Origin of the sequence: Brevibacterium linens (assembly GCF_003999335.1) — a bacterium.
GTDB lineage: Bacteria > Actinomycetota > Actinomycetes > Actinomycetales > Brevibacteriaceae > Brevibacterium > Brevibacterium linens.
In genome coordinates this window covers 2,411,705-2,469,375 of record NZ_CP026734.1, presented here as the reverse complement: position 1 = coordinate 2,469,375, position 57,671 = coordinate 2,411,705, and the positions used below count along the sequence as shown (strand labels likewise).

At 61.2% G+C, this 57,671-nt stretch carries 49 protein-coding genes and 4 pseudogenes (2 of these 53 running past the window's edge); 37 read left to right on the top strand and 16 right to left on the bottom strand.

Annotated features, from left to right (window positions below):
• Positions 1–367, bottom strand: the start of a protein-coding gene (lexA, locus tag CXR29_RS11185; protein WP_092012603.1) for a transcriptional repressor LexA. It extends 389 nt beyond the left edge of the window; the window shows 367 of its 756 coding nt (coding positions 1–367); its start codon is at positions 365–367; its stop codon lies beyond the left edge, outside the window.
• A gap of 234 nt (positions 368–601) precedes the next feature.
• On the opposite strand from lexA, the gene CXR29_RS11180 reads away from it, so the two are divergent.
• The 10 genes from CXR29_RS11180 to CXR29_RS11135 all read left to right on the top strand — a co-directional run bounded on the left by CXR29_RS11180 (position 602) and on the right by CXR29_RS11135 (position 9,256).
• Positions 602–940, top strand: coding sequence for a LysM peptidoglycan-binding domain-containing protein (locus CXR29_RS11180; RefSeq protein ID WP_127364555.1), 339 nt, complete (start codon positions 602–604; stop codon positions 938–940).
• Positions 941–1,078: 138 nt separating this feature from the next.
• Entirely contained in the window at positions 1,079–2,257 is a 1,179-nt protein-coding gene (locus CXR29_RS11175) for a histidinol-phosphate transaminase (RefSeq protein ID WP_241241423.1), read from the top strand.
• Positions 2,254–2,850 carry an imidazoleglycerol-phosphate dehydratase HisB gene (gene hisB, locus CXR29_RS11170; protein WP_101553729.1) on the top strand — a complete coding sequence of 199 codons (597 nt, stop codon included), beginning with the start codon at positions 2,254–2,256 and terminating at the stop codon, positions 2,848–2,850. The genes CXR29_RS11175 and hisB overlap by 4 nt, the downstream gene beginning before the upstream one ends.
• A complete protein-coding gene (locus tag CXR29_RS11165) occupies positions 2,847–3,449 on the top strand; it encodes a hypothetical protein (RefSeq protein WP_025779765.1) in 603 nt (200 codons plus the stop codon). Before hisB ends, CXR29_RS11165 begins: the two co-directional genes overlap by 4 nt.
• Positions 3,446–4,138, top strand: a complete 693-nt coding sequence (gene hisH, locus CXR29_RS11160) for an imidazole glycerol phosphate synthase subunit HisH (RefSeq protein WP_101553730.1) — start codon at positions 3,446–3,448, stop codon at positions 4,136–4,138. Before CXR29_RS11165 ends, hisH begins: the two co-directional genes overlap by 4 nt.
• 58 nt (positions 4,139–4,196) lie before the next feature.
• Positions 4,197–4,934, top strand: a complete 738-nt coding sequence (priA, locus tag CXR29_RS11155) for a bifunctional 1-(5-phosphoribosyl)-5-((5-phosphoribosylamino)methylideneamino)imidazole-4-carboxamide isomerase/phosphoribosylanthranilate isomerase PriA (RefSeq protein WP_101553731.1) — start codon at positions 4,197–4,199, stop codon at positions 4,932–4,934.
• Entirely contained in the window at positions 4,885–5,793 is a 909-nt protein-coding gene (locus tag CXR29_RS11150; RefSeq protein ID WP_101553732.1) for an SseB family protein, read from the top strand. The genes priA and CXR29_RS11150 overlap by 50 nt, the downstream gene beginning before the upstream one ends.
• 46 nt (positions 5,794–5,839) lie before the next feature.
• Entirely contained in the window at positions 5,840–7,186 is a 1,347-nt protein-coding gene (locus CXR29_RS11145; RefSeq protein WP_127364553.1) for a M20 family metallopeptidase, read from the top strand.
• Positions 7,187–7,235: 49 nt separating this feature from the next.
• Positions 7,236–8,879, top strand: coding sequence for an AbgT family transporter (locus CXR29_RS11140; RefSeq protein WP_127364552.1), 1,644 nt, complete (start codon positions 7,236–7,238; stop codon positions 8,877–8,879).
• A gap of 2 nt (positions 8,880–8,881) precedes the next feature.
• The gene (locus CXR29_RS11135) at positions 8,882–9,256 is read left to right on the top strand and encodes a VOC family protein (RefSeq protein WP_127364551.1); all 375 of its coding nucleotides are present in this window, start codon (positions 8,882–8,884) and stop codon (positions 9,254–9,256) included.
• Positions 9,257–9,322: 66 nt separating this feature from the next.
• On the opposite strand, the gene CXR29_RS11130 is transcribed toward CXR29_RS11135, so the two are convergent.
• Positions 9,323–10,303, bottom strand: coding sequence for an NAD-dependent epimerase/dehydratase family protein (locus CXR29_RS11130; RefSeq protein WP_101553734.1), 981 nt, complete (start codon positions 10,301–10,303; stop codon positions 9,323–9,325).
• A 135-nt stretch (positions 10,304–10,438) separates the two neighbouring features.
• Here CXR29_RS11130 and CXR29_RS11125 point away from each other — a divergent pair, with 135 nt between their 5' ends.
• Entirely contained in the window at positions 10,439–11,149 is a 711-nt protein-coding gene (locus CXR29_RS11125; protein WP_101553735.1) for a TetR/AcrR family transcriptional regulator, read from the top strand.
• A gap of 110 nt (positions 11,150–11,259) precedes the next feature.
• On the opposite strand, the gene CXR29_RS11120 is transcribed toward CXR29_RS11125, so the two are convergent.
• Positions 11,260–11,631 carry a DUF1844 domain-containing protein gene (locus CXR29_RS11120; protein WP_101595253.1) on the bottom strand — a complete coding sequence of 124 codons (372 nt, stop codon included), beginning with the start codon at positions 11,629–11,631 and terminating at the stop codon, positions 11,260–11,262.
• Between the two features lie 348 nt (positions 11,632–11,979).
• Here CXR29_RS11120 and infC point away from each other — a divergent pair, with 348 nt between their 5' ends.
• The 4 genes from infC to CXR29_RS11100 all read left to right on the top strand — a co-directional run bounded on the left by infC (position 11,980) and on the right by CXR29_RS11100 (position 14,397).
• Positions 11,980–12,561 (top strand): translation initiation factor IF-3, encoded by a 582-nt coding sequence (infC, locus tag CXR29_RS11115; RefSeq protein ID WP_062861917.1) that lies wholly within the window; start codon positions 11,980–11,982, stop codon positions 12,559–12,561.
• Between the two features lie 100 nt (positions 12,562–12,661).
• Positions 12,662–12,868 carry a 50S ribosomal protein L35 gene (gene rpmI, locus CXR29_RS11110; protein WP_101553737.1) on the top strand — a complete coding sequence of 69 codons (207 nt, stop codon included), beginning with the start codon at positions 12,662–12,664 and terminating at the stop codon, positions 12,866–12,868.
• A 127-nt stretch (positions 12,869–12,995) separates the two neighbouring features.
• On the top strand, positions 12,996–13,385 hold the full coding sequence (rplT, locus tag CXR29_RS11105; RefSeq protein WP_025779787.1) for a 50S ribosomal protein L20: 390 nt from the start codon (positions 12,996–12,998) through the stop codon (positions 13,383–13,385).
• Between the two features lie 190 nt (positions 13,386–13,575).
• The gene (locus CXR29_RS11100) at positions 13,576–14,397 is read left to right on the top strand and encodes a TrmH family RNA methyltransferase (protein ID WP_127364550.1); all 822 of its coding nucleotides are present in this window, start codon (positions 13,576–13,578) and stop codon (positions 14,395–14,397) included.
• Positions 14,398–14,536: 139 nt separating this feature from the next.
• Here CXR29_RS11100 and CXR29_RS11095 read toward each other — a convergent pair whose 3' ends face one another.
• From CXR29_RS11095 to CXR29_RS11085, 3 genes are all read right to left on the bottom strand, one after another.
• Positions 14,537–15,088, bottom strand: coding sequence for a hypothetical protein (locus CXR29_RS11095; protein ID WP_101553739.1), 552 nt, complete (start codon positions 15,086–15,088; stop codon positions 14,537–14,539).
• A 69-nt stretch (positions 15,089–15,157) separates the two neighbouring features.
• The gene (locus tag CXR29_RS11090) at positions 15,158–15,427 is read right to left on the bottom strand and encodes a hypothetical protein (protein ID WP_101595260.1); all 270 of its coding nucleotides are present in this window, start codon (positions 15,425–15,427) and stop codon (positions 15,158–15,160) included.
• A 107-nt stretch (positions 15,428–15,534) separates the two neighbouring features.
• Positions 15,535–15,747: a ribonuclease PH gene (locus CXR29_RS11085; RefSeq protein ID WP_127364549.1), complete on the bottom strand. Its 213-nt coding sequence runs from the start codon at positions 15,745–15,747 to the stop codon at positions 15,535–15,537.
• 145 nt (positions 15,748–15,892) lie between these two features.
• Here CXR29_RS11085 and CXR29_RS11080 point away from each other — a divergent pair, with 145 nt between their 5' ends.
• Positions 15,893–16,552: a pentapeptide repeat-containing protein gene (locus CXR29_RS11080; RefSeq protein ID WP_101553742.1), complete on the top strand. Its 660-nt coding sequence runs from the start codon at positions 15,893–15,895 to the stop codon at positions 16,550–16,552.
• Between the two features lie 151 nt (positions 16,553–16,703).
• Positions 16,704–17,126 (top strand): annotated as a pseudogene (locus CXR29_RS11075) (polysaccharide deacetylase family protein); the annotation flags it as partial.
• Between the two features lie 118 nt (positions 17,127–17,244).
• Here CXR29_RS11075 and CXR29_RS11070 read toward each other — a convergent pair.
• Positions 17,245–18,309: a thiamine pyrophosphate-binding protein gene (locus tag CXR29_RS11070; RefSeq protein WP_277601923.1), complete on the bottom strand. Its 1,065-nt coding sequence runs from the start codon at positions 18,307–18,309 to the stop codon at positions 17,245–17,247.
• 180 nt (positions 18,310–18,489) lie between these two features.
• Between CXR29_RS11070 and pheS the strand changes: the two genes are divergently transcribed.
• The 5 genes from pheS (at position 18,490) to CXR29_RS11045 (ending at position 26,451) form a co-directional block, all read left to right on the top strand.
• Positions 18,490–19,533 carry a phenylalanine--tRNA ligase subunit alpha gene (pheS, locus tag CXR29_RS11065; RefSeq protein ID WP_127364548.1) on the top strand — a complete coding sequence of 348 codons (1,044 nt, stop codon included), beginning with the start codon at positions 18,490–18,492 and terminating at the stop codon, positions 19,531–19,533.
• Position 19,534: 1 nt separating this feature from the next.
• Positions 19,535–22,120 carry a phenylalanine--tRNA ligase subunit beta gene (gene pheT, locus CXR29_RS11060; RefSeq protein WP_127364547.1) on the top strand — a complete coding sequence of 862 codons (2,586 nt, stop codon included), beginning with the start codon at positions 19,535–19,537 and terminating at the stop codon, positions 22,118–22,120.
• A gap of 179 nt (positions 22,121–22,299) precedes the next feature.
• A complete protein-coding gene (locus CXR29_RS11055; protein WP_127364546.1) occupies positions 22,300–23,181 on the top strand; it encodes an SDR family NAD(P)-dependent oxidoreductase in 882 nt (293 codons plus the stop codon).
• A gap of 1 nt (position 23,182) precedes the next feature.
• The gene (gene pabB / locus CXR29_RS11050; RefSeq protein ID WP_241241676.1) at positions 23,183–25,639 is read left to right on the top strand and encodes an aminodeoxychorismate synthase component I; all 2,457 of its coding nucleotides are present in this window, start codon (positions 23,183–23,185) and stop codon (positions 25,637–25,639) included.
• Positions 25,639–26,451 carry an aminotransferase class IV gene (locus CXR29_RS11045; protein WP_164742810.1) on the top strand — a complete coding sequence of 271 codons (813 nt, stop codon included), beginning with the start codon at positions 25,639–25,641 and terminating at the stop codon, positions 26,449–26,451. The genes pabB and CXR29_RS11045 overlap by 1 nt, the downstream gene beginning before the upstream one ends.
• A gap of 68 nt (positions 26,452–26,519) precedes the next feature.
• Here the strand turns inward: CXR29_RS11045 and CXR29_RS11040 are convergent, their stop codons facing one another.
• Entirely contained in the window at positions 26,520–26,888 is a 369-nt protein-coding gene (locus tag CXR29_RS11040; protein WP_127364543.1) for a hypothetical protein, read from the bottom strand.
• Between the two features lie 100 nt (positions 26,889–26,988).
• On the opposite strand from CXR29_RS11040, the pseudogene CXR29_RS11035 reads away from it, so the two are divergent.
• From CXR29_RS11035 to CXR29_RS18045, 4 genes and pseudogenes are all read left to right on the top strand, one after another.
• Positions 26,989–27,723, top strand: a pseudogene (locus tag CXR29_RS11035) (MFS transporter); the annotation flags it as partial.
• Between the two features lie 1,296 nt (positions 27,724–29,019).
• The gene (locus CXR29_RS11030; protein WP_164742809.1) at positions 29,020–30,036 is read left to right on the top strand and encodes a restriction endonuclease; all 1,017 of its coding nucleotides are present in this window, start codon (positions 29,020–29,022) and stop codon (positions 30,034–30,036) included.
• 646 nt (positions 30,037–30,682) lie between these two features.
• Positions 30,683–31,021 (top strand): annotated as a pseudogene (locus CXR29_RS11025) (IS1634 family transposase); the annotation flags it as partial.
• Positions 31,022–31,036: 15 nt separating this feature from the next.
• Positions 31,037–31,421, top strand: a pseudogene (locus CXR29_RS18045) (IS1634 family transposase); the annotation flags it as partial.
• 25 nt (positions 31,422–31,446) lie between these two features.
• On the opposite strand, the gene CXR29_RS11020 reads toward CXR29_RS18045, so the two are convergent.
• A protein-coding gene (locus CXR29_RS11020) for an IS3 family transposase (protein WP_370036584.1) occupies positions 31,447–32,687 on the bottom strand; the annotation gives its coding sequence in 2 pieces (ribosomal slippage) (positions 31,447–32,360 and positions 32,360–32,687; 1,242 coding nt in all).
• Between the two features lie 236 nt (positions 32,688–32,923).
• Here CXR29_RS11020 and CXR29_RS11015 point away from each other — a divergent pair.
• Both CXR29_RS11015 and CXR29_RS11010 read left to right on the top strand, forming a co-directional pair.
• The gene (locus tag CXR29_RS11015; RefSeq protein ID WP_127363753.1) at positions 32,924–34,204 is read left to right on the top strand and encodes an ISL3 family transposase; all 1,281 of its coding nucleotides are present in this window, start codon (positions 32,924–32,926) and stop codon (positions 34,202–34,204) included.
• Positions 34,205–34,457: 253 nt separating this feature from the next.
• Positions 34,458–35,525, top strand: coding sequence for a DUF4917 family protein (locus CXR29_RS11010; RefSeq protein ID WP_127364539.1), 1,068 nt, complete (start codon positions 34,458–34,460; stop codon positions 35,523–35,525).
• Positions 35,526–35,564: 39 nt separating this feature from the next.
• Here CXR29_RS11010 and CXR29_RS11005 read toward each other — a convergent pair whose 3' ends face one another.
• Positions 35,565–36,293 carry an aspartate/glutamate racemase family protein gene (locus tag CXR29_RS11005; RefSeq protein WP_127364538.1) on the bottom strand — a complete coding sequence of 243 codons (729 nt, stop codon included), beginning with the start codon at positions 36,291–36,293 and terminating at the stop codon, positions 35,565–35,567.
• A 110-nt stretch (positions 36,294–36,403) separates the two neighbouring features.
• Between CXR29_RS11005 and CXR29_RS11000 the strand changes: the two genes are divergently transcribed.
• From CXR29_RS11000 to dctP, 4 genes are all read left to right on the top strand, one after another.
• The gene (locus tag CXR29_RS11000) at positions 36,404–37,441 is read left to right on the top strand and encodes a LysR family transcriptional regulator (RefSeq protein WP_241241422.1); all 1,038 of its coding nucleotides are present in this window, start codon (positions 36,404–36,406) and stop codon (positions 37,439–37,441) included.
• Positions 37,441–37,938: a TRAP transporter small permease gene (locus tag CXR29_RS10995; RefSeq protein WP_127364537.1), complete on the top strand. Its 498-nt coding sequence runs from the start codon at positions 37,441–37,443 to the stop codon at positions 37,936–37,938. The genes CXR29_RS11000 and CXR29_RS10995 overlap by 1 nt, the downstream gene beginning before the upstream one ends.
• The gene (locus CXR29_RS10990; protein ID WP_127364536.1) at positions 37,935–39,539 is read left to right on the top strand and encodes a TRAP transporter large permease; all 1,605 of its coding nucleotides are present in this window, start codon (positions 37,935–37,937) and stop codon (positions 39,537–39,539) included. Before CXR29_RS10995 ends, CXR29_RS10990 begins: the two co-directional genes overlap by 4 nt.
• A 141-nt stretch (positions 39,540–39,680) precedes the next feature.
• Positions 39,681–40,958: a TRAP transporter substrate-binding protein DctP gene (gene dctP / locus CXR29_RS10985; protein WP_127364535.1), complete on the top strand. Its 1,278-nt coding sequence runs from the start codon at positions 39,681–39,683 to the stop codon at positions 40,956–40,958.
• Between the two features lie 195 nt (positions 40,959–41,153).
• Here the strand turns inward: dctP and CXR29_RS10980 are convergent, their stop codons facing one another.
• The 4 genes from CXR29_RS10980 to CXR29_RS10965 are packed head-to-tail and all read right to left on the bottom strand — an operon-like array spanning position 41,154 to position 43,685.
• Entirely contained in the window at positions 41,154–41,807 is a 654-nt protein-coding gene (locus tag CXR29_RS10980; RefSeq protein ID WP_101553755.1) for a hypothetical protein, read from the bottom strand.
• A gap of 30 nt (positions 41,808–41,837) precedes the next feature.
• Positions 41,838–42,263, bottom strand: coding sequence for a type II toxin-antitoxin system VapC family toxin (locus tag CXR29_RS10975; protein ID WP_127364534.1), 426 nt, complete (start codon positions 42,261–42,263; stop codon positions 41,838–41,840).
• Positions 42,260–42,559: a FitA-like ribbon-helix-helix domain-containing protein gene (locus CXR29_RS10970; RefSeq protein WP_205683410.1), complete on the bottom strand. Its 300-nt coding sequence runs from the start codon at positions 42,557–42,559 to the stop codon at positions 42,260–42,262. Before CXR29_RS10970 ends, CXR29_RS10975 begins: the two co-directional genes overlap by 4 nt.
• Positions 42,560–42,593: 34 nt before the next feature.
• Positions 42,594–43,685, bottom strand: coding sequence for an IS630 family transposase (locus CXR29_RS10965; protein ID WP_009881631.1), 1,092 nt, complete (start codon positions 43,683–43,685; stop codon positions 42,594–42,596).
• Positions 43,686–43,807: 122 nt separating this feature from the next.
• On the opposite strand from CXR29_RS10965, the gene CXR29_RS10960 reads away from it, so the two are divergent.
• Positions 43,808–45,841 (top strand): ABC1 kinase family protein, encoded by a 2,034-nt coding sequence (locus CXR29_RS10960; protein ID WP_241241421.1) that lies wholly within the window; start codon positions 43,808–43,810, stop codon positions 45,839–45,841.
• A gap of 5 nt (positions 45,842–45,846) precedes the next feature.
• Positions 45,847–46,743, top strand: coding sequence for a patatin-like phospholipase family protein (locus tag CXR29_RS10955; protein ID WP_127364533.1), 897 nt, complete (start codon positions 45,847–45,849; stop codon positions 46,741–46,743).
• A gap of 341 nt (positions 46,744–47,084) precedes the next feature.
• On the opposite strand, the gene CXR29_RS10950 is transcribed toward CXR29_RS10955, so the two are convergent.
• Positions 47,085–49,529, bottom strand: coding sequence for a DUF262 domain-containing protein (locus tag CXR29_RS10950; protein ID WP_164742808.1), 2,445 nt, complete (start codon positions 49,527–49,529; stop codon positions 47,085–47,087).
• A gap of 205 nt (positions 49,530–49,734) precedes the next feature.
• On the opposite strand from CXR29_RS10950, the gene CXR29_RS10945 reads away from it, so the two are divergent.
• The 3 genes from CXR29_RS10945 (at position 49,735) to CXR29_RS10935 (ending at position 57,274) form a co-directional block, all read left to right on the top strand.
• Entirely contained in the window at positions 49,735–52,611 is a 2,877-nt protein-coding gene (locus CXR29_RS10945; RefSeq protein ID WP_127364531.1) for a PD-(D/E)XK nuclease family protein, read from the top strand.
• Complete coding sequence (locus CXR29_RS10940; RefSeq protein WP_127364530.1) at positions 52,608–56,018, top strand: UvrD-helicase domain-containing protein; 3,411 nt, start codon at positions 52,608–52,610, stop codon at positions 56,016–56,018. Before CXR29_RS10945 ends, CXR29_RS10940 begins: the two co-directional genes overlap by 4 nt.
• Positions 56,019–56,182: 164 nt before the next feature.
• Complete coding sequence (locus CXR29_RS10935; protein ID WP_009881631.1) at positions 56,183–57,274, top strand: IS630 family transposase; 1,092 nt, start codon at positions 56,183–56,185, stop codon at positions 57,272–57,274.
• 206 nt (positions 57,275–57,480) lie between these two features.
• Here CXR29_RS10935 and CXR29_RS10930 read toward each other — a convergent pair whose 3' ends face one another.
• Positions 57,481–57,671: the final stretch of an IS1380 family transposase gene (locus CXR29_RS10930; protein ID WP_127364529.1), read on the bottom strand. It continues 1,201 nt past the right edge of the window; only the last 191 of its 1,392 coding nucleotides appear in the window; its start codon lies beyond the right edge, outside the window; it ends in the stop codon at positions 57,481–57,483.

Below are 57,671 nucleotides of genomic sequence, written 5' to 3'. Positions count from 1 at the left end.
CGTACTTCGCGCGCTCGGCCTCTTCCTCTTCGAACGGGTTGACCACTTCGATGGCACGCGGGCGCTTCGGGTCGCGGCGGACATAGCCGAGGCGTTCGAGCTGGGAGAGCTGGTGGGCGACGCTGGAGAGGGAGGCCAGCCCGGCGGCCTTGCCGATCTCGCGCATGCTCGGCGGGTAGCCGTTGGTCACGACCGCGCGTTCGATGGTCTCGAGCACGAGACGCTGACGGGGAGTGAGGCGGAAGTCGCCCTCACCGGAAGACCCCTCAGGGATCTGGACCACGTCGTCATCGGTGCGAGCGGCAGCGATCTCGCTGGCAACATCTTCGTTGCGAGGCCTGCCTCTGCCCCGTTTGTTCTGAACCATTGCTCGTTCCCCTTCGTTCTATTCCCTGCCGCTGAACGCCGTGATCTCCGCTTCGGAAATTCTCGTGTCAGTGCCGACTGAGATGGTTCTGACAGATCAATCAACAACGCTGGTTCCCTCTCATTGTCGCATAGATGTTCGAGTTGGACTGGACATTTGTTCGATTGGCATGTTGAATAGAACAGACGTTCTACCGATTACTGGTGGAATCGTACGAATGAAAGAGGTAATGCGATGTCTGCACAGAACACCGAGCTGCACCTGACCCCTCGTGGACGCCAGGCTGTGCGCCTTCTCCGGACCCTGCTCGTCGCTCTCGTCGTCATCGGCGGGGCGGTCCTCCTCGCCACCCAGTCGTTCTCGGCCGCTGCTGTTGCCGAATCGGAGTCGGAGAGCATCGGCATCGACGCCGAGGCGGTCGTCGTCGGTGAGGGCGAATCGCTGTGGACCGTGGCGTCGAATCTCGGCATCGAACGCGACACCCGCGATGTGGTTGCCGATATCGTCGAGATCAACCACCTGGACACCCCGACGGTTCACCCCGGCCAGACCCTCGACGTCCCCGTCCGCTGAGGCCGAACCCTGCTCGACCGGCAGGGCGCCGGCCCGACCGGCAGCGCGCTGACCCGTTCGATCGGATGAGCCGACCGGCCGATCTCGATGCCCGACCCGCCGCCCGGGCGGCGGGGACCTCTCGGTAGAATGATCGCCGTGGGAAACATCGACTCTCTGCCAGTGCGTTCAGACCTCGTCGGCCTCAAGCCGTACGGGGCTCCGCACCTCAATGTGCCGGTCCAGCTCAACGTCAACGAGAACGCATATCCGCTTCCGGACGTCGTCGTCGAGAGCATGCGCGCAGCCGTCGACGATCACTTCGCCGGACTCAACCGATATCCCGATCGCGAATTCACCGCACTGCGCGAACATCTCGTCACCTACTTGGACGGTGTGAACGAACGTGCCGGAGACACCGTCGACCTCGACCCCTCCATGATCTGGGCCGCCAACGGGTCGAACGAAGTGCTCAGCCATATCGTCCAGGCCTTCGGCGGACCGGGCCGCACCGTTCTCGGGTTCACTCCCTCCTATTCGATGCACCCGCTCATCACCACGGGCACCGGAGCCGATTGGCAGCACGTCGAACGCAAGGACGATTTCACTCTCGATGCCGAGACGGTCGCCGCCGAAGTGGCGCGGGCGAATCCGGACATCGTCTTCCTGTGCACCCCGAACAATCCGACCGGCACCTCGATCGGCCTCGACGTCATCGAAGCCGCCTACGACAACTGCGCAGGAATCGTCATCGTCGACGAGGCATATGCGGAATTCTCCCGCCCCGCCAAGTCCTCGGCGATGACTCTGCTCGACGGCCGGCCCCGCCTCGTCGTCTCCCGGACCATGAGCAAGGCCTTCGCCTGTGCTGGCCTGCGCTTGGGCTACGCCATCGCCGCCCCCGAGCTCATCGACGTCCTCCGCCTCGTCCGCCTGCCCTACCACCTGTCCGAGGTCACTCAGGTGCTCGCCTGCACGGCACTCGAACACGCGGAGCTGCTGCTGGGCAACGTCGACCGACTCATCGACTCGCGCAACCGCATGTCGAGCCACCTCGCCGAGGCGGGTTTCACCGTCCACGACAGCGATTCGAACTTCGTCCTCTTCGGCAACATCGCCTCACCGGCCGAGCTGTGGCAGAAGCTGCTCGATCGCGGAATCCTCATCCGCGATATCGGCATCACCGGCCACGCCCGCGTCAACGCCGGCACCGAGGCAGAGACCGAAGCGTTTCTGACCGCCATCGACGAGATCCTCGCCGACGACCCTGACCTCCTCGCGGACCGTCCGCAGTCTCCGACCCCGTCACCAGCCGCCCCGACGAAAGGCACTCCATGAGGCAGGCCCAGAACTCACGCACCACCTCCGAGTCCACGGTGTCCGTGTCCGTCAACCTCGACGGCACCGGTACCTCGACCATCTCCACGAGCGTGCCGTTCTTCGACCATATGCTCACCGCCTTGTCGAAGCACTCGATGATCGACCTCGACATCACCGCCACCGGCGACACCCACATCGACGTCCACCACACCGTCGAAGACACCTCCATCGTCCTCGGCCAGACCATTCGCGAAGCACTCGGCGACAAGGTCGGCATCCGCCGCTACGGCTTCGCCGCCGTGCCGCTGGACGAAGCACTGGCCCAGTGCGTCGTCGACGTCTCCGGTCGTCCCTACTTCGTCCACGAAGGCGAACCCGAAGGCCAGCAGTACCACCTCATCGGTGGTCACTTCACCGGTTCGATGACCTCCCACTCGCTGGAATCGATCGCCTTCAACGGCGGACTGACCGTCCACCTCGACCTGGTTCGCGGCCGCGACCCGCACCACATCGTCGAAGCCGAATTCAAGGCCTTCGCCCGCGCGCTGCGGCAGGCCGTCGAGACCGACCCGCGGAGCAACTCCGTTCCCAGCACCAAGGGAGTCCTGTGAGCACGACCGTCATCGTGACCCCTTTCGGGGTCGCCCAGCAGCTGGCCGCCGCCTGCGTGCTGTCGAACATCTCCGGCACCATCGTGCCGATCGGTGAGTTCAGCGGCATCGTCCTCGCCGACACCGATGTCGAAGCCGGCAACGAGGCGGCCGCGGCGATCTCGAAGCTCGCCGGCAAACATGAGGTCCTCCTCCTCGTGCGCAGCGAAGAGCAGATCGACGCCGGCCACTTCCGCCACGGCGCCCGAGAATCCGATGTGCCGGCCGGACTGGCACTGAAGAACCTCCCCGATGTCCTCGAAGGGCTGCTGCTCGAAACCGTTGCCGCAGACGACGTCGAAGGCAGCATCAGAACCGATTCGATGACGAAGCTGCAGGCCAGTGCGGCCACGATGAGCCCGGGACGGGCAGCCATGGCGCGCACGGCACTGCTGTGGATCATCGCCGCCGTCCTCGCCGGACTCGTCACCGCCTTCGGCATTGCGCTCGCGCTGGGCGGGAACACCATCGCCTGGGTCGTCGCCGTGCTCGGCGTCATCGTCCTCGGGTTCTCCCTGTGGAGGATCTGGTCAGTGCTGAGCAAGGGGGCGAAGCGATGAGGACAGTCGCCGTCCTCGACTACGGAGCCGGCAATGTCCGCTCCGCCGTGCGTGCAGTCGCCGCGGCCGGTGCCGAGGTCACGCTCACGGCCGACCGCGATGTCATCAACGACTCCGACGGACTGCTGGTCCCCGGGGTCGGCGCGTTTTCGGCCGTGATGGCCGGACTCGACAACGTCGGGGGAGTCGACCTCATCCGTGCCCGCCACGAACAGGGCCGACCGCTGCTCGGCATCTGCGTCGGCCTCCAGGTGTTCTTCTCCCGCGGTGAGGAACACGGCGTGAAGACCGACGGCATCGGCCTGTGGCCCGGCGCCGTCACCGGCCTCGAAGCCCCGGTCATCCCGCATATGGGTTGGTCGAAGGTCAGTGCACCTGCAGACTCGGCCATGTTCGCGGGCGTCGGGGACGAACGCTTCTACTTCGTCCACTCCTATGCCGCGACCGAGCCGCCGCCGAATGCGACGGTGACGACCGCCCGTCACGGCAGCGACTTCATCGCCGCTGTCGAGGACGGCACCACCTGGGCCGCACAGTTCCATCCCGAGAAGTCCGCCGAGGCGGGCGCCAGGCTGCTGCGCAACTGGCTCGCCTCGTTCGCCGCCGACAGCAGCCCCGACGGCGGTTTCGTCAGCACCAGCGATTCCGGCAGCATCGGCAGCACCCCCACAGACCCACTCAGCTCCTGACCGAGCACACCGACTATGGTTGCCTCAAACCCCGTGGCGCCCTGGCAGAAAGGTCACAATGACAGACAGTTCGAACAAGCTGGTCCTCCTCCCCGCCGTCGACGTCGCCGACGGCAAGGCCGTCCGCCTCGTCCAGGGCGAAGCCGGAACCGAAACCGACTACGGTTCACCCATCGACGCCGCCCAGGACTTCGAGAGCCGCGGCGCCGAATGGATCCACCTCGTCGACCTCGACGCCGCCTTCGGACGCGGATCGAACTCGGATCTGCTCAACCAGGTCGTCAAGGCCGTGGGGATCAAGGTCGAACTCTCCGGTGGAATCCGTGACACCGAAAGCCTCGAACGCGCACTCGACACCGGGGCCGAGCGCGTCAACATCGGCACTGCCGCCCTGGAGAACCCCGACTGGACCGCGGAGATGATCTCGCGCTTCGGCGATCAGGTCGCCATCGGCCTCGACGTGCGCGGAACCACCCTGGCCGCCCGCGGCTGGACGAAGGAAGGCGGAGACCTCTACGAAGTCCTGAACACCCTCGAAGCCGCCGGCTGCTCCCGCTACGTCGTCACCGATGTGCGCAAGGACGGCACCCTGCAGGGTCCCAATGTCGACCTGCTCAAGGACCTCGCGCAGAAGACCGATTCTCCGATCGTCGCCTCCGGCGGAGTCTCGAGCCTCGATGACCTGCGTGCCCTCCGTGAGCTCGTGCCCTTCGGCGTCGACTCCGCGATCGTGGGCAAGGCACTCTATGCCGGCAAGTTCACCCTGGAAGAAGCCCTCGACGTCGCAGGACGGTGAGCCGGTGAGCACGCACTCGCACGAGCCGCGCCGGCCGGACGAGCCGGGCCACTCGCCCGAGCCTCACGAGCCCCGGTCCGCCGCATCTGCCGACCAAGCAGGTGACGCCCAGGCCCCGACGGATTCCGCCGGTCAGGCGTGGGCGGGCCGGGACCTCAAACCCAACCCGTTCTCCGGTGACACCGGGCTGGCCGATGCGGCCCTGCTGGAGGCCATGACCCAGGTCGCTCAGGCACCCCTGGATCCTGCCGCACACCAGCAGGTCGTCCGGGCTCTGTCCGGGACCAGGCTCTACGCCCCGATCGTGCCGATGGCTCTCGACCAGGAGGTCGGGGAGAACGGGCTGATGGCCGACAACTCCTCGGAGATGGCGATGGTCCGCCTCCAAGCCGAGGACGGACGCGAGTGCACCCCGGGATTCTCCGGAATCCCACCATTGACGGCGTGGCATTCGGACGCCCGTCCCGTGCCGATCGAATCCGAGCGGCTCGTCCTCGGGGCGATCGAGGCCGAATCCCAGCTCGTCGTCCTCGACCCGGGTGCCGAGTCCTCATTTCTGCTGCGCCGTCCGGCGATGTTCGCGTTCGTGCAGTCCCAGCCCTGGACTCCGTCCTGGGCCGACGCCGAGGTCGCCGGGCGTCTGCGTGCCATCGCCGAGTCCTTCCCCTGGCTGGCTCGGATCGGTGTGAGTCCCGGCAGCAACAGCGTTCACCTCGGTGGGCCGGAGCTCGGCATCACGCTCGGCGTCGAGTCCGAGGTGGCCCCGGAGGAAGTGCGCCGGTTCCAGGAGGCCGTCGCCGGTGACGAGGACCTCGTCGCGAAGATCGATTCCCTGGCCATCCGCCTCGTCGAAGTCTGAGCGTTCCGGGCGTGTCAGATCGGCAGGGCCCCTATGCTTATGACCCATGAGCGAAATCCGTGACCTCAGTCACTCGACCGCGCCGGACGACAGCTACCTCGACGAGATGGCCCGGCAGACCCGGGCGCGAGCCGAGCAGGCCGCCGAGTGGTCCTCCGACTTCACCGGCGCCCCGGAGGCGAGCCGGTCCGTCGTCGCCGAGGGCCTCAACGCAGCCGAGGGCGACCTGACGGGCCTGCTCCACACCATCCACGGCCTTGCCGAGACCGCCTTCGAAGAATTCGATTCGGTGGCCGCGATCGCCTCGGTGCTGGACAATCACGGAGTCGACGTCGAGACCGGCCTCTACGGTGTGACGACGACCCTGCGCGCCACGACCGGTTCGGGCGACGGGCGCACGATCGCGATCCTCGCCGAATACGACGCCCTGCCCGAGATCGGGCACGCCTGCGGGCACAACATCATCGCCACCGCCGGAGTCGGCGCCTTCCTCGCCCTCCACGCCCTGTACGAGAAAGATCCTGCAGCCGTGCCGGGCACCGTCGTGCTGCTGGGCACCCCGGCCGAGGAGGGGCATTCGGGCAAGGAGGTCATGGCCCGGGCCGGTGCCTTCGACGGCATCGAGGCGGCCATCATGGTCCACGGCTACGGGTATGACTGCGCCGACCAGGTATGGCTGGGACGTCGCCTGCTCAAGGTCACGTACTCAGGGGTCGCCGCTCACGCCTCGGCGCAGCCCTTCATGGGGCGCAACGCCCTCGACGCGGCGAACCTGTTCTACCAGGGGCTCGGCCTGATGCGGCAGCAGATGCCGCCGATCTCCCGCCTGCACGCGGTCATCACCGACGGCGGAACGAGACCGTCGATCATCACCGAATCCGCGACCGTGCAGTGCTACGTCCGCTCGAAGTTCCCCGAAACGCTCAAAGAGCTCTCCGACCGGGTCGAGGACGCGGCGAAAGGTGCCGCACTCATGACCGGAACCGGCGTCACGGTCGACTGGGACGACCACCCGCCCTCGCTGCCCGTGCGTACGAACCAGGCGCTGACCGCCCGTTGGGCCGAACACGAACAGACCCGCGGGCGCCAGCCGCTGCCCGCCGGCGTCCTCGACGAATCGATCGCCGCGTCCACGGACTTCGGCAACGTCTCCTACCGGATTCCCGGCATCCATCCGCTCATCAAGACCACTGACGCCGAGGTGGCCCTGCACACCCGTGAATTCGCCGAGGCAGCGCAGACCCCGGCCGCCGAATCTGCGGCACTCGACGGGGCCTATGGTCTTGCGTGCACCGCCCTGGATTTCCTCGCCGACGATGCCCTCGCCGCCGAGGTGACCGAGGAATTCGTCCGCGACGGGGGAGCCATCGACGTCGAGCACTTCTTCGACTGAGACCGTCCCGCCGCACCCAGACCCGCTCCATCGAAGAGAAGGACCGTTCATGTCGACGGCGACAGATGGGAAGGTCGGTTTCGGCCAGCGCACGCTGGACTGGATCGAACGCATCGGAAACAAGCTGCCCGAACCGTTCACGCTGTTCCTCGGGCTCTTCATCATCACCGGCCTCGTGTCCACCGCCATGGCCATGGCCGATGTCACCGTGGCCATCCCCGGCGGCGATGAGACCATCGCGATCAAGGGACTGTTCACGGGGGAGGGCCTGTCGTGGCTGACCACGACGATGGGCGACAACTACATCGGCTTCCCGCCCCTGGCCACGGTGCTGCCGATCCTGCTCGCAGTCGGTGTGGCCGAGAAGTCGGGGATGCTCGCCGCGGCCGTGCGGATCGCCTTCGGCAAGAGTCCGAAATGGCTGCTGCCCTACGCCGTCGGCTTCGTCGGAGTGGTCGGGTCGATCATGGCCGACTCGGCGTTCGTCATCATTCCGCCTCTGGCCGCGCTTGTGTTCAAAGCGGCAGGACGGCATCCGATGGCCGGCCTCATCGGCGGGTTCGCCGCCACCGGCGCCGGCTATTCGACGTCGATCGTCCCCACGAGCCTCGACGCACTATTCGCCGGGATCACCACCTCGGTGATGGAGACCCTGCCGAACACCGACTACACCGCGGTCAACCCGGTCTCGAACTACTATTTCAACATCGCCTCGTCGATCGTTCTGGCCGTCATCGCCGGCTTCATCATCGATCGGCTCATCGAACCGAACATGGTGCGCAAGGGAGTGCCCCGCGAATACGCGAACGCTTCGGGGAGCGGCCTGGCCCGCGAATACCAAGCACCCGACAGCCCCTACGGGGACGCCTCGGCGACGTCAGATGCTTCCGGCGAGGACGATGCCACCGAGATCAAGGCCGAACTCGAGCCGGAGGAGAAACGCGGACTGATCTGGTCGCTCGTGGCGGCACTGCTGCTGACCGCGGTGATCCTGTTCTCCGTACTCATCCCGAACTCACCATGGCGGAACGAGGACGGCGGCTTCCTCCCGGAGTCTCCGCTGCTGTCGTCGATCGTGTTCATCGTCTTCGCCTACTTCATGCTCATGGGCGTCGTCTACGGCTTCGTCGTGCGCACCGTCCGGTCGATGAATGACCTGGTGAGGATGATGAGTCAATCGATCATCGACATGATGTCCTTCCTCATCCTCGCGTTCATCCTCGGCCAGTTCATCGCCCTGTTCAACTGGACCGGCATCGGTTCGTGGATCGCCGTCGCGGGAGCGTCGGGGCTCGAAGCGATCGGTCTGACCGGGTTCGCCGCGGTCATCGGCTTCATGCTCCTGGCCAGTGTGCTCAACCTGTTCATCATCTCCGGCTCGTCGATGTGGACGCTCATGGCAGCCGTGTTCGTCCCGCTGTTCTCCCTGCTCGGCTACGAACCTGCGTTCATCCAGGCCGGGTTCCGCGTCGGTGACTCGGCCACTCAGGTCATCACCCCGCTCAATCCGTACATGATCGTCCTCCTCGGCCTCGTCCGCCGCTATGAGCCGAATGCTGGGCTGGGCACGGTGATCTCGCGTATGTTCCCGTTCGTCATCCCGTTCTGGCTGGCCTGGGCCGTGCTGCTGGGCATCTGGTTCGTCTTCGACCTGCCGCTGGGACCGGGCAACGGAATCCACCTCGGAGGCTGATCATGGTGAGTCGAATTGGGGATCTCGTAGTCAAATCCCGAAACCCAGATCGGCTGAGCCGATTCTGGTGCGAAGCGCTGGGGTACGAAGTTGTTGCCACGGATGAAACTGGGATCGCAATATCAGGGGCACCGAATGCTCCGACCATTCTCTTCGAGCGTTCGAACGATTCATTTGGGGACAGTGTTCTGCATCTCGACCTTTGTCCTACTGACCGCAGCCAGGCGGACGAGCTGGAACGACTTGTGGCGTTGGGGGCGACGAAGACTCACGTCGTGCCGTCAGGAAGCTGGCACGTCCTCGCTGACCCTGAAGGCCACAAGTTCTGTCTCATGGCCAAGCGCATCCCAGCGGAGCCGGAAGACTTCCACGATTGAGAAATAGTCCTACCTGACACAGTGCTCGTACGCAATGATGTCACCGCCGTCTCCGCGTGACCCGGCTCAGAGCATCTGCCGCACACCTTCGCGCCAGTCGGTCGTTCCGACCTTCTGTGCCAAGTCGCTGGAGGCGATGACGCAGGGTTCGTACCAGATCGGTGCCAACTGGTTGAGCTCGTAGAAGGAGCGTTCGAACGCACCGACGGCGCGGGTCGCCCAGCGTGGGACCGAGAGCGGACGTTTGTGCTTCTGCTCAAGAGTGTCCGCGGTGAAGTCGGCGATCTCGGTCAGGGTCGGATTCGATGCCGGTGCGATCCGCAGTTGATGCGTCCCCGCGGGGACGGACTTCAGATCCTCTGCCGCCTGGATCATTGCGGCAGCGTGGTCGGCGATGAGGGTGATGCCGTGAGGGACGTCGGTGCGTGCCGGCACCATCGCCCGGCGCCCGGCGGAAATCGGTTCGGTGATGCACATCCGCACGACCGATGACCACTTCTCTGCGGTTCGGCCGAGCAGATCACCGGCGATGACGCTGGCTGCCGTTGCCGAATGAGCGGCACGGGCTTCGATGAGCCGCTGTCGGATTCGTCCCTTTTCCTCGAACGGGGTGAACGGGGAGGATTCGGTGATCGGGGAGTCGAAGCCGGCGAAGGCATAGACCGATTCCGGGAAGACCACGGGAATGTCGAGTTCAGCCGCGATGTCGAGGACCGCGGCGTCGAGTCGGGGGAGGAGCCGCTCCCATTTCCGACTGTCGTAGGGTGCATGTGCGCAGGCGAAGATCACATCGACGCCGGCGGCGGCCTCGGCTAACTGCGCGCGGTCGCTGGCATCGGCTTTGACATGAGTGGGAGCGCTGACTGTCGTCATCCCAGTCATTGACGACATTTCCGATGGGGCGGTCGCGTTGGTCGCGTCGGCCGAGGTGCTGGATGGACCTCTTCCGGAGCGGGTGGCGATGCGGACATCTGTGCCCGACGCTATGAGCTGAGCCGCGATCTCCGAACCGATCTGACCATTGCCGATGACGAGTGCTGTTTTCATGACGGATCCCTTCCGATGCCTCCGAACTATAAGCGAGAGCAGTGCTCTCTCGAATCAGCGTAGGCCTCGACGGTCGACAATTCAAGAGCAATGCTCACTGTTGTCATCAATGCTCTCGAAAAGTAGGGTGAAGCCATGACTGAGACTCCGCGGCAGCGCGCCCGCATTGAGACGGAAGCGCAGATCACGGCCATCGGCAATCGCATGATCGATGACGACGGCGTCGACGGGTTGTCACTGCGGGCGATCGCTCGTGAGCTCGGAGTCGTCTCCAGTGCGGTCTACCGCTACGTGAAGAGCCGCGATGAACTGCTGACGATCCTCATCCGCGATGCCTACACCCAGATCGCCGACGCTGTCGACGAAGCCATGGAGGGGGAGCGGAGCGTGGAGGTTCTCGCCGTGAGGATGCTCGAGTGGTCTCGCGCCTACCCGAATCGGTGGGCGCTCATCTACGGCACTCCGATCGTCGGTTATGAAGCTCCCCGAGAGGAGACCGTGGTGCCGGGGACTCGAATCATGGTGACGCTCGCGGAGCTGATCGCGGCAACTCAGAACGACACCGAGGTGGCAACTGAGAGCGGTGCGAAAGCGAGCGGATCAGCGGCGAAGAATTCACGGGCCAATAGAGAGCAGCGAGGGATGGAGGCCGCGCTGCAGCCTCTGCGGGACGGGCTTGCGGAACTCGGTCTCGACTATGACGATCACGTGATTTTGGAGACCATCACGATCTGGGTTGCTGTGATCGGGCTGATCAACGGTCTGCGGTTCGGCCAGTTCGGGCCGGGATTCGACCACGTCGAAGACGATCTCATGTCCGAGGTGATCGGCCGTCTCGGAGCGTGAATCGGTGAACGTCTGCGGGCAAGGACACGGCCGCCTCGGCGAATGAGAATACGACAACGGCCCCCGATCGTCGATCGAGGGCCGCGGCCTGAACGGTCAGCGGGGGAGCGTCAGCGGACGGGGCCGGTGAACTTCTCTCCGGGGCCTTCGCCGGGGGCGTCGGGAATCTCCGAGGCCTCGCGGAAGGCCAGCTGCAGGCTGCGGAGTCCATCGCGCAGCGGGCGGGCGTGGTGGTCGCCGATCACGGTGGCGGCGCCGGTGACGAAGCCGGCCAGCGCGGTGATCAGCTTGCGGGCCTCATCGAGGTCCTGGAGGTCGGCGCCGTGGCCTTCGGTGGTGTCCTCGGCCAGGCCGCACTTGACGGCGGCGGCGGACATGAGGTGGACGGCGCTGGAGGTGATGACCTCGACGGCGGGGACCTCGGCGATGTCGCGCGTAACGTCGGCGATCGCCTCGGCGGGAACAGATTCTTCAGAACTCATGCCATAAGCTTGACATATAAATCAACGTGGCGATCACACCAGGGCCTCGATGTGCGAAGAGTCATGAAGCGTAGTACACTGGTAGCTGGTGCGAAGCGGAGTCTGTCTCCCACCTTGATCGCGAAGAGCGATCGGGTCCAAAGATCTGTCCTTCGGGCATTGTCCGAATGGGTGCAGATCGAGGTGTATTCACCGAACGTACGTCTACCGTACTGCTCGTGTGTGCAGGCTCCCTTGGCATGTGTCAACGGGAGCCTTTTTCGTTGCCACGACCACATTTGAGCAAAAAGGAGTGAACACATCAGCGAGACGCGCATCAATGACCGGATTCGGGTTCCCGAGGTCCGGTTGGTCGGACCCAATGGTGAACAGGTCGGTATCGTTGCCATTCGCAAGGCACTCGATCTCGCCGGTGAGGCCGGACTCGACCTCGTCGAGGTAGCCCCGCAGGCGAAGCCACCCGTAGCCAAGCTCATGGACTACGGAAAATTCAAATATGAATCTGCCCAGAAGGCCAGAGAAGCCCGGAAGAACCAGGCGAACACTGCGCTGAAGGAGATCCGCTTCCGTCTCAAGATCGACGAACACGATTACGAGACGAAGAAGGGCCACGTCACCCGCTTCCTCGAAGGCGGCGACAAGGTCAAGGTCATGATCATGTTCCGCGGACGTGAGCAGTCCCGGCCCGAGATGGGCATCAAGCTGCTCAACCGCTTGGCCGAAGATGTGTCCGACCTCGGCTCCGTCGAATCCTCACCGCGAGTCGACGGACGCAACATGGTGATGGTTATCGCCCCGCACAAGTCAAAGTCTGACGCCAAGGCGGAAGCCCGGAAGGCATCAGCTGGTGCCAAGGGCAAGTCCGCTGAGGTGAAGTCCCGTCGCGATCGGGTCGCTGCCGAGAAGAACTCAGCTCGCCCGGACGCGTGAGAAATTAAGTACGTCGCGTTCCAGGCCCGTCCTGGACTGTGCGTGTGAAGTAGTTGCAGGCGGTCGACGTCGGCAACGAATTGCAAAGGAGAACGGCACTATGCCGAAGCAGAAGACGAACAGCAGCGCCAAGAAGCGCATGCGCGTGACTGGCAGTGGCAAGATCATGCGTGAAGGCGTGAACAACCAGCACAAGTTCGAGGGCAAGACCTCGGCTCGTAAGCGCCGCGTGTCCACCGACCAGGTCATCACCGGTGGCGACCGCGCCAAGGCCCGCAAGCTTCTGGGCAAGCTCAAGGGCAGATGAGACCCCTTTCGGGTCTTCGCTTTCCGGCAGCAGCCGGGAACTCCCACGGGCAGTCGACATCGGCTGTCTCAGCTTGAACCAGAGTCCGGCACCGCCGGCAGATACGAACTTTTCAAAGGAGTAACACGTGGCACGTGTGAAGAGAGCGGTCAACGCTCACAAGAAGCGCCGGGTCATCCTCGACCGGGCAAGCGGCTACCGGGGACAGCGCTCGCGCCTGTACCGCAAGGCCAAAGAACAGGTCATCCACTCGCTGGTCTACAGCTACCGTGACCGTCGCAAGCGCAAGGGCGACTTCCGTCGTCTCTGGATCCAGCGCATCAACGCCGGCGCCCGTGCCAACGGCATGACCTACAACCGTTTCATCCAGGGCCTCAAGGCCGCTGGAGTCGAGGTCGACCGTCGCATGCTCGCCGAGCTCGCCGTGAACGACTCGGCCACCTTCGCGCACCTGGTCAAGGTCGCCAAGGATGCTCTTCCTGCTGACGTCAACGCAGCGAAGACCGACGCCGCCTGAGCAGCGTCAACTCAAGACTCCGGTCACCAAGTGACTGACCGATCGCCTCGGTGATCGACGACGGCCCCGAACTGCAGGTTCGGGGCCGTCGGTCTTTCTGCCAGGACCTGCCTGGTCCCCAGATTCCCTCCTGTCTCCTCAGGCCCCGCTTCTTCCACTTCAGCACTCAACGGATCGAGAACACGGTTTCATGAAACTCCCTGACGTCATCTCCTCACCTCAGTCGAAGCGGATCAGGAACGCCGCGAAGCTGCTCAAACGCCGTGATCGCAAGGCCACGGGGCAGTTCCTCGTCGAGGGTCCGCAGGCCGTCCGTGAGGCGCTGGCGTGCAAGGGCTCCGTCGTCGAGCTGTTCATCACCGAGGAGGCCGCCGAGGAGCATTCCTCGTTCGTCTCCGCGGCGAAGCACGGTCGCATGCAGTGCAGCATCGTCACCGGTGAGGTGCTCACCGAGCTTGCGACGACCGTGAACTCCCAAGGGGTCGTGGCCGTGTGCAAGGCTCTCGACGTGGATCTGACCTCGGTGCTCGACAAGGAAGCTCAGCTCGTTGTCGTTCTGTCGCAGGTGCGTGATCCGGGCAACGCCGGCACGATCATCCGACTGGCCGATGCTGCGGGCGCCGATGCCGTGGTGCTGACGTCGTCGTCGGTGGATGTCTATAACGACAAGGTCGTGCGGTCGACCGCCGGTTCGCTCTTCCACATTCCCGTCGTCACCGGAGTCGGCCTGTCCGAGGTGACCGAACTGGCCCGTGCCCGTGGGCTGCAGGTGCTCGCCGCCGACGCCAATGACGAAGCCCACGATCTTCACCACCCGTGGGACACCGGGCTGGATCTCACCGCACGGACCGCCTGGGTCTTCGGCAATGAAGCGTGGGGGATGAGCGCCGAGGATTTGTCGTTGTGTGATGCGTCTGTCGCTGTTCCGATCTATGGTTCGGCCGAAAGCCTCAACCTCGGCACCGCTGCCGGGGTCTGCATTTACGAGAGTGCTCGGAACCAGCGGATGTGAGGGGCTAGGCGGGCTGCGGACTCGGGCAGGTCTGTCAAGAGGCGGACCTGCCCCGGCCGAGACCGGGGCAGGCAACGGAAGGGAGGACCTTGATCTTGCGACCTTCGGCCTCCGAGTGCAGTCTACCCATTTTCCATCGTCAGGTAGCGTCTGGATCGGAGTCGACGTGGTGCCTGAGAATTGCGGCCGACATCCTTCTGCGACTGGTTTCTGTCACCTCGTCGGCCTCAGGCAGCCAGTGCACTAGAAGATCGGCGAGGTCGGACGGTATGTCGAGTTGCTCTGCTTCTGCGGCGCTCCAGCAGATGTCTGCGAGTGCTAGTCCGAATTCTCCGGTGGAGGCTGCGAGTTCGCCCAGCCCGGTATCGACACCGTGAGACTTGAGCAGAGCCAAGAACGGCCAGTAGAGCTCCTCACCGTCACCGACGATCGGCTTCCCTGCCGACGGGCTGTGAAGCTTGACGCGAGCGAGGTTGTAGGCGAAATCGAGGTAGTCATCGTACGCCCGCCAGCCGCGCCAAGCGCCGAGCGTGTCGATGATGTCGCCAGGGACGGCCAGACGCTTGTCGGCGACGATGCCGACGAGCCGCCGGATCCGAGCTTCGATGTCGGGTTCGTCAGTGGCGGCTGCTGCGTCACTGCTCTCGAGCAGGTGGCTGAGCGAGGTGGCAAGCTCATCGTCCGTCATCATTGCGCTCCCCGTCCGGTCTTTTCGATCGCCTGTGCCCAGTTCGAGTGATGCTCCTGCGCGTACCGATTTTCAGGAAGCAGAGGCCAAGAGCTGGCTGGCTCTTTGGTAGGAAACACCCAAAGTCTCACCGATGTCCCGCACAGTCATTCCCAATTTGCGCAGCTCCTCGGCAGCCTGACGTGACTCGGACGCTGCCTGACTATTAGCGGTGGCAACGATTTCTCTCAGTCTGGCTGCCTCTTGCAGATGCTCTTGGGCGGCGCTGGGAACGATCGGAACAACTGTGACTTCAACTTCTGGTTCGGGAACATCGGCAACGAAAGCGATAGCTTCCGGCATGATCTTCCTGGCTTCCGCGAGTGATCTAGATTGTGACAGTGCTCCGGGGACTTCGCGGCACTGCAATGACCACCAGGATCCGTTGCGGGTTGCTTCGACTGTGTATGTCACTTCCGCCACCATCCTTTCCCGAGTTCCTTCGCGTACTGATCAAAGAATTTTCGTGCAGTGACATCGTCGATTTCACTGTGCCGACCGAGCGTGGATCGAGTCTGTCCGACCGTGACACCTGTGTGGTTGGTGAGTTCGGTCAACGAAAAATCTCTCCCGGCTGCTTTGGCTGCTTGTTTGAGCTTCTTGAGAACAGCCGTCCGCTTCATTTCTTAAGTCTAGTGCAGGTTAGACAGGGGCGTCTAGAGCGATCTAGACATCTGGCTCGTTGAAATGAAACTGCTCCGGTGGGGTTTTGTCTGCGTCTACTGTTGGATGAAATGCCGTGTCCGTAGGAGCCGTTAGGGTGGCACTATGGCCACCGAATCTCCGCGCCCACCGAAGCTCAGCCTCGACGATCTGGTTCAGGGCTTCCTCGGTGATATCGGTCCCGAGGAATTCCTCGAAGGGATGGAGTTCAGCGACCTCAACCTCGCCGAGGCGGACGCCACCCAAGCGACGTTCCTCGACTGTCGAATGACGAACGTGAACTTCGGCGACGCCGAAGCTCCGATCGACCTCACCGGGGCCAGGATCTCCGGAACGGAGATCATGGACTGCCGCGCCGACACCTGGAGCATGCCCCGCGGAAACCTTTTGCACACAGCGATCTCTGGAACGCGGATCGGTGCCGGCGTTGTCTATGACAGCGTGTGGGAGAAAGTGCGATTCACCAACTGCCGCATCTCCTACCTCAACCTGCGGGAGTCGAAGCTCACCGACGTCGAGTTCCGCGACTGCAAGATCGACGAGATCGACCTCGACCGAGCTAAGGCCAGCCGGGTTGCTTTTCCGGGCAGCAGTGTCGGGGTGTTCCAATGCGAAGGCGTCACCCTCGGCAACGTCGACATTCGGGGCTTGGAACCGCACAAGATCTCCGGAGCCCACTCTCTGCGCGGAGCGACCATCGACGACACTCAGCTCATGCTCTTCGCTGAACTCTTCGCCTCGGAACTCGGAATCACCGTGGAGTGAGCACGGGAGTTTCCTAGCGGAGTAGCAAGGTCTCTGACCTGGTGAGACACCTATTGCGCAGATCACACTTCGGTGAAAGACTCACAGCATCGCGGCATTCGCCCGCAGCGAATCCGCGTTCTCACTTTCGACTCGACGGAGGATTCGCAAGATGGCCAAAGAGATTTTCGTATCGCTCGGCATCGACATCGATGCAGTGTCAGGTTGGCTCGGTTCCTACGGCGGGGAAGACTCTCCCTCGGACATTCAGCGGGGCATCTTCGCCGGCGAAATCGGAGTTCCCAGGTTGCTGAAGATGCTCAAACGCCGCGATCTCAAGGCAAGCTGGTTCATCCCCGGTCATTCGCTCGAGACCTTCCCTGACCAATGCAAGATGGTGCACGACGACGGACATGAGATCGGCGCCCACGGCTATAGCCACGAGAACCCCGTCGCAATGACGAACCGTCAGGAAGACATCGTCATGGAGAAGTCCGTCGAGCTCATCACGAACCTCACCGGCAGCCAGCCGCGTGGCTACGTCGCCCCGTGGTGGGAGCTGAGCGCATACACTCCAGAGCTGCTCAAGAAGTTCGGTTTCGAATACGACCACAGCCAGAGCCACAAGGATTTCGTGCCGTACTACTCCATCGCCGGCGACGAATGGACGCCGATCGACTATTCGCAGTCGCCGGAAACGTGGATGAAGCCGCTCAAACACGGCAAGGAGATCGACCTCGTCGAGATCGCCGCGAACTGGACCTGTCCGCGAAATTTCCCAACTTGGAGTGGAATGGGCACACCTCGGCGAGCTTGTCCAGGGACGGGCCCAGGTCACCGATGACCTCGAACTGCGGGAAATACACCTGCTCGACGATGGCAGGACGGTACCCGATGTGGACGACGGTCGGCCCGGTCTCGTCCATCGTGAACGGCGGCTTCTCGGTCGTATCGTGACCGATGGTGACGATGACGTCGGCGGCATCGATCGCGTCGTGGACATAGTCACCGGAGGTCAGGGCCGCCGTGCCCATGTACAGATCCGACGACCCCGACACCGATCCCTTGCCCATCTGCGTGGTGACGTAGGGGATGCGCATCTGGGCGACGAAACGCGACAGCGCCTCACTGCAGGAGGCCCGGGAAGCATCCGCACCGAGCATGAGCAGCGGGTTCTTCGCCTCCTTGATGACGTTCGCGGCGTTCGCGATCGCCGTATCTCCGGCGACGGGCCGACTGTTCGTATGCGGTTCGATGAGCTCGAACCCGTCGACCGGCATCCCTGCGATGTCCTCGGGCAGTTCGAGGTGCACCGGTCCCGGACGCTCGGCCTGAGCGGCGCGGAACGCCTCCCGGACCATCGTCGGGATCATCGCCGCCGAGGTGATCTGCTTGCTCACCTTCGTCAGCGGTTCCATCGTCGCCACCGTGTTGACCATCTGGAACGCCGCCTGCTCGGCCGTGCGGATGCCCTTCTGGCCGGTGATCATGATGACCGGCATCCCGCCGAGGTGGGCGTACGCGGCCCCGGTCGCCAGGTTGAGCGCGCCGGGCCCCAAAGTCGTGAGCACGACCCCGGGCTTGCCGGTCAGCCGACCGTAGGTGGCGGCCATGAACGCGGCCGCCTGCTCATGCCGGGTGAGGATGAGTTCGATCGATGAGTTCCGCAGGGAGTCGACGAAGTCGAGGTTCTCCTCGCCGGGAAGGCCGAAGATCCGCTCGACGCCTTCGTTCTCCAGGGCTCTGACCATGACATCTGATGCACGTTGTGTCGTCATGTGCCCGACCCTACGCCTCACGCGGCTCGATCCCTATGACCAGCCCCACACCACCGACACCGAGGCGGCCCACCCACCCAGCGGACCCGACCTGGGCCCAGCCGGGGGAGACGATAGACTGGCAGGCGAAGAGAAACGACGTCCCCTCAGCTGCGGGCAAGTACGGACAAAAGGACATTGATGACAGACCAACTCGACCCCTTGGACGAGTCGGCCGTGAAGCAGGCCGTCGACGCGGCACTCAAGGCTTTCGCGGATGCGACGACGCTCGACGAGCTCAAGCAGGCGAAGATCGACCACACCGGCGACAAAGCCCCGTTGGCGCTCGCCAACCGAGCCATCGGCTCACTGGAGAAGGCCGATAAGGCCGCCGCCGGCAAGATCGTCGGCAAGTCCAGGGGACAGGTCAAGCAAGCCCACGACGCACGCCTGGCCGAACTCGAAGCCGAACGCGATGCGGCCGTGCTCATCGAAGAGGCCATCGACGTCACCCTGCCCACCGATCGTCGCCGCCTCGGCGCTCGCCACCCGCTGAGCCTCATCCAGGAACAGGCCGCGGACTACTTCGTCGGCCTCGGCTGGGAAGTCGCCGAAGGCCCCGAGATCGAATCCGAATGGCTGAACTTCGACGCGCTCAACTTCGGACCCGACCATCCGGCCCGCCAGATGCAGGACACGTTCTTCGTCGACCCACCTGAGGCCGGCCTCGTCCTGCGCACCCACACCTCACCGGTGCAGTCACGCTCCCTGCTCGAGCGCGGCGTGCCGCTCTACGTCGTGTGCCCGGGCAAGACCTTCCGCACCGATGAGCTCGACGCCACCCACACCCCGGTCTTCCACCAGATCGAAGGCATCGCCATCGACAAGGGCCTGACCATGGCCAACCTGCAGGGCACCCTCGACGGATTCGCCCGCGAGATGTTCGGACCCGAGTCGAAGACCCGCCTGCGCCCGAGCTTCTTCCCGTTCACCGAACCGAGCGCGGAGATGGACTTCTGGTTCCCCAACAAGGTCGGCGGTCCCGGCTGGATCGAATGGGGCGGCTGCGGAATGGTCCACCCCAACGTGCTGCGCGCCGCCGGCATCGACCCCGACGTCTACCAGGGCTTCGCCTTCGGCATGGGCATCGAACGCACCCTGATGCTGCGTGAGGGAATCAACGATATGCACGATATGGTCGAAGGCGATGTGCGCTTCTCGGCCCGTTTCGGAATGAAGGCTTGATATGCGCGTCCCACTGAACTGGCTGGCCGACTATGTCGATCTCCCTGCCGAGACCGACCCCCATGCCCTCGCCGCCGAATTCGCGGCCATCGGACTCGAGGAGGAGGACTTCTTCGGCCCCGAGATCACCGGGCCCCTCGTCGTCGGCCGGGTGCTCGAGCTCGTCAAGGAAGAGCACTCGAACGGCAAGACCGTCAACTGGTGCCGCGTCGACGTCGGCCCCGAACACAACGAAGATCTCGACGATCCGAAGGACCCGCAGCCCGGACCCGAGGTGCCCAGCCGCGGCATCATCTGCGGTGCGCACAACTTCGTGCCCGGCGACCTCATCGTCGCCTGCCTGCCCGGAGCCGTCCTGCCCGGTGACTTCGCCATCGCTGCGCGGAAGACCTACGGTCACAAGTCCGACGGCATGATCTGCTCGGCCAAGGAACTCGGCCTCGGCGAGGATCACGACGGCATCATCGTGCTGACCGACCTCGGGCTGACCGGTGAGCCCGGCGACGATGCGATCGCGCTGCTCGGCCTCGACCAGGTCACCCTCGACGTCAACGTCACCCCCGACCGCGGGTACCAGCTGTCGATGCGCGGCATCGCCCGCGAATATGCGCAGATGAAGGGTCAGACCTTCACGGACATCGGATCCGCCGAGGTGGCTCCCACCAATGCGGCCACCGACGATGGCTTCCCGGTGTCGGTTGAGGACAACAACCCCATCAACGAGGTGGCTGGCTGTGACCAGTTCACCGCACTTCAGGTCACCGGGCTGAATCCGGCTGCGAAGACTCCGTTCTGGATGCAGCGTCGTCTGCAGCAGGCGGGAATGCGTCCGATCAGCCTGACTGTCGATGTCACGAACTACGTCATGCTCGAGCTCGGCCAGCCTCTGCACGCCTACGACACTTCGCTGCTCGGCGACGAGATCGTCGTCCGCCGTGCGAGTGCGGGGGAGAAGTTCACGACTCTCGACGATGTCGAGCGCACGCTCGATCCCGAGGATCTGCTCATCACCGACCGCGGTTCTGGTGCGACTGGCAAGGGTGGAAAGATCATCGGTCTGGCCGGCGTCATGGGCGGCGCCGACGTCGAAGTTCATGCAGGGACCACTGATGTCGTCATCGAGGCCGCTCACTTCGACCCGATCTCGATTGCCCGCACCTCACGTCGTCACAAGCTGTCTTCGGAGGCCTCGCGTCGCTTCGAACGCGGCGTCGACCCGAGGCTCGGGCCTGTGGCCGCACGTCGGTGCGCTGACCTGCTCGTCGAACTCGGCGGCGGAACGCTCAGCCCTGCGACCACGCAGATCGGGCAGGCTCCCGAGCCGACCATCATCGAACTCCCGGTCGAACGCGTCGCCTCGCTGGTCGGCGTCGAGTACACGACCGCCGAGGTGGCCTCACTGGTCGAGGGCATCGGCGCAACTGTGTCGACTAAGGACGATGAGACGGTGTCGGTGACCGTGCCCAGCTGGCGCACCGACATCACCGACGACATCGACCTCATCGAGGAAGTCGCCCGCACTGCCGGCTACGACCGCATCCCCTCCGTTCAGCCCGCCGCTCGGGCCGGTAACGGACTGACGGTAGCGCAGAAGACGCGTCGCCGGATCTCGAACTTGTTGGCTGCCGACGGGTTTACCGAGGTGCTGTCGTACCCGTTCACGAACGATAAACGGGATGACCAGCTGCGGCTCGAGGCCGATGATGTGCGTCGCAAGCACGTGCGCCTGGCCAACCCGATGTCCGAAGACCTGCCGCTCATGCGCACCAACCTGCTCTCGACTCTCGTCGACCTCGTGGTTCGCAACCAGGGCCGTGGGGCGAAGGACGTTGCGCTGTTCGAGGCGGGACTGGTGTCCACCTCGGCGGGTCTGCCTGAAGGTCCCGGACCGCGTCACCTGCCCGGATACCACCCGAGCGATGACGAGCTCGAGGCGATCTACGCCTCGGTGCCGCATCAGCCTTATCACTATGCCGGCATCATCTCCGGCAATGCGGAGATGCCCGGCGTCTGGGGCAAGGGCCGTAAGGCCGAGGCGACGGATGTCATCGACACCGTCCGCCGGATCGCATCAGTCAACGGCCTTGAAGTCACCGTCGAGGCCGATCAGATTGCCCCGTGGCATCCGGGAAGGGCTGCGAAGTTCGTCCTCGCCGACGGTCAGGTGCTCGGTCACGCGGGTGAGCTGCACCCGAAGGTGTGCGAGAACCTCGGCCTGCCGGCACGGACGGTCGGATTCGAGATCGATCTTGACGCATTGCTGGCTCAGGAGGATCTGCGTGCCTGGGACGGTGCGCTGTCGACCTATCCGGTGTCGCGTCAGGACGTTGCGCTCATCGTCGATGCCGAGCTGCCGACGCAGACTCTGGCCGCGACGCTGCGCGAAGGTGCAGGGGAGGAGCTCGAACTGCTCGAGACCTTCGACCTCTACACCGGCGACCAGCTGCCCGCAGGCAAGAAGTCGCTGGCGTTCAGGTTGACCTTCCGCGCCCCGGATCGTACGCTCAAGGCCGATGAGGCCTCGGCGATGCGTGAGGCGGCCACGAAGCTGGCGGCCGAGCGTCACGGCGCTGAAGTCCGCAGCTGAGAACAGTGCGTCACAGAGCCCGGTCGACCGTTACAGTGGTTCGACCGGGTTCTGTTGTATTCGCTCCGAGCATCGCAGCAGCGAGCACGCGAGTACCCGAACGCGCGGGCGTGAGCACCTGTTCCGCGCACCTGGACAACTGACCACCCGCACCCGACCAACACCGAGGAGTCCCGATCATGTCCGAGAAGCTGCCCTACGGCACCAACACGCCCACGACCGATGGGGCCTCTGAAGCGACAGCGGTTCCGTCCGAGACGATCGCGCTCATCACCGGCGGTGCCCGCGGAATCGGGCGTCATCTGTCCGAGGCGTTTGCGAAGGCTGGCTATGACGTGATCGTCACGGCCACCTCGGCGGAGAAGGCAGAAGCCGCGGCTGATGAGATCGCTGCGGCGTCCGAGGGAACGGCGACCGGTGTCGGTTTGCGCACCGATGACATCACTGCGGTGAACCAGCTGTGTGACTCTGTCGCCGAGCTTGAGAAATCGACGGGCAAGCGTCTGCAGGTGCTCATCAACAATGCCGGGCGCATCGAGTCGACCGAGGGGCCACTGTGGGATGCCGATCCGGAGAGCCTCAAGGGCGTCGTCGACGCGAACGTGCTCGGCGTCGCGCTTATGATCAACGTCTTCGCGCCGGTGCTGATGGCGGGCGCCGAGGCGACCGGTCGACCCAGCCGCATCATCGACCTCAACTCGGGATCGGGAGCGCAGGGGACTCCCGCGTATGCCGTGTACTCGGCGTCAAAGGCATCTCTTTTCCGTCTGGCCGATTCCGTAGTCCACTTCGGGCACGACAAAGGCCTGCGCATCTTTGAGATGGCCCCCGGCGTCGTCGAAACCGCTATGACGAAGTCGATGCCCGTCCATGATTTTCGGGAAGGTGATGACTGGACCTCACCCGAGCAGGTCACGGATCTCGCATTGGCTCTGGCTTCGGGGACACTGGACGCGTTCACCGGGCGTTATGTTCGGGCGGGTGCGGATACGGAGGAGTCGCTGCTCGCCGAGGCGGATGGCGGACTGTCGGATGCGAACCGTCGGATGGTGCTTGGCTGAGATGGTTCCGGACGGGCCGTCGGGAGCGACGCGGCCGCTGCGGACTTTGCTCATCGACAATGCCGATTCGTTCACGCTCAATCTTTTTCACCTCCTCGCCGAGGTGAACGAGTGCGGTCCGACGCTTGTGCCCAATGACTGGGCTGAGTTCGAGATGAGCGTGCTCGACGAATTCGACAATGTTGTCATCTCGCCTGGGCCAGGAACACCAGAAAGATCGGCAGACTTCGGCATTTGCGCCGAGGTGATCGAACATTCCCAGATCCCGGTACTCGGCGTGTGCCTCGGTCATCAGGGGATTGCTCACGTGCACGGGGGAGGCGTTGCCCACGCGCCGGAGCCTCGACACGGTCGAGTCTCAGCGATCAGCCACACCGAGACCGAACTGTTCGCCGGGATCCCCTCGCCGTTCTCAACGGTGCGGTATCACTCGCTCGCAGTGACCGACCTCCCTGCGAGTGTGGAGGCGAATGCGTGGTCCGAAGACGGAGTCATCCAGGCGCTGAGGCATCGGTCCCGACCGCAATGGGGAGTCCAGTTCCACCCGGAATCGATAGCGTCCGAGCAGGCACGGACTCTGCTGCGGAACTTCGCCGAGCTGACTGTGGCGTGGAACCGGCAGGGTCGACACAAGAATGACCTACCGGCTAGCGAAGATTGGGCTGGGAAGGACGTCGCCTCCGATGACGACGTCCCCGCGGGGACGTGGGCAGTACTTTATCCGTCCCAAGCGGCTACCGATCTTCTTAACTCTCGGCCCCATTACATTCTCGACACCAATGTGCTCGCTCGGACGATCTCCGACGAGCGGCTCTTCGCCGAGCTCTTCGGCGACGAATCTGAGTCCGTCTGGCTCGACGGAAATCTCCCGGGCAACAACTCCTCCCGGATCTCGATCATGGGTGCACCAACGGGGCCACTGAGCAGGGTGGCGACCGCCTCGGTGTCCGAAGGGACTGTCGAAGTTCGCTCGGCAAGTGGCGAATCATCGGGTCCAATCCAGGCGTCCGGATTCTTCGAATGGCTCGATGCCGAGCTCGCCAGCACGACTATTGCGGTGTCCGGCTCAGAGAAGAAAGCGTCCGGCCCCGAGACCGCATTTCCAGCCATTAACTCAGAGAGCAAGGAACTGCCGTTCGAGTTTCGACTCGGGTGGGTCGGTTACCTCGGCTATGAGCTCAAGGCCGAGGTCGGCTCGCCGAATCTGCACGATTCCGACCTGCCTGACGCCGTCATGATGTTCCTCGATCGCGCATTGGTCATCGACCACGACACCAATAGCATTCACCTTCTGGCACTGCGTCATGACGACGACCCAACTGGCCACGCAGCAAACCAGGACTGGTTTGACCACACACGCGCACGGATCGCATCGGTCCCCGCCGAGGAAGTCAGTGGTACTGACCAACGGCGGGCCACCTCGTCGAAGGCAGACACCTCAACCCCAGCGGAACGTCGCAATCCAATCCTCGTGGCACGGCACAGTCGGCGCGAATACCTCGACCTCATCGATCAAGTGCAAGAGAAGATCACCGATGGCGAGACCTACGAAGTCTGCCTGACGAACATGCTCGAAGGCACCACCGACCCGCACGAGTCACCACTGGAGATGTACCTGCGACTGCGGGAGGACAACCCGACGCCGTTCGGGGCGTTCATCCGCACGCGCGAGGCGGCGATTCTCAGCACCTCACCTGAGCGGTTTCTGCGCATCGCTGCCGACGGTCGGGTGGAGTCGAAGCCGATCAAGGGCACTCGGCCCAGGGGAGCGAACCCGGCAGAGGATGAGGCGATCAAGGCTGAGCTGGCCGCCTCGGTGAAGGATCGGTCGGAGAATCTCATGATCGTCGATCTCGTCCGGCACGACCTCGGGCGCACGGCCGAGCTGGGATCGGTGCAGGTGGACACGTTGTTCGGGATCGTGTCGTATGCGACGGTGCATCAGATGGTCTCGACGGTCAGTGCACGCTTGGCCGAGGATGCCAGTCCGGTGGCGTGTGCGCGGGCGGCGTTCCCGCCGGGGTCGATGACCGGGGCGCCGAAGCTGCGGACGATGGCGATCATCGATGAGCTCGAGGCCGGAGCGCGTGGGGTGTACAGCGGCGCGGTCGGGTACTTCTCGCTCGGCGGTGCCGTCGACCTCAGCGTCGTCATTCGCACGCTCGTCGTCTGCGGCGAGGAGCTGCGGTACGGCGTCGGCGGGGCGATCGTCGCGCTCTCCGATTCGGAGGAGGAATATGCGGAGACCGTGGTGAAGGCGGCTCCTGTGTTGAGGTTACTCGGTGGGGCGGAGTTCCCCGCCGAGGATGCCGATCATGCCCTTGATCCGTCCGAACTGAGGACACGTACCCATTCGACTGAGCAGATTGGCGATGTTGACTTCCACACCATGATTCCCGCCGAGGAGGTCGGACCGGCGGATTCGGCTGTGGCCGAATATTCGGGAGGGATCGAATGATGAGCGTGTGGCTGTGGAATCAACAGGATCGCCGTTTCGAGCCACCGGCGGCTGATCTCAACGCCTGGTCGTTGATCGCTGCCGATTCGTGGTTCTTTGAAAACGGGCGGGTACGAGCGTTCGATCGCCATCGGGCACGGTTCGGTGATGCGGCTGCTCAGGTGGGGATGGGTCATGCGATCACCGACGATTTCTGGGCGGCAGTGATCGAGAAGACCCCGGCGACGGGGGAGTGGTTCCCGCGCGTGGATGTCCTTGAACCGGCTGTGGGCGTCGAGCCTGTGATGGCCCTCCGACTCAGACCGGCTCCGGAGAGGACTCGCGAGCTCCGGGTGTGCGTCCCTTCATTTCCTGATCCGCGCACGATTCCTGGCCGCAAGGGACCGGATATCGGTCTGCTCGGTCGGCTGGTGGTGCAGGCGCGTGCCGACCATGACTGTTCTGAGGTGGTGTTGCTCAGCGACGACGGTTTCGTCATTGAAGGCGCGACGACGAGTCTGCTGTGGTGGGATGACGAGGCTCTGTGTGCACCGGTGCCTGAGTTGGGAGCGTTGCCGGGAGTGACCTCGGCGATGATTCTGGACAAGGCTCGCTCGCGGTCGATTCCGGTCGAATTTCGGCGGGTGCTTCCCGAAGAGCTCGTCGGTCATGACGTGTGGTTGGTCAATGCGCTGCACGGGATCCGACGAGTGAGAGAGTTCGTCGACGCACGTAGTGGAACCCGGAATGTTTCGCCGCTCGGCGAAGAATCAGAGCGATTCATTCAATGGCGTTTGTGGTTGGAATCAGCTCGTCGGCCGCTGCGCAGTTAAGTGGTCGCGAGGGCACTCGGTGGGGCCGAGACGGAGCGAAACAGATGTGACTCAGATCTGACGACGTCTTAGAAGAGAATTACTACCGCACCAACGGCAAGAACTCCTGAGGCTATGCAGATCCCGAGAGAGATGAGTGCGATCCACCGCCAGCTGAGCGTGCTGAACCGACCGAGAAGAGACGTCGCGATCGCTCCGGCAATGAACCAGAATATGGTGACCGGCAGGGCAGAGAAGAAGCCAGCGAATTGGATCGAATCGCGTGGTGTGAGGGTGCAGCCGAAGCCCAGTCCGCTGCACTGCCCCTCCGGGAGTGAGCCTGGTGCCAGCAACCACGCAATGATGAGTCCGAAGACCCCGACCAGCCACGCGACAGTGATGACCATGAACGCACGACTGGCGGTGCGGCGTGCCTTCGCTCGCTGTGGAGTCGACATGCAGCGACTCTACCCTGGCTGCTTCCGCGACGGCGGTCCGCGCTGACCTCGGTAGTGTGTCGCTGCTTTCGCCACATACTTCGTCGGATTCCTTGCACGCCCAATCGGGGCGGCGATCTTCGGTCACTGGGGAGACCGGAGCGGCCGCAAAGTTTTGCTCATCGTCACCCTGCTGATGATGGGGATCTCCACCGCCCTCATCGGAATTCTGCCGGGATCGGCAACGTGGGGAGACGTAGCGGCGATCATCCTCATTCTGCTCCGGGTGGTTCAGGGCATCGCGGTCGGTGGTGAATGGAGCGGTTCCGTCCTGCCGTCCATGGATTGGGGCGACCAGAAACGCCGTGGTCTTATGGGCAGCTGGCCTCAGCTCGGGGTGGCCATCGGCCTGATCCTCTCGACCGGTTTGAAGTCGTTGTTCAACGGCATCTTCGGAAAGGATGCGTTCATCTCTTGGGGATTCCGCATTTCGTTCCTCCTCAGCCTGGTGCTGGTGGCTATGGGCCTCTACATCCGGCTGAAGATCATGGAGACGCCGCAGTTCTCGAAGGTGGTCGCGGAACACACCACGACGACCGCGCCGCTCATGCAGGTCATCCGCCAGTCCCCGATGGAGATCATCCTCTCCGCGCTCTTGCGGATGTCAGAGCAGATGCCGTTCTACGTGGTTACGGCGTTCGTGCTCTCCTACATGACCAGCGGATCAAATGGGCATGATTACACGTACAACTTCGTGTTGATCGGGACTCTTATCGCGGCGGGCGTGGAGTCCATCCTGGTCCCGTTGTTCGGTCTGTTCTCGGACACGATCGGGCGGAAGAAGATTTATGCCTGAGGCGCCGCGATTATGGGTGTGTGAGGCTTTGTCTACTTCGCACTCCTCGACAGCGGTCACCTGGTTGGCGTTCGTCGCCCTGTGCATCGGCCTCGTTCCTCATGCAATGCAGCACGGGCCACAGGCATCGATCATCGAAGGGTCGTTCCCGACCAGCCTCCGGCATACGAGTGCTGGGCTGGGCTACCAGCTCTCCTTGATCATCGCCGGTGGTCCCGCAGCTCTGATTGCAACCCGGCTGATCTACCAGTTCGGAACCGGATAAGCCGTTTCTGTCTACATCCTCATCTTGGCGGTCATCATGTTGGTTGCGCTCAAGTTTCTCAAATACCGTTAGCGCAGTGACATTACCGATGATCGGACGTATGGGTGATGCGATGAGGCAGTTGCCTTGGCCGACAACACCGCATTGTGAGCAGCGGATGTAACCCTTACAGGGCTCAGCCTCTGGCACCTATCGCCCAATACCATTGGAAATATGAGTGAGGTAACGAGCAAAGCCGATGACGTAAGCAGATCGACTTCTGAAGCCATGGCAGCCGGGAATCGAGATCTCGTGTAGCGGGATTCCGACTTGGCCGAGAGAGTGATCTGCCCCTCCAGCAAATGCTGTGCGCCTCCAGCTTGAGGCACGTATTCAACTGTGCACGAAGAGGAGGGGCGGCACCAAAATATATAGCCACTTAGTTCTCCGCTGAAAAAAATCAATTGGCAAATCATATGTAGACAATTGATAATTATTGTTTGGTTGTTTCGTCATGCTTCAATTGATGGGCGGTTGGGCCGCTGATGTTTAACGTTTAAACTCACCGGTGTATGGCTTGGTGCAAGACAAAAATGTTTTTCACCCAACCTTAAAAATATGTGGTCGTGGCGCCCGGGCTGCAAAGTTCACTGAAGTGCCAATCTGTGGGCTGGCGGCAAGTCCAATTTGGCACCCACTCGGAGCGGGCGAATTGAGATGGCATATACTTAACGACTATGGGTAGATTACGCGATTGGCTTAACGGATGGTCAGGTAGCGGGAGAATTGATAGCCCCCCTGTGCAAGGTGCGCCAGCGCTGCCGAAGTCAGAAGCGGTCGACCCGGAACGGCTAGCGCGACAGACTAACCCCACTTCGACGGAGATTCCCGTATTTCCCTGGGACCGAACCAATCGTGAGTTGATAGACGCTTATCCAATTGGGTGGGAGGTTGAGCAGGTTCGTGATTCTTCAAGTCTCATACGCAAGAAGCGAACTATCAGGGCCGCAAGAGAGATGGGGAGGCGGCTTCCACTCTGGAGAGCAGATCCCTTGGCGGCCGCACTATACCTGCATCCTGTAGACAGAGTCGGTGGTTATGTAGATAACGATGAACTGCGCAGGAAAGTTCAAGCGCAAAGGATTGCTCATGAAACCGGAGGCGGACACGTCCGCGATCTCGTCCTTGCGGAGGGATTCTTCGCTGGTCCAAAATATGAAAGAAAGTTTACACCAACGGGCTCATCCGAGACCTATGAAGTGATTGGAGAGGCAGGAAAGAACGGAATGGGGATTGGCGTATTCTCCCCTTTCGTGAGTGAGCTAAGCGCTAAGCGTCAGATATCGCTAGTGTGTTTTATGAGAATATCAGAACGAGAATTGTATTCTAGACAGCATGGGTTGTTTCCGGATACATCTCTAGCCGAGTCTTTGTTTATATCGTCTCAAATGTTCTTTGCCCTCAATAAAACTCGGCACCGTTTCCCGGTGAATGTCGACGAAAATGAACTTGACCAATTTTGGTTTGATAAGCGCGCAACTCACGGTTTTGTTCCTTTCGAGAAAGGTGACGAAGATGCCTTTGCTCATGATCGGATGAACGAATTCTTAGAAAATACATTCCCGGGCGTAGAAAGGTCTAGTAGGTCTGAATTTTTACGCTCGATGCGTAGTAGGGTTTGTTTACCTGAATTGCGACTGATTAAAACCCCACGGGAGGCCGAGCTGTACGCTGCTGATTTTATGGTTGGGACTGGATTTACAAATGTGCATGTTACGGCCGTAGGACCCGATGGTGGCATAGATGTGTATTCCGACGAAGCGGTCGCGCAAGTCAAGTTCGAGGGCAAGCCATCCTCTAGGCAGCAACTGCAGCAATTGTCAGGGGTCGCGGCGCACGAGGATAAGTTTGCTTTATTCTTTTCTGTGTCCGGGTACACATTCCAGGCAGTCGAGTGGGCGACTCGGACTCAAATGGCGCTATTTGAGTTTGCTAGCGACGGGTCCATCGAAGCCCGCTCGGATATCGCTAATGATATTCTCAAATATGGTGCTTTGTTCTTAGATTGATTTGGAAGATGAGTTTAGAACTTCTTTTCTGTAGCTGTTGATTATTGGATAGCAAGCGCGTAAATTCACAAGTAGGTTATCGACGGGTTAGTATTACGCTAGATTATCGCCATTGAGGTGGCAATTTCGGAAAAGCTGATTGACGTAATGGTCATTCCTGAGACAGTGTTTATGTTTGATTGTTTGTTAACATTTAATTTCGCACAATTGGTTGGCAAATCGTCACAATCTTAACCGAGCGAATTGTGAGAGTGAAGGGGATCGGACACGAATAATATTGAGTTCTGGCGAACGTGATTTATCATCATGGATCTTAAATCATGACCCCTTGCGGATTGCGTGCTCTGACTGGGGTTCCGCGTGCGCTACCAAGTTCGTGCCTAAAAGTGCTGATATTAGCGGGTACATCCGGTGAGTATCACCACCACCCGAAGACTCCCCACAGGATGAACGGACCGACAACCACCGAAGCCAGACCGAAGATAAGAAGCTACTTGAATAGTTGGGGGCGCACTTCTTCCTTTGCAGATCCGACTTGTGTTGGGTCACTTGCACAGCTTCGGTTACCTCGGGAAGTTCTGACCAGGAGTGATGGTGCCGTTTAGTGCCAGGTCAAGCAACTGATTCGGGTCGGTAGAATCGGAGAATGGCCCGTATCAAACGAATTCGCACCAAAACGGGTGCCACTGCTGTCCAGATCGCTGAGTCAGTCGGTGGGCGTCGGCGCATCGTCCGCCACGTCGGCTCTGTCCACGACGAAGCTGAACTCGGTCTGCTCATCGCCCAAGCCGAAGAGTTCCTCGCTGATGACCGGCAGGCAACACTCGACCTGGGCCCGACCCCGACCGTGGCGCATTCGCGCATAAGTTCCGATCCGTCACCGCCGCGACTGGTCATAGAGTAGGCAGCACAGCAACGCCCGGGCAGGGTGCCACGCGCTCGCGTCATCAAGTCAGCAGCGAGCCTGCATTACGAGGCGTTAGCTGACTGATGTCTATACACCAGCCTCCTCGACGCCGATCGAATCTTGACCGCTCTCGGACGCACAGCTGCCAGTGATTCCACGAGGTAGTGGACCCTGCGCAAAGCTCACACGAATGCATTCCGTGATCTCATCGCTACCGCGTATTTCACCTACGCAACCGCCAACGAAGAAGTCTCTCCTCCTCCATGACACGACGAGATTGTATTTCGAGGTCGAGAAGGAAGACGATCTGCGAAAGGTCGAGTATTCGAAAGAACGACGCGTCGACCCACAGATCGTCGTCGGTCTCCGCATCGACCGGTCCCGGTTCCCGTTCCAGATCGGCTGCTACGAGGGCAATAAGGCAGAAAAGGTGACGATCATCCCGGGCGTGAAGGCCTTCCAAGGGCGTGAACCCCTGGAAGTGGACACATCAATGTGTACTATCAGGCGGCAATGTCCATCATAAATGTGTAATCGACCTCGAAGTCAACCGGTGCTCGATAACCCAGACTCGAATGTCTCCGCCTCGAGTTGTATCGAACCAACCACCGAAACACCTCACGACGACACTCGAGGTCCGAGACCCACCGCTTCGCTCCTTGCAGCGTCTCCCGCTTCAACGCCGCGTTGACCGACTCCGCCAGGGCATTATCAGCACTCGACCCGACCCTGCCCATCGACTGGACCACCCCGAACCGACGACACATCGCCTGAAACGACGAGGACGTATATTGACGACCATGGTCGCTGTGAAAAATCGCACCTTCCAGTGTTTCTCTGTTGTTTACTGCATTCTGTAACGCATCCTCGACGAGACTGGACCGCATGTGATCGGCGATCGACCAGCCCACGATCCGCCGCGAATACAAGTCGATGACCGTGGCCAAATACAAGAACTTCCCCTCATCGCCATAGGGTAAGTAGGTGATGTCGCCGACGTAGGTCGTGCCCAACTCAGCGGCCGAGAAGTCCCTGCCGACCAGGTCGGCAAACACCTGAGCATCTGGGTCCGAGATCGTCGTAGTCTTCGGCTTACGCAAGTGGATACCGACCATGCCGTTGTTCCGCATCAGGCGGGCAACCCGCTTACGGTTGACCGGCTCGTCCACGTGCGGGTCATCGGCGAGTTCGGCCGTGATCCGTCGGTACCCGTACGTGTGGTCCCAGAATTCGAAGTGGTGCTCAATCCGCTCGCACAGAGCATCATCAGCAGCCTGCCTGGCCGCCCGTGCCGGCCGGGAGGCACACCACTTATAAAAGCTTGAGCGCTGGATACCCAGCACGGAACACATCCGCTTCACCTCATGGGTGTTTCGGTGGTCGTCAACGAACTGGAAACGGATCACCAGGTCGTCTCTGCCGCGAAATATTTCGTGGCTTTCCGCAGGATCGCTCGCTCTTCTTCCAGCCGCTCCACATCCGACCGCAGAGACCGCTTATCGGCCCGCAACGAATCGTTCTCGACCCGCAGGCGAGCAAGCTCCTCCTCGGGTGTCTCGGGCCGATCAGGCGAGCTCGTGGACACCTTGCCAGCTTCCTTCCGCGCTTGGAACACCCACGACTTGATCGCGCCACGGGAGATGCCAAGATCGGCCGCGACTTGGGAATAAGACATATCGGGATGAGTCTCGTACAGCGCGACGGCGTCGGCTTTGAACTCATCGGAGTACTTCTTCTTTGGCATGGTTTCTACTCGCATTCTCCGGCCCATTATGGGCCAGACTCAGCGTGTCCACCACTCAGGGTTCATCCCCCACAAGATCGTCACCAGTTATCGGACATGGTCGTCGTTGCTGATGCGGGAATGAGGCTCTTCATAGATAGGGCGGTGGGGAAGAGTTGAATCCGGCGTCGATGACAACGGGACCCTGGGTGCAATGATGTAGGTGTTCAAGACTCCATCACGACCCAAGGTCCCTCGTGTACGACTTTACCCCGCCCTGCCTCGATACCACACTCTCCCTGCCGGAACTCGGACTCACCGCGATCGGGCAACACCACACTGGTCGGCATCTGACCGTGCTGTGCCTGATCACCGACAACGACAGGTCCTGCCCTGTCTGCCGTCAACGCGGACTCGTCCGGGCCACCAGGATCCGCAAACTCGTTCATCCCCCGATCGGCCTGACCGCGGTGACCTTGGCTATTCGCATCCGCACCTACACCTGCCCTTCCTGCCACCAGCGCTGGTCCCAAACACCCCAGCGAGCCTGCGCCGGCAGATCGAAACTCTCGACGACAGCACGCTTGTGGGCATTGAAGTCCGTGGTCATCGACAAGATGAGCATCCACGTCATCGCTAAGAACCTCTCCACCTCCTGGAACACTGTGTGCACGGCTGTACTCGACCTCGGCCGATCTCTGCTCATCGCTGATGCCACCCGGTTCGAGGGTGTATCCACAATCGGTGTCGATGAGCACTGCTGGTCCCACCGCGGCATCGACAGGTGGGTGACTGTCATCGTCGACCTCACCCACCGGCCAGCACGCCTGCTCGACATCGCCCCCGGCCGCTCCGCCGACGTCTTCGCCGACTGGTTGAACAACCAGCCCGATGCTTTCCGTGACGGCATCGAGCATGTCGCTATGGATGCCTTCGCCGGCTATAAGAAAGCTGCCACTGACGTAGTGCCTGATGCCACCACGGTCATGGACCCCTTCCACGTTGTCGCCCTCGTCGGCACGAAGCTCGATGAGACGAGGAGGCGGCTACAAACAGAGCTGCACGGTCGCAGGGGACGGTCGGGTGATGACCTGTACGGGATCCGCAAAACGGTTCGCACCCGCGTCGGTTTGCTTACCGGCAAGCAGAAGCACCGCCTCAACTCGGTCTTCGCCGCCGACAATCATGCTGCCCTGTTGGTGTGTTGGCAGTTCTATCAAGACACGATCGCCGCCTATGCTGCCCCACCGAGCAAAGGTAAGAAGCTCATGAACCGACTCATCGACACCCTGACAGGAACGATTCCTGATGAGCTCAAAGAACTCCGGAGCCTGAGGACAACCTTCCAACGTCGTCGGGCCGATATCCTGGCCTACTTCGATCATCCTGGAACCTCGAACGGGCCAACCGAAGCGATCAACGGCAGACTCGAACATCTGCGCGGTATCGCACTGGGGTTCCGCAACCGGGGCAACTACCTGATCCGTTCTCTGCTCCACGCTGGAGGACTGGGACCTCTTCTACAGCCCTATTTATGAAGAGCCCGATCACGGCCCTGCCACCAGCACTAAGTGAGGTCCAGGCTGGACTCCTCGACGCGTTATAACCACAGTGATCAAGGCATTAACGCATTTAACCTAACACAGGAGAGAAAATTCCTATAAAGGGTATGCCGCTTGATTCTTTTAATGATTTCCGTCCAAGTCGGAGCCAACAAAACTGAAGTGAAGAACAACGAGCATGGTATGCTGGCGTGAGAAGTATGCATGTGTAGTATAAAGGGGTGACGTGATGAGTATTATTGACTATGATCGAGCGATGCGATGGGTGCAGGATGCGCCTGGCGGATCTGGCCCGCACTTGTTGCTGGGGAACGGATTTAGCATGGCATACAATGCAAAGCAGTTCTCATATGGGGCGCTCAAGTCTCGGGCTAGCGAACGCAGCGAAATCGGGGAGATAGCAGAGGGTGTTTTTCGCCGAAATGATACTAGTGACTTCGAGAGTGTAATTAAAGAGTTGGAATCGACAGCGAGCGTCCTTGAGGTGGTTAACTCAGACTCAAATGGGGGTTTGATTGATCAGTTATTAGCTGAAGCGCAAGCTCTAAAAGAGACGCTGGCTCGGGCGATTGTTGATCTCCATCCGGACGTACATTATGAAATCGAAGAATCCGCATCGGATCGTGTTAGCAATTTCCTCGACAATTTTAAGAGGATATACACGACAAACTATGACATCCTGCTGTATTGGGTGTTGATGCGAAACTTGGACTTTGAAGATAATTCAGAGTATCGCCGAGATGACGGTTTTAGAGGCGCGATGCCTGAAGATCCCTTTGTGGTATGGGACAATCTAAATTCTTCCCGGAATCAAACTGTCTATTATCTTCATGGGGCCTTGCATCTCTTTATGAACGAGGCTCGTGGTGAGCTTCAGAAGGTTACATGGATTCGTACAAGCGAGCTTCTTCTAGATCAAATTCGTGGCCGACTAGAGGAGAATTCATTTCCGCTTATTATTACCGAAGGGACCGCGGAGAATAAACGTTCAAGAATTATGCAGAGTGACTATCTGGGCACTACATTGAGGTCATTTGCAAATATAGGTGGGGGATTGCTGGTCTACGGGCTTGCGTTTAGCGAGAGTGATGATCACTTGAAAGACGCGATCGTGAATTCGAATATTCAGCACTTGGCCGTGTCGGTATTTGGTGACCCAGATAGTGAGAATAATATAATTTTGCGGAACTCTGTAAACAAAATGGTTCTCAGGCGGCAGGCGTTGATCGAGTCGAGAAAGAGGAGGTCTCCATTGGCAGCGAAGTTTTTCCATGCGGAATCTGTTGATTTATGGTGATTTCATTGTAGATGGCATTTAATGTAGTTGGGCTGCAGATTATGGAGCGGAGTTGATGGCGACTCGGGCGGCGTTCTTTCGGGCCACCATCCACTCGACGATCGCGGCGACATGTGCATCGACGGAGTCGATGGCAGGCAGGGGAGCGGTCTCCGGGGGAACCAGGAGTCCGATCTCCGTGCACGACAGTGTCACGGCCTCGGCGCCGCGAGCCTTGAGATCGTTCATGATTTCGATGTACCGAGCGCGTGATGATTCTGTGAAGACTCCCTGAGTGAGCTCGTCCCAGATGATCTGATCGACCTCAAGGCAGGCGGCCTCATCGGGTACGAGAGTCTTGATGCCCTGCGCCTCAAGTCGGCCCGTGTAGAAATCCTCGAGCATCGTCCATCGGGTGCCCAGAACGGCCAGCGTCGAATAGCCCTGGCGCTTCGCCATTGTCGCGATCGAATCGACCATGTGAATGAGAGGCGCATCGACTTGCGCCTCGATCGCTGGAGCGCACTTGTGCATGAGATTCGTGGCAATTGCAACGGCCTCGGCGCCGCCATCGACCAAACGCTGCGCCGTCGAGACGAGCGATGCATCACTGCCTGCCCAATCGTTGGCCTCCTGCAGCTCCCGGATATCAGCGAAGTCGCACGAGTCGAGCAGGATCTTCGCGGAACGATGACCGCCGAGCTGCTTGGCCACGGCATCATTGATCTTCGTGTAGTACTCGATGCTCGAATGCCAGCTCATTCCACCCAGCAGACCGATCCTGCGCATACTCCAACTCCTCAACTCGGCAATGACTTCAACGCGACCACTTCCAGTGTGGTGCGCATCATCTGCCTTCGGTAGGCCCAGTTCTCTCTCCTGTGGCATAAGCTGGACTTATGGCTAATGTCTTCGCGCAGGCTCTCGACCTCGGCGAGCCCAAACGCCTCCTGATCTTCGGCGCCATCGCCGAATCCGGCAGCATCGGTGCCGCAGCCCGCGAACTCGGTTGGTCCCAACCAGCACTGTCCCAACACATGAATGCGCTCGAGAAAGACCTCAACGTCACCCTCTTCGACCGCACACCCCGCGGCATTCGGCTGACCACCGCCGGCCAACTCGCCCGCATCCGCTCAGGCGAAGTAGCCGCCTCGGTGACGGGACTGCGCAGCGACCTCGCCAAAGCCTTCGGCCTCGGTGGACGCAATGTCCGGCTGGCCGGGTTCCCCAGCTTCGTCATCGGCCCCCTGGCTGCAGCCCTCGGTCGACTCGAAGCGAACGCCGGCAGTGGAACAGACTCGCCACTGCACCACTCCTACGAAGTGTCCGAGGCCGAACCACCCGAAGCGCTGCGCCTGCTCGACGATGGCGCCATCGACATCGCGTTCCTCTTCCACCACGAAGACGAAACACCACCCGAACTGCCCGGACACACCACCGTCGACCTCGGGGCCGACCACCTCGACCTCCTCGTCCCCGAACGCTGGAACCGAGCCGGCCAGATCCAACACCTCACCGACGTCGCCGACCTGCCCTGGATCATGGGCTGTGTGCGCTGCCGGTCCACCGCCGAACGCCTCTGCCGGCACGCCGGATTCGAGCCCCGCACTCGCCACATCACCGACAACCCCGGAGCCATCCAATCACTTGTCTCCAACGGACTCGGTGTCGCACTGCTGCCTCGCAGCGCCCGCCGCTACTCCCAAATCGCGGGCATCGACCCCATCGCCCTGGAAGAAGCCGGCACCCGTCGAGTCTCCGCGCTGATCCCCGACGGGCTGGCGGACGCCTCCGAGGTTGTCGACCTGATCGATGCATTGCGAGCTACCGACGTGACCGGCGGCGGTGCGACAGACGTCGAAACCGGCACCCAAGCAAAAGCAGCAGCGACCGGAACTACCGCCACCACCTCGACCGACGGCTACAGTGACTCCTGATGTGCACGTTCACTAAAGTCCTCGATAGGTGGCTGACGGTCACCACGGCCGCGGCGATCATCGTGATGATGCTCCACATCGTCACCCACGCCCTGGCCCGGTCGATCTTCCATGCCCCGATCTACGGCACCAACGAGATCGTCGAATACTGGTACCTGCCCATCGTCGCGCTGCTCGGCATCCCCGCCGCCCAGCTGCAGAAGGAACACATCACCGTGACCATGGCCATCGAGAGGGCGAAACCCGCGACCGCCGCGGTGTTCACGGTTTTCGCCTGCATCCTCGGGGCGCTCGTGTCGATCGCCTTCGCCTGGTTCGGACTGGGTAAGGCGCTGCAGAACACGGCCATCGGATCAACCGCCGACGTCTCCGATGTCATCACCTGGCCCGTGTACTACCTCGTGCCCATCGTGTTCGTGCTCCTTGCCGTGCTCTACATCCTCGACGCCGTCGCGATCCTCCGCCGCCGGCGCACTGAAACAGGGGAGGAGCAGTGAACGCGAACACCGACTACACCGGCGCACCTCTGCCTCCGGAAGGCGCGAACAGCGCGAACTTCACCGGTACCCAGCCCCCGACCACCACATCACTCTTCCCCACCGGCTCCCGCCGCGAACGCCCCGGCGTCCTCGCTCTGACTATCGGGTTCGGACTCGTCGTCGTCTGCCTCGCCGGCCTCTTCACCAGCCCAAGTGCCGCTATCGGGGGAGCCTGGTGCATCGGGATGATGCTTGTGCTCCTCTTCTTGTCAGTCCCGGTGGCCGTTGCACTCTCGGTGCCGTCGATCATCGGCGTCTACGCCGTGTCCGGCATCCCGGCGACGATGAACATTCTCTCCACCGCCCCGTTCAGTGCCGTTTCGGACTGGTCGATGAGCGTGCTCCCCATGTTCATCTTCATGGGCATTCTGCTCACCCAATCGGGGCTGTCCGGCAAGGTCTACCGCGTCGCTGACCACTGGTTTAGCTGGCTGCCCGGAGGAATCGGCATCGGCACCACCTTCGCCGGAGCAGGACTGTCCGCCGTCACCGGTTCGACCATCGGCATGACCTACGCCCTCGGCCGAGCCGGCATCCCCGAAATGCTCAAAGCCGGCTACGACCGCCGCATGGCCGTCGGCACGATCATGGTCTCCGGCATGACCGGCAACCTCATCCCGCCCTCGATCCTCATGGTCGTCTACGCCGGCATCGCCTCCGTGCCCGTCGGCCCCGCACTCATGGCCGGAGCCGTCCCCGGAATCCTGCTCGCCGTGTGCTTCGCCGCCTTCATCTTCGCCATCGGCGTCATCGCCCCGAAACTCGTCGGCCGCAGCCAGAGCGCCCAGAATCCAACGAACACCACGGACAGCCCAGGCAACACCACCCGCCCCGCGACGACCTGGCGCGACCGTATTATTTCCCTGACCGGCGTCTGGGGCTTCGCGGTCATCCTCGTCGTTCTCTTCGGGGGCATGTTCTCCGGCATCTTCACCCCCACCGAGGCCGGAGCCGCCGCTGCACTCTGCTCACTGCTCCTCTGTCTGTGGGAAAAACGAGGGGAGCACCCGTGGCGCAAGGTTGCGGATTCTGCCATGGATACGGTGGCGGCCACCTCGGCGATCTTCTTCATCATGATCGGCGCGACCATGCTCACCAGCCTGCTCGCCATCACCGGACTCGCGCCCATCCTCACCGGCCTCATCACGGACCTCGGACTGTCGCGGATCGGATTCCTGCTCGTCCTCATCGTCCTCTACATCGTCATGGGCATGTTCTTCGACACCCTGTCGATGATGCTGCTGACCATCCCGATCCTCCTGCCCACCCTCGAGACGATGGGCGTGAGCCCGCTGTGGTTCGGGGTCTTCGTCGTCCTCCTCGGCGAGTTCGCCATGGTCACCCCGCCGGTCGGCATCATCCCCTACATCGTCCACTCGATCGCGAAGAACTCCGAGGTCAACCTCGGTGCCACGGTCACGCTGCGCGACATCTTCATCTCTCTGCTGTGGTTCCTGCCCGTCGGTGTCATCTTCCTCATCCTCATGGTCGCCGTGCCCGGAATGACCGAATGGCTGCCCGACCTCATCAGCCGCACGAGCGGGGGAATGCCCGGATAATCCTCGCCGAGGTGGCCCTGCCCACCCGTGCACTGTGTCGTTCGGGTGGCTGCCGCAGGGTGTGAGCGGACTCATGGTTAGGGTGACCTCATTCAGGCATATGATTGGAGGGAATTCTCAGCCTTCGTTCAAAGGAGTCCCATGAAGCGCATCCGCACGGCAGTACGCCCCGCCAAGGCCATTGCGGCGGTCGCATCGCTGGCACTGTTGGCCGGATGCGCAGGATCCGTCGGCGGTGAGGGATCAGGTTCGGGCGACTCCGCGGGGAAGGGCTTCGCCTATGAGGCTTCCCAGGATGAAATCGATGCGGCTCTGGCCGACCTTGACCCGGTGACGATCAAGTTCCAGCCGTCGTCGATGTCGGAGAAATCGATCCTCGCACCGAACGGCCTCGACGTGAAGAAGGCCATCGAGGAGCGATCGGGCGGCAAGATCACCGTCGACATCGTCTGGGGTCAGGCGATCGCCAGCTACGCCGACGTCGATGATGCCCTGGCCGATGGGCGCGTCGACCTCGCCTTCACTCTGCCCTCATACACCCCGGCCGAGTACCCGGCCTTCGACGCGATCGGCACAGCCATGTCGACGTTGCCGTCCTCACCGGTGGCCAGTGATTTGGCGGCGAACGCGGCCGGTGTGCAGGCCGCGTGGGAGACGCCGGAGGTGCTTGAGGAGTTCGAGGAGAAGAACCTCGTCCCGCTCATTCCGATGCTCGCCGCGGGCGGCTACTCGACGATGTGCTCGAAGTCGATGACCTCGCTTGATGATTGGAAAGGCAAGCAGGTACGCGTCGGTTCGGCTGCCGCGGGTAAGCAGGTGACGGATCTGGGTGCGACTCCGGTGTCGCTGTCGTTCCCGGAGACCTATGAGGCGCTGCAGCGCGGAACCGTTGACTGTGATCTTGGGCAGCTGGCACCGAACGTCGAGGCTGGCACCTTCGAGGTGGCCCCGAACATCGGTGTGGCATCGGACGCGGGCATTGCTCGTTCGGCCGGTGCGATCACGGCAGGCAAGAAGTATTCGGACCTGCCGGTGGCTTACCAGCAGGTCATCTTCGACTCGATGTCGACGACGTTTAGCACGATGATGGAGATCGTCATCGGAGCGAAGGCGCAGGCCGTTGAGCAGGCGAAGGACAACGACGGCAAGGTTGAGCCGTTCGATGATGCCGTGCAGAAGCAGATGGCGACGTACGCGAAAACTCTGTCGGACAAGACCTCGGAGAAGGCTTCGATTCCGGATGCGCCGAAGACGCTGGGCACCGCTGGAACCGAATGGGCAAAGTCCGTGTCCGAGCTCGGTTACGATGACAAGGGTGGCTTCGCCTCACTCGACGAGTGGTACCCGGAGGACGCCTCGTACGACAAGCTCGGCGATGAGCTGTTCGAGAAGGTCATGGCCGAGCACCGGCCGGAGTGATCCGGGACGCTAGTTGCTGTCATTTCGATGAGAATCTCGGTTGGGCTGGAGTTTATTGAACTCTCGGCTCAAATTCCGAGCGGTTCAATCTTTCAATACTCCAGCTATTAGAATCGTACAGACAGTTTGAAAGGCTCAAGCTGTTCGCAAGCTGAAGCTGATTACTGTGCGAGGAGTCCTCGCTGAAAAGTGACTCTATTCGTTTAGGTACCAGGCCGTGGTCTCCAGAGTATCCACGCCAATAAAGTTCCTCAGTAATCGATCCTTCCTTCTTGGCAAAATTACATATTTATTGTCATTTTTGTCGTGCTTGACTAGGTGTTTAACTGTTTTTACGCTACCGTATTTGAGTTTCGAGTATATTAGCCCGCGAATCTGATCGCGTACCGTCGACGCGTGCATCAAAAACGTAACGGTGGCTATGCACGCGATAAGTAGGATGGCGGCAGAGATCAGAGTGGTTGCCGTTTGCGACCAGTTCCAGATCGCGCCGAGCGCAATTGCGCCAGCGACTAGAGCAAACGTAGCTGCGAGAACCGTGAGGGCGACCGCGAAAGATGGCAGCAGTCCTGAAGGGAGCAGTATCCGCGGTAGCCTCTGCTTAAGCATGTTTCTCGCGCTTAAATTAAGTAACGTGACAACTTCTGAAAGATCGGAGTCTTCGTTGCCATTGGCATTACGGCTAGACTCGGCCATTTCGCTTAACTTGATTTGAGCTTCTAATTCGGAGACAAGAGAGGAGAGTTTTTCTTCGTGTCTGGTTGGCTTGAAGTAGTCGAGCCCTTTTGACACGAGTACTGAAAAAGCACTGGACCCTAATATGGCTAATAGTATTGTGCTGAAGCTCATTGTCCTCCTATCGTGATGCTCCCGAGCTGATCAGTTTGACTGCCCCGTCCACGGATTCACTAGCCGGACTCCAGCAAGCGCTTCGAAATGTTTGGTGTTTCGCGTTGCGACAGTCATCTGATGCGCAACTGCGATTGAAGCAATGAGGGCATCATCGAGAGGCGCATGCTCGGGTACGCGGAATGAGTCCAGTGCGCGGGCGGCAGGCAGATCGAAAGGGAGAATGCGTCCCGCGAATCCGGGGAGGAGCATTTCCTCGAACCACATTCGCAAGATCTTGCCTTGCTGCGAATCTGTGCGTTCTTTCGCCGTCACACCACGTTCGATCTCGGAAATGCTCAGGGCCGATACAAACTGGGCTTGCGCGGGCACCGAACTCGACCAGGATTCGACCTCCGGATTTCGACCGCGCACTCGCAGAGCCGACAGGACGTTCGTATCGAGAAGGAAGTTCATAGCTCTGCGCTGCGGGCTTTCAGACCGAGGCGTTTCGGCTCGAACTCGAAGTGCGTGTCCGTAGGCATTGAGATGAGATCAACGAGTGTCGGCTCCTCTGCCGCAATGCCGACCGCAAGGGCTTCCCTGGCTTCTGCCTCGATGCTCGAATGATGTGCAGCCGCCCGTCTTCGCAGTATGGCTTTGGTGCCCTCCGGCAGATTGCGAATCAAAATCTGTTCCACGACGCCTCCTCCTGATATCAACTCAATGATATCGTTTACAGTGCTTGGTGAGAAGAGGTTCTTCCAATCCACCGCAAACTCTCAATCGCACACACTCCCTGATCAACTAGTGTCCTGCGCCGGTAGTTCGTTGCATTAGTCGTGAGAGAGATTCCAGTATCTCTTCCGCGGTTTTCGTCCACACGAATGGTTGCGGGTCCTCGTTCCACGCCTTAACCCACTCGCGAAGGTCTTTCTCCAGGGCTTGCACGCTTCGGTGGTCACTGCGCTGGAGGAGTTCGCGGGTGACTTCAGCGAAGAGCCTCTCGACCTGGTTGATCCACGACGAATACGTGGGCGTGAAATGAATATGGAACCGCTCATGCTTGCCCAGCCAGTTCCGCACCAACGGGTGTTTGTGCGTGCCGTAGTTGTCACACACGACGTGGATGTCGAGGTGGTCTGGAACGTGTTTGTCGATCTTGGTTAAGAACTTTTTGAACTCGATCGCGCGGTGCTTGCGGTGTGTCGAGGCGATCACGGTTCCATCGGCGACATTCAGCGCTGCGAAGAGACTCGTCGTGCCGTGGCGGGCGTAATCGTGGGTACGTTTCTCCGGCATGCCCGGCATCATCGGAAACGCCGGCTGGGACCGAGACAGCGCTTGGACCTGGGACTTCTCATCGACGCTGAGCACGACAGCGGACTCGGGTGGATTGAGGTAAAGGCCGACGATGTCGTAGACCTTTTCCACGAAGAGAGGGTCGTTGGAGAGTTTGAACCCATCGGCGCGGTGGGGTTTGAGTTCGAAGGCCTTCCAGATCCGTCCGATCGTCGATTTCGATAGTCCGCTGCGTTCGGCCATCTGCGCCCGTGACCAGTGGGTGGCGTTTTTCGGTGTCTGTTCCAGGGTTGAGGTGATGACGTCCTCGACCTGCTCGGCCGTGATCGTGGCGGGTCTACCTGGGCGTGGTTCGTCGACGAGACCATCGAGTCGGTCGGCAATGAATCGGTTCCGCCATTTGGCCACAGTCGCGGGCGTGCAGCCGAGGCTGGTGGCGACTTCCTTGTTTGATCGTTCCTGCCCGCAGCCGAGGATGATTCGTGAGCGCAGAGCAAGGGCTTGTGAGGACTTGCGCCGACGGGACCAGCGAGTCAACGTCTGGTGTTCTTCATCGGTGAGGATCAGTTCAGCTTTCGGACGACCGGTGCGAGGCATACTCCATTCTACAACTTCTTACACGAATTTACGGCGCAGGACACTAGGCTGGTGACGGCGCCAGACCACAGCGTGCCGGCCACGGCAATCCACGCCCCACGGGGTCGCAGGACCACAGACGAGTGAAAGGTGACAAGCGGGTGACGATCCTCTACACCATCGGACTGGGCGTCCTCAGCGCGCTCATCGTCGGATTCCTCGTCCGGCGGATGATGCTCACCGGCACAGGAGCCGCGCGCAACACCATCGTCTCCCTCATCATGGGCCTCTCCATCTGGCCCATCACCCTCCAGGCCTACAAGCTGCTCGGCATCTCCGAATCCGACCAATACCCGAACCTGTCGATGAGCTTCCCCGCCATCATGGTCTTCCTGTTGCTCTTCGCCTGGTTCATCGTCATCCAGATGTTCGTCCTCCTGGCAATCGAACTCATCATGCCGTCGGGCACCCTGAGCTCACTCATCCGCAACGCGCCGAAGATCCCCACCTGGTACCGCCGCGTCAACCGACTGGCCCAGATCCAGAAGATCCTCATCAAATTCGGCCTCTCCCGCTACCTTCGACCCCGAATCCCCACTCTGCGCGTCTCTCTCCGAGAGATCGCAGCCACCACCCGTGATGCCCTGGCCGCCTCGGGGGTCACGTTCATCAAGCTCGGCCAGTTCATCGCCACCCGCGGTGACATGATCCCGCACGAATTCGTCGAGGAGTTCTCAACCCTCCAAGCCGGGGTCAAGCCCGTTCCGTTCGCAGAGGTGAAAGATCAGCTTGAAGCCAGATGGGGCCGACCCGTCGCCGAGGTGTTCGCCGAGTTCGATGAGAAACCGTTCGCCGGTGCCTCCGTCGCTCAGGTCCACCGAGCCGTGACCTGGGAAGGCCGCGTGGTCGCGGTCAAGGTGCAACGGCCGAAGATCCGCAAACAGGTCCGAGCCGACTGCGATATCGTCCTCACCCTGGCCGACCGTCTCGATCGCACCACCGATTGGGCGAAGAAGATCGGCATCGCGAAGCTCGCCCGCAGCTTCGTCGATTCCTTGCAGGGCGAGCTCGACTACCGCGGCGAGCTCGCCCAGATCGAGGCTCTCCGTCTCGCCGACGAGACCGGCCGGTCGACGACGAAGACCGAGTCTGTCGTCCATATTCCGCACGTGTACAAGGAGCTGTCCGGCGAGTTCGTCATCGTCATGGACCTCGTCGAAGGTGTCCCGCTGTCCCACGGCGACGAGGTGGTCGACCAGCTTTCCGACATCGCGCGCAGAGAGATCGCCCAGGACCTCTTCCTCATGGTCGTCCGCCAGGTGCTCGGAAAGGGCATCTTCCACGCCGACCTCCACCCCGGAAACATCGTCGTCTCAAGCGCCGGCCGTGCCGGCCTCGTCGACTTCGGCGCCGTCGGCCGCATCGACAAACGCGACCGCCGAGCCATCGCACTGCTGCTCATGGCCTTCGACTCGCAAAACTCGCAGGCCGCGACCGCGGCCATCCTCGAACTGCTCGGCACACCGAGCGAGGTGAACCTGCGGGAGCTGCAGCGTGAAATCGGGCAGATCATGCTCAAGTATGGCGATGGCGCCCCTGGCTCGACCTCAGCTGCGTTGTTCGGTGAGCTCATCGACTTCGTGGTCGATTTCGGTTTCCCGATGCCGGCTTCAGTTGCGACGGCGTTCCGTGCCATCAGCACCCTCGAAGGGTCAATCACTCGCCTCGTGCCGGAGCTCAACCTGCTGGCGCTCGTGACTCAGCACGGCAAGACACTGCTGCGTGAGGTCGGGGGACTGGGAGTCGACCGACACGAGATGACGCTCTACGCGGCAGCGACCGCGCCCCAGATCGCCGAGCTGCCCGGGCAGATCTCGCGCATCGCCGGTCACCTGCAGGACGGCACGCTCGACGTCGGCACGAGCGGGCTGAACATTGCGACGATCAAGAATCTGCTGGTCTCCACGGTTGAACAGTTCATTCAGGTCATCGTCTCAACTGCACTCATCCTCGGCGGGGTGATCCTTATGGCCGCTGACTTCGGGCCTGCCCTGGCCCCTGAGCTCAAACTCTTCACGTACTTCGGCGCCTGGATGTTACTTGCTGGTAGTGTGATTGCGGCGTTGGTTCTTGCACCAGCGCTCAGGCAGAGGATGACGTGGGAAGGGCTCGGGTAGGCCAAATGACGGAGCCAGTGGAGACGACGAGAATCAGCGATACCGCACTCATCTTCGAAGGCGGTGGAATGCGAGCATCGCTCACCAGCGCCATGGCCGTCACCCTACTCAAAGCGGGCCTGTCATTTGACTGGGTCGCCGGTATCAGCGCCGGAGCATCCACAGCAGTGAACTACCTGTCCGGAGATGCCTGGAGGATACGCAGGTCATTCGTTGAGTTCGCGGCGGAAGAGGAGTTCGGCGGATGGCGGTACTTCGCTCGTGGGAAAGGTATGTTCCATGGCGAGTACATCTACCAACGTGCTGGTGCACCCGACGAGGCGTTGCCGTTCGACTGGGACACCTACGAGGCAAGCGCCGGCGACATGCGCATCATTGCGTTCGACGCCGAGACCGGCGACGAGGCGGTGTGGTCGAAGAAGGACACTCCGAATATCGACGATCTGATGATCCGTGTCCAGGCGTCATCGACGATGCCGATTGTCATGCCGCCTGTGCACCTCGATGGGCACGTCTACGTCGATGGCGCCATGGGGGAGGACGGCGGCATCGCGTTGAGTCAGGCTCAGCGCGAGGGCTTCGAGAAGTTCGTCATTGTTCTCACGCAAGAACGTGTCTACCAGAAAGTGCCGCAGCGATTCCCTGCAGTCTTTCGCGGCATCTTCAGAAAGTATCCGGCCCTGGCTGAGGCACTGCTGACTAGGTGGAAGCGCTATAACGAGACCCGTGAACGCATCTTCGAGCTCGAAGCGGAGGGCAAAGCGCATGTCTTCGCGCCCGAACGCATGCCGGTCGACAACAGCACTCGCGATCTCTCGCGGCTTGCTGCCGCCCATCGGATGGGACTGTCGCAGGCTCGGCGAGAGCTGTCGGCGGTAACGGAGTTCGTTGGCTTGAAGTAGGCCGGCAACGGCCGCACGGGAAAGGCTCGCACGGTTCCTCACCTGCTCACACTCTGACAAAACAATCAGGCAGAACGCAGCCGTCACGACCCGTCAAACGGTGATCATGACCCTTCGCGAATGAACTTTGCAACCGATCTGGGTGGCATTGGCCCCGCACGCGATGGCGACGAGACGTGTCTCTAACCTCTGCGCTTTAGTACTCGGTATGGCAGCATCAAATTCTATGAGACGGGTCGCCAATTTGGTTGATGATCGTCTCGGTTGAGTAGTGATCGAGAATGGGATAACGCTCGGTGCGACCTGAGTTTCACAGCCGTGGCGATCCTCGAGCTGGCGCGTTAGGAAGCTTGCCCGGCCTTATCTAGACGCTGGAGGAGGTTTTGGAATGAACCGTCTGTGAATGCACGATGGACGGCTCGGGGATCGAGCATCTTCTCAGTCGCAAGCAACCCAGAAATCACAGCGAGCACTTCTTCTTCGGTCATTGCCTCGATCGGTGTTGATTCAACAAACGAATTCAGGGGCTGCTGGCCGATCTCGTTCATCCAGTTCTCTCGATTGAATGGGCGGAACTCTGCCGCAAACTCTTCCCTCAGTGGAACAGTATCCGAAGCCTCCATTTGTAAAGCAGCTACTTCAGCCACTGCATCAGCGAATTTTGTAAGCGTGGCATAAGGGGTCGAATCTTCTTCGTCCTCATCGAAGTCTTTGTGGACAGTCTTACTCGGTCGCAGAGTGAAAACGAGTTCCTCAGGGTCAAGATTCAGATAGTCGAAGATTCGTCGGAACAAGCTTATCTTCGTGTCGGTGCTGTTGTTGACCCAGACGCCTAAACCAGGGTCCACTACACGTAGCCCACGGACTCCCTCATGCTTAGCAGGTTCGGAGATCAGCAAGGAGTCAGTACGAGCGTATTCGAGTAATGCGGATCGGTGTTGCTGCAGCAAAACAGTGAGGAGCTTTGGAGTCATGCTCGCCCAATCCGTGACCGTTTCCGACACATCTTCGTACTCGTAGGCAGTGATTTCCCGGCCGCGGAACGACGTATCTGTTCCCAGCGGCTCTGTGGGCCGGACAACTTCGGGCGGAGCAAAGTCAGTCTCAACGAATGACCAGTATTGCAGTGCTTCACCCGTCAAGCGTGCCGACCGGGCCTCCATAGCAGCCTCGTCCCATCTCTGAGCTGTTTTCACATCCGTATTGAGCCGGTACGGCGAGGCCGCGAAACCATTGTCAAGTTCTTTTTTCCTAGCAAAGGAGGAATTGGAATACGCAGAGTTGTAACCGGTGACAGTGAGGTTGCCGATGCGATTCTCCCATGTTTCATGAATGCGTTCCGCGTCGCCACCCAGCTCATCTTCCCAAGCATGAGTCAAAGTCTGCGGCATGATGTGCTCGATGGTCAGATCGCCGGATTCGATTCCGCTGGCGATATCACGGCTGTCCATCGAATCACCGTTTTCTAGCACGTCGAACAGGTATCGACGATAACTTGGGCGGAGGTGGTATGAATCTCTGGTTGCGAAGCTCTCACCGAACTCGGAATCGGTCGGAAACCGACCAGAGCCTCCGTCACGACGCCGTAGAAGGTATGTGAGCAATGATGCGTATGTCTGATTCTCTGTACGAAGCTTACGCATCTCTGTGTACGCAGTCGCCATGATCTTGTTGACAGCGTTTGCAGCTACACCGCAGGTGACCCTGCGGAAAAGATAAGTCTCAATGATTCGGATGACCTCGTGGAGGTCGTTCTCTTCGATGACCCCACTCTTAGCATCGGCGACAACTGGCATCAGGAATGGGTGGACCACGTCGCCGATGATGAGATTGGCACGGCGTAAGCGGCGATCGACGGTGGCAAAACCAGTCGCAGCATGGGTGATAGCGCGACTGTTCTTGGAGTACTCAAACATGTCATCAAGGATCTGCGGAATGCTGTCCTTGCTTCGTTCTGCGAAACGTTTGAACGCCTCGAAGACGTCTGACTCCTTGGGAGTCTTGTTCGTTTTTGCCGTTAAATACCAGCGGATGAACCAATCTGTGTAGTAGTCGACATTCTCTTCAATGGGATTCCAACGGTCTTCGTACAGGCGTTCCTGCTCTCTCAGCTGCTGATTCATCAATACGAAATTGCGGATCTTGTCGGACTCGCTGAGATTGAGGCCAGTGGAGTTCAATGACTCAAAAATTCGTTGCGGGTCATCGTGAGGTTCAAGATCAAGGTGCATCACTTCCAGCCGGCAGATTGCGTCCCAGAGTTGGGCGGCCGTCAGGCTGGTAGAAGTAAGCCGCTGGCGGAAATATCTGTAGTTGGCCGTGACGTTCGATGACTCGATGAATTCGTCTTCGGGACCGAACAGTGCTTTGTAGGCGGCGGCATCGTTCTTGACCGGTTTGAGCTTGAATTTGAGGTTGCGAGGGTCATCGTCGACAAGCAGGAAGTCATCAACGATCCTCCGGGGCAATTCACTGTCTTGACCTGGTTCGGTTTCACCAGTGTCTGCGGCGTGGGCCAAAGCCAAAATGAGCAAGCTGATTGTTGTAAGACGTTGCTGACCATCGATGACAACCCACCTCCAGGAGCCATCTTGCTTGCCGACAACTGCTCCGAAGAAGTGTTTTGGATACCGTGCCGGGTCCGCTTGTGCCAATCGTTCAAGGTCGTCGAACAGACGAGTGCATTGAGGGATCTGCCAGTCATAGTTGCGCTGATAGACGGGGATTTCAAGAGTTGAGTTCGCTTTGTTGTAAAGCTTCCAAATCTCAGTAGGCTGGCCCTTCATTGCGCTCCTCAAGCTTGCCTGCAAGTTTTTGACTTCTCCACAGTATCGGATGCATCGAACCCTCTTTATTCCAGGGACGCGCAGTTGCGCATCATGGCTGATTTGTATAGGCGATAGCGCGTACGCAACGAAATTTTGCAACATCGTTTGGTGAAACCCCACGCCCCTACTACTGTCGTCATCAAGCGAGCCAGGAGGAGCAGGGATGCACATTGAGTTCGGGTGGCCCCTCGACCGAGCACCATGGCGGTCTCGCAGCAACACAGATGACTCAAACAACGCCGGCACCACCGTCGTCACCGGCCCGCTTGGTCTCCTCGGCATCCTCCAGACCCGACTGGGAACGACTCGCCCCACGGTCGAGCGACCGGTGCGGATCGCACAGTACCGCTCCCTCCTGGCTGAGGCCGATCACCCCTGGTATCGCAGGTCGTTCGCCAACGACCCATGGAACACCGCCCACCACCTCCTGCAGCTGCGGGACGACGCGATCGAAGCCGGATGGCACCCGACCACCGACGACCAGGACTACACCAGTCACCCGCGCTTGGTCGCCCTGGCCACCGTCGAAAAGTACGTCACACTCGGGCCGCCTCACGACCCGACCGCGACTCTGGCACCCGGGCGCGCCGACGATCTGAGAGAAGTCCTCGAACTCCTCCGACTCCACGGCACAGATTGGCCCCTTGGCATCGACACGATTGAACTCCGCGACCAACGTGCCGGCCTCCCACCCGTCTGGCAAGACATCGTCTCTGCCCTAAACGACTCCGGCGTCACCATCACCGAGGCCAGCCCCACCACCGAGACTCCGAAGCTCACCATCGTCCGTGGCCAGGACGAATGGTCCACCGCCGAGGCGGCCGCCCGATACCTCGCCCACGTGTCCGACCGTGAGCGGATCAGCATCATCGCCGGCGATTCCACCACCGTGCTCGACCAGCAGCTGGCACGACGACGTGCTCCCGCCCTGGGAGTTCCAAAATCGTCGCCGACGACTCCGTCCGCGCAAGTACTTCCCGTCTTTCTCAGCGCTGTCCTGCCCCCGACTGACATTCGACGCGTTGCCGAATTCCTTCACCTCTCCTTCGGCTCAGACGACCCCGAGACACGGACGCTGACTCTCGTGTCGCGCTCGGTCTCGTCCGCTCTGCTCGGCGCGCTGACTGAAGAACCCGGAATCTCCGGCGACCCCGCGTCGGCGTGGATGAAGGCGCTCGAGACACTGAAGGCTCGCGCGTACGAGGACCCCGACACAAGCGCGACAGCGAGGGACACCGCGCAGACCCTCGACAGCATCCTGCGAGTCTCCCCGCCAGAGATCGTCGAAGACCACCTCACGCTCGACTCCATGCAGCCAGCCCTCGACTGGCTGAGCACCCGCCTGCGCAAGCTCGCTCTCCGCCAGCAGAAGACTGCCCAAAGCTCACACAGCACGACCGCTACATTCCTCGCCGAGGCATCGAACCATATCGCTTCTTTCCGTGCCGCTCTCACGGCACTGGACGTCGACACCCTGCGGGTCCGAGAACTGTTCGACATCGCTGAATCGTGCGCCCCGCAGTCGGCTCATGCGTCGGCCAGTGCTCACGCCGCCGCATGGACCGTGGTTAACGACCCGTCTGAGGTTCCCGCTGACGCAGACACGATCGTCTGGTGGTCATCGCGCCGCACCACGCAGTCCGAGGCCGAGACCTGGGACCCCGCAGAGGTCGAGGCCCTCACCGCGGCAGGCTGCCAGATCTCGCCGGCCACCGAACGCGAACGGCAACGTCAGGCAGCCGAACTCAGAGGACTCCGCTCGGCCCAGATGCTCCTGTGCTTCTGCCCCGATACAGTCCGTGGAGAAGAAGTCCCCCTCCACCCTGTACTGTCCCGACTTGCCGAAAACCTGTCGGCCGCCGATCTCGAGCAATTCGAAACGCAGTCCGTCGATGCGGTTCTCACCCATCCCACGATCGCTAAGCCGGTGGCCACACTGATCGACGACGAATCATGGCGGCTGAACAACCTAACGGTCGCGACCGACCTCGCAGCAACAGAAGTCTTCGAGCCACCGCAGACTGTCTCGCGCAGCCTCGACGGCGACTTCACCCACCTGCTGCCCGAGACTCTGTCGTACACGCAGATCGATCAGCTGCTCAGCGACCCCCTCGAGTGGACACTCAACCGAGCACTCGGCCTCTCACACGGATATTCGTTCGACATTCCCACCGACAACCGTATGATCGGCACGCTTGTCCACGCCGTCGTCCAACACCTCGTCGATGCCGGAGAAACGAGAGGCGACAATAATCCCATGGCCTCGGTGATTGCAAAGGCATTCGACCGGCTGGTTCCGAGATTCGCCTCGGAACTCCTCCTACCCGGCCAGCTCACCCGCAGGAACACGATCCGTACAACCGCGCTCGCCTCACTCATACACCTGTTCACAGCGTTGAAGGAACGAGGAGTTAGGATCACCGCCGCCGAGGCAGACTTCACCTATGACTGGACCCTCATCATTGCCGGCACTCCAACAGTGATTCCCCTGCGCGGCCAACGTGACCTCGAAGGAACATTCGACGACGGGCGTCCAGCAATCGTCGACCTCAAATGGGCGAACTTTGATAAGAGATACCGGACGATGCTCGACGACGGTGAAGCCGTCCAGCTCAGCGTCTACTCCCGCACGGCTGATACCCCGACCGGAGCGAAACCGCTGACCTCGTATTTCATGCTCAAACAAGGCCGCTTCGTCTCGACAGACTCTGCTCTCGACCCGAACTTCACCGGAGGAGTAGCCGACAGCTTCGATGACGAGGGGAACGGCCTCGGCGGAGATCCTTCCGGACTCTGGCCCATCATCCAGCGGTCGGTCGAAGATGCACTCACGAACATCGCCACCGGAAGGTTTGATTCGCCGAGCGGCGACATCCACGCGGCACAAGGTACCGCGCCAGGAGTGCGAAACACAGACGTGACGAAAACCCTCAAGGCCCTCAAAGAAGAGGAACTGACCGAGCAGCGACTCTTCGTCATCAAGCCGCAGTCCTATAGCGACTTCAACCTCATCTACGGCATTGCGGGAGACTACTCATGAGCGTCCACGTCATCACCGCGTCGGCAGGATCAGGCAAAACCTACCGTCTGACCGAGGTACTCTCGCAGCGACTCTCACAACCGGCGAAGCCAGGAGAATCTCCACTTCGCGCCAGCGAAGTCATGGCCACCACCTTCACCGTCCGCGCTGCCGCCGACCTTGTCGAGAAGACGCAGAAACGCTTGCTCGACGATGGCAACATTGCTGCTGCCGAAGAGATCAGCACCGCACTCATCGGCACCATCAATTCGATGTCCGGCCGGCTCGTCACCGACTACGCCATCGATGCCGGCTTCTCCCCAGAACTGCGCGTCCTCGACGAAACCGAACAGGAGATCGTTTTCGCCGCCGCGGTCGACGAAGTGGTTGCCGAAGCCGAAGCAACTCACCGGGACCTCCTCCTGCGCACAGGGCACAACGGCGGCCCTGAGGACCAAGGCTCCTGGGGCCACGGTCCGATCGTTTGGTCACGACTGGTCAAGGCAGTCGCAGAGGCTGCACGTGCGAACCACCTCGGCGAGGAGGAACTGCGCGCCTCCGCACGAGCCTCGGCAGAACTGTACCTCTCTGCTCTGCCGGAGCAACGTTCCGACGAACGACAGACCTGGCGTGATTGTCTGGCCAGCGACATCGAGGAACTTCGCACCGCGCTCAACAGCGCACTAGACGATACGCCGCAGCCGGACGAATCTCGTGTGACCGTGAAGAAGGGCAGCATCGCCAACGTCGAGGGCAGCCTCATCACGCTCGATCATTTCCTGCGTGACGTCGATTCCCACGCCGAGGAGGCCGACCCCTTCGCACGTATCCCGTGGTCGACATGGGCGAAGGTGGCAGAGGCGAACTATCCGACCGCGCCGGGCGGAAAGAAACCGGGCAAGGTCCCGCTCGAGATCCTCGAAAACTCCAGCGGTCCACTAGTGTCCGATCAGCTGCTGGCCAACAGCGCCTTTCACAATGACATCGAGGCGCTCATCAATCTGGTCATCGACACCGCGATCGCCTCACTGAGCGCATACGAGGAACAGAAGAACCGCCTCGGCGTGATGGATTTCGTCGATCAAGAAGTCCGCGCGCTCCACCTGCTCCAGTCGAACGAGCGGGTGCGATCATCGATCGCCTCCCGGTACCGTCTGCTGGCCGTCGACGAGTTCCAGGACTCTTCTCCCATTCAGCTAGCGATCTTCATAGAGCTGGCCGACCTCGTCGATGAGGTCATCTGGGTCGGGGACCGCAAACAGGCCATCTACGGCTTCCGCGGTGCCGACCCGGACCTGATGAATGAGGTCTTCTCCGCACCCGTCGACGGCACGACGGATCTGGGCACGGCCGCCTCGGAGAACCTCGGCGCCTCGTGGCGATCAACGGATGCGCCCCTCGAACTGTCGAATACTTTGTTCGGTCAGGTGTTCTCCGACCAAGCGATCAACGAAGTGACACTGAGCATCCCACCGCAGCGTGAGCACCTGCGCAGCATCGGTAGCAGAGAACTGTGGGTTCCGAACTTGGACAAAGGAAAGGACGCGCAGTCGGACAGTCGGATGGTGCGAACCATCGCCGAGGGGGTCAATGACCTTCTTCGGCGCTCGCCTCAGCTGCCGGACGGTCCTGTCAGCCAGGGTGACATTGCGGTCCTCATGCGGACGAATTCGCAGGTGGCTTCCGTCGTCGCCGAGCTTCGAACGCGAGGCATCCGTGCGGTCGGGTCGACGACCGATCTGCTCTCGACGAGGGAGGGACAGTTCGTCGCCGCCGGTCTGGCTGCTGTCGTCGATCCCAATGACAGTGTGGCGCTGGCTGAGCTCGTCACCCTGATGTCGGACCATGGCAGACACGACACGTGGTTCGAAGACACGGCGAGAATCACGGATAAGGAACAGCGACGCACGCATCCGCGGGAATGGTGGCACGATCCGACGCTGACTGCCCTGTCCGATCTGGCTGTGAATGCCGCCCACCACTCGTCGGTCGAATTGCTGCTTGCGATCATCGACGCGTTGGACCTGCCGCAGAGGATCAAGTCTTGGACGACGCCGGAATCGCGTTTGGCGACACTGGATGCGCTGTGCCAGATAGCGGGGGAGTACGAGGACGCGGCGCACCAGACACGGATGCCGGTGACGTCCGCAGGACTGCTCGATCACCTCAAAGACGCGGCTGCAGCCTACGAGCAGACGTCGGCTCACGACGCTGTGCTGGTGACAACCATGCACCAGTCCAAAGGGCTGCAGTGGCCGGTCGTGGTTGTCGGGATTCCGATCGATAAGGACTACGGACACCGGGAGATCAATGTGGAGAAGTCCCCGGTCTTCGACGCCCGGCGTCCCCTGGCGAACCGCTCACTGCGCTACCTTCCGGGTGTGCTCAAGAACTATGCGCCGTTGAAGCAGCGACTCGGCGAGCTCGACGTAGTCAGCCGGGCCCAGGACGCTGAAGATCGGGAGACAGCACGACTGCTCTACGTCGGGCTCACCCGGGCAGAATGCCACAGCATCTTGGCATTCGGTGATCCGGTGGGCAGGCGGAACGTACTCAGTGCTTCGGTCGATGACGAACTCCTGCAGTGGGAAGTTCCGACAGCTACAGACGGCGAATCCATTGCTGCGAACGAAGCCGGCACTCTGCAGATCGCTGATCGCCGTCGAACAAATGACAGTGGCAGCGCGATCCCGCCCACTCTGCCGATTCGTATCAATGCATATTCGCTCGAGGCGGAGGACGACGAGCAGTCAGTCGAACCGTCTGCTCCGTCCTTCTACGCCGCCACGGATATCCCTGCTAGACGACCTGCCGAGACGCCACTCCATTGTCCAGCACGGTTCACCGCCAGCGGGGTACCTTCCGACGCTGTCAAGGCTGATGTGGCACTCATTGCCGACCTGGGGGACCCGCTAGTCGCGAAGGGAGGTAAGGATTGGGATCGGATCGGTGATGCTGTGCATGCGTACCTCGGGCTGCCGCTGAGCAAGGTGTCGTACGAAGCCGCCTACGAAGCGGCTGAACGAATCCTGTCCAGGTGGGACGCAGGCCGTGTGCTGACTCCCGAGAATCTCACTGAGCTGGGACGCCGGTGGACGGGGTGGATTGCGTCAACGTACCCCGACGCCGAAGTGGTCATGGAGTCCCCGATCGCGTGGCGTAATGATGATGGCCAAGTGATGGAAGGGTGGGTTGATGCCCGGGTGGTGTTGCCGAATGGCGGGCACATCCTCGTCGACCACAAGTCTTATCCCGGTACTGACCCGATCGGACATATCTGTGAGAACTACCTCGGCCAGCTGGAAGTGTATGCGCAAGCATTGCACGATACGGTAGGCAGACTGCCTGAGCAGATTCTCATTCATCTGCCGCTGCTGGGTGCCATTGCCGAGGTCCGCCTGCCCGTTGCGCAGGCGACTACGAGTTGAGGAGGCGCCTGATCTCCATTGCGGCTGGCAGAATGCCGCGCTGATAAGCGCAATCGACCGATACTAGGGATATCGGACTACGTCCTCTGCAACCCCGGTGAGTTAATTAGATTGGTGCTAGTGTCCTGCGCCGTAAATTCGTGTAAGAAGTTGTAGAATGGAGTATGCCTCGCACCGGTCGTCCGAAAGCTGAACTGATCCTCACCGATGAAGAACACCAGACGTTGACTCGCTGGTCCCGTCGGCGCAAGTCCTCACAAGCCCTTGCTCTGCGCTCACGAATCATCCTCGGCTGCGGGCAGGAACGATCAAACAAGGAAGTCGCCACCAGCCTCGGCTGCACGCCCGCGACTGTGGCCAAATGGCGGAACCGATTCATTGCCGACCGACTCGATGGTCTCGTCGACGAACCACGCCCAGGTAGACCCGCCACGATCACGGCCGAGCAGGTCGAGGACGTCATCACCTCAACCCTGGAACAGACACCGAAAAACGCCACCCACTGGTCACGGGCGCAGATGGCCGAACGCAGCGGACTATCGAAATCGACGATCGGACGGATCTGGAAGGCCTTCGAACTCAAACCCCACCGCGCCGATGGGTTCAAACTCTCCAACGACCCTCTCTTCGTGGAAAAGGTCTACGACATCGTCGGCCTTTACCTCAATCCACCCGAGTCCGCTGTCGTGCTCAGCGTCGATGAGAAGTCCCAGGTCCAAGCGCTGTCTCGGTCCCAGCCGGCGTTTCCGATGATGCCGGGCATGCCGGAGAAACGTACCCACGATTACGCCCGCCACGGCACGACGAGTCTCTTCGCAGCGCTGAATGTCGCCGATGGAACCGTGATCGCCTCGACACACCGCAAGCACCGCGCGATCGAGTTCAAAAAGTTCTTAACCAAGATCGACAAACACGTTCCAGACCACCTCGACATCCACGTCGTGTGTGACAACTACGGCACGCACAAACACCCGTTGGTGCGGAACTGGCTGGGCAAGCATGAGCGGTTCCATATTCATTTCACGCCCACGTATTCGTCGTGGATCAACCAGGTCGAGAGGCTCTTCGCTGAAGTCACCCGCGAACTCCTCCAGCGCAGTGACCACCGAAGCGTGCAAGCCCTGGAGAAAGACCTTCGCGAGTGGGTTAAGGCGTGGAACGAGGACCCGCAACCATTCGTGTGGACGAAAACCGCGGAAGAGATACTGGAATCTCTCTCACGACTAATGCAACGAACTACCGGCGCAGGACACTAGATGTCGTTGGCTTATCTGTGCATAGACTCTCTTAACCTTGATCCACCGATTCGCTTGATGGCAAGGGGCTCACTCGGATTCGAGTGCGAACGCGGTGCGAGGGCAGGAAGTAGTGTCCCGGTCTCTCACCGGTCTCTTCCACATAGATGATTCCCCGGGGTCTCCTCCAGACCCTGCGGCGTCGTGCTCGAGCAGGAGCGAATCGGTCAGGACAATGATCGTGTAGGTGGGCTCAGAGCCGCGTGCCAGAGTCGTGCGAATTCCGTCGCCCACGGCCACCGTCTCGGCAGGTGCACAATCAGCTTCCTGGCCCGGTGAGCAATCCGGGCCGGGATGCCGATGATCCGTGTCCGCAGCGTCTGAGCGCGCACTTTGCTCATCCTGCCACCGATGAGTC

Excerpts from the sequence above, each read along its gene's own strand:
- CXR29_RS10995 (WP_127364537.1), top strand. The coding sequence starts at position 37,441 with ATGTGCACGTTCACTAAAGTCCTCGATAGGTGGCTGACGGTCACCACG.
- CXR29_RS11145 (WP_127364553.1), top strand. The coding sequence starts at position 5,840 with ATGAGCGAAATCCGTGACCTCAGTCACTCGACCGCGCCGGACGACAGC.
- CXR29_RS10955 (WP_127364533.1), top strand. The coding sequence starts at position 45,847 with ATGACGGAGCCAGTGGAGACGACGAGAATCAGCGATACCGCACTCATC.
- CXR29_RS11140 (WP_127364552.1), top strand. The coding sequence starts at position 7,236 with ATGTCGACGGCGACAGATGGGAAGGTCGGTTTCGGCCAGCGCACGCTG.
- CXR29_RS10940 (WP_127364530.1), top strand. The coding sequence starts at position 52,608 with ATGAGCGTCCACGTCATCACCGCGTCGGCAGGATCAGGCAAAACCTAC.
- CXR29_RS11090 (WP_101595260.1), bottom strand. The coding sequence starts at position 15,427 with ATGCCGGAAGCTATCGCTTTCGTTGCCGATGTTCCCGAACCAGAAGTT.
- hisB (WP_101553729.1), top strand. The coding sequence starts at position 2,254 with ATGAGGCAGGCCCAGAACTCACGCACCACCTCCGAGTCCACGGTGTCC.
- CXR29_RS10980 (WP_101553755.1), bottom strand. The coding sequence starts at position 41,807 with ATGAGCTTCAGCACAATACTATTAGCCATATTAGGGTCCAGTGCTTTT.
- CXR29_RS11135 (WP_127364551.1), top strand. The coding sequence starts at position 8,882 with ATGGTGAGTCGAATTGGGGATCTCGTAGTCAAATCCCGAAACCCAGAT.
- pheT (WP_127364547.1), top strand. The coding sequence starts at position 19,535 with ATGCGCGTCCCACTGAACTGGCTGGCCGACTATGTCGATCTCCCTGCC.
- CXR29_RS10935 (WP_009881631.1), top strand. The coding sequence starts at position 56,183 with ATGCCTCGCACCGGTCGTCCGAAAGCTGAACTGATCCTCACCGATGAA.
- CXR29_RS11040 (WP_127364543.1), bottom strand. The coding sequence starts at position 26,888 with ATGTCGACTCCACAGCGAGCGAAGGCACGCCGCACCGCCAGTCGTGCG.
- CXR29_RS11100 (WP_127364550.1), top strand. The coding sequence starts at position 13,576 with ATGAAACTCCCTGACGTCATCTCCTCACCTCAGTCGAAGCGGATCAGG.
- pheS (WP_127364548.1), top strand. The coding sequence starts at position 18,490 with ATGACAGACCAACTCGACCCCTTGGACGAGTCGGCCGTGAAGCAGGCC.
- CXR29_RS11070 (WP_277601923.1), bottom strand. The coding sequence starts at position 18,309 with ATGACGACACAACGTGCATCAGATGTCATGGTCAGAGCCCTGGAGAAC.
- CXR29_RS11180 (WP_127364555.1), top strand. The coding sequence starts at position 602 with ATGTCTGCACAGAACACCGAGCTGCACCTGACCCCTCGTGGACGCCAG.
- CXR29_RS11125 (WP_101553735.1), top strand. The coding sequence starts at position 10,439 with ATGACTGAGACTCCGCGGCAGCGCGCCCGCATTGAGACGGAAGCGCAG.
- CXR29_RS10975 (WP_127364534.1), bottom strand. The coding sequence starts at position 42,263 with ATGAACTTCCTTCTCGATACGAACGTCCTGTCGGCTCTGCGAGTGCGC.
- CXR29_RS11045 (WP_164742810.1), top strand. The coding sequence starts at position 25,639 with ATGAGCGTGTGGCTGTGGAATCAACAGGATCGCCGTTTCGAGCCACCG.
- CXR29_RS11080 (WP_101553742.1), top strand. The coding sequence starts at position 15,893 with ATGGCCACCGAATCTCCGCGCCCACCGAAGCTCAGCCTCGACGATCTG.
- CXR29_RS10950 (WP_164742808.1), bottom strand. The coding sequence starts at position 49,529 with ATGAAGGGCCAGCCTACTGAGATTTGGAAGCTTTACAACAAAGCGAAC.
- rpmI (WP_101553737.1), top strand. The coding sequence starts at position 12,662 with ATGCCGAAGCAGAAGACGAACAGCAGCGCCAAGAAGCGCATGCGCGTG.
- priA (WP_101553731.1), top strand. The coding sequence starts at position 4,197 with ATGACAGACAGTTCGAACAAGCTGGTCCTCCTCCCCGCCGTCGACGTC.
- CXR29_RS11150 (WP_101553732.1), top strand. The coding sequence starts at position 4,885 with ATGCCGGCAAGTTCACCCTGGAAGAAGCCCTCGACGTCGCAGGACGGT.
- CXR29_RS11055 (WP_127364546.1), top strand. The coding sequence starts at position 22,300 with ATGTCCGAGAAGCTGCCCTACGGCACCAACACGCCCACGACCGATGGG.
- CXR29_RS11120 (WP_101595253.1), bottom strand. The coding sequence starts at position 11,631 with ATGAGTTCTGAAGAATCTGTTCCCGCCGAGGCGATCGCCGACGTTACG.
- CXR29_RS10945 (WP_127364531.1), top strand. The coding sequence starts at position 49,735 with ATGCACATTGAGTTCGGGTGGCCCCTCGACCGAGCACCATGGCGGTCT.
- dctP (WP_127364535.1), top strand. The coding sequence starts at position 39,681 with ATGAAGCGCATCCGCACGGCAGTACGCCCCGCCAAGGCCATTGCGGCG.
- pabB (WP_241241676.1), top strand. The coding sequence starts at position 23,183 with ATGGTTCCGGACGGGCCGTCGGGAGCGACGCGGCCGCTGCGGACTTTG.
- CXR29_RS10965 (WP_009881631.1), bottom strand. The coding sequence starts at position 43,685 with ATGCCTCGCACCGGTCGTCCGAAAGCTGAACTGATCCTCACCGATGAA.
- CXR29_RS11095 (WP_101553739.1), bottom strand. The coding sequence starts at position 15,088 with ATGATGACGGACGATGAGCTTGCCACCTCGCTCAGCCACCTGCTCGAG.
- CXR29_RS11000 (WP_241241422.1), top strand. The coding sequence starts at position 36,404 with ATGGCTAATGTCTTCGCGCAGGCTCTCGACCTCGGCGAGCCCAAACGC.
- CXR29_RS11085 (WP_127364549.1), bottom strand. The coding sequence starts at position 15,747 with ATGAAGCGGACGGCTGTTCTCAAGAAGCTCAAACAAGCAGCCAAAGCA.
- hisH (WP_101553730.1), top strand. The coding sequence starts at position 3,446 with ATGAGGACAGTCGCCGTCCTCGACTACGGAGCCGGCAATGTCCGCTCC.
- CXR29_RS11130 (WP_101553734.1), bottom strand. The coding sequence starts at position 10,303 with ATGAAAACAGCACTCGTCATCGGCAATGGTCAGATCGGTTCGGAGATC.
- CXR29_RS11005 (WP_127364538.1), bottom strand. The coding sequence starts at position 36,293 with ATGCGCAGGATCGGTCTGCTGGGTGGAATGAGCTGGCATTCGAGCATC.
- CXR29_RS11010 (WP_127364539.1), top strand. The coding sequence starts at position 34,458 with ATGAGTATTATTGACTATGATCGAGCGATGCGATGGGTGCAGGATGCG.